This window comes from Geomicrobium sp. JCM 19038, assembly GCF_000698125.1.
In the GTDB taxonomy this organism is placed as follows: domain Bacteria; phylum Bacillota; class Bacilli; order Bacillales; family Marinococcaceae; genus Geomicrobium_A.
The window spans coordinates 1-55954 of record NZ_BAXA01000010.1 but is presented as its reverse complement, the minus strand read 5'-3'; the positions used below and the strand labels follow the sequence as shown (position 1 = coordinate 55954).

Below are 55954 nucleotides of genomic sequence, written 5' to 3'. Positions count from 1 at the left end.
CTCGCTGTGCCTAATGTAGTAACGATTGTTCCGAGTGCAGTCACCAACGGGCCGATCACCATCATGACCGGGCCAATCGCTGCCGCTGTTAATCCTAAGCCAACAATCCACTTTTGAGTGCTTTCATCTAAATCACTAAACTTACGTACGAGGTCAGTACCGCTCTCTATAATGCTTGTTACAGACGGCAGTAAGTGTTCGGATAAAGCAATCCCTGCACCTTCAAGGGCTGACTTAAACTCAATCAATGCACCTTGTGCGTTATCCATCATGGTGTTTGCCATTTCGGCTGCCGCACCTTCAGACTCTTCAAGCATCTGAGTGTTTGCAGCTAATGACTCTGAGCCTTGATCAACAAGGATTGCCCAGTGTCTCATAGCCTCCGCTCCAAACAACGTAGATAACGCCGCTGCTTGTTGTTCTTCAGTCATGTCTGCAAATGCGGTTTCTAATTGACCGACCATTGCTGGAATGGATTCCATTTCACCGTTCGCATTAAAAAACGCCAGACCTAAGTCGGTCATGACGTCTTCCATCTGAGATGTAGGTTTAGCTAAACGTGTAAGTGACGTACCAAAAGCACGACCAGCGCGTGAACCTTGAATACCTGCATCACTAACCGCCATAACCGCAGCTGCGGTTTCTTCCATTGAAAGCCCTAAGGTATTCGCAGATGGAGCAACATATCCCATCGCTTCACCCATCTGCTCCACGTTCGTGTTGGCGTTTGAAGCAGCCTTAGCCAGTACGTCAGATACTCGACTGGACTCTGCTGCCTCCAAAGAAAAAGCAGCCATGATATTTGATGTAATATCGGCTGCTCTACCTAGATCCATTTGTGCGGATGCTGCTAAGTCTAACAGACCCGGCATCCCTTCTAATATTGCTGATGTTTCCCAACCTGCCATACCCAAGAACGCCATACCGTCTGCTGCTTGGCTGGCGCTAAAAACAGTTGTCTCACCTAAATGCTTAGCTTGTTCGGTCAACGCATCCATTGCGTCACCGGATTCACCTGTTAAGGCTTGTACTTTTGACATGCTTGATTCAAAGTCCATACCGACTTTAAGTGCAGCAAGACCGACACCAGTAAGAGGTACCGTAACAGCTTTAGTTAACGTTTTACCTGTCGAAGTAATGCCTTTACCGACTGCTTGCATTTTATTTCCTGTTTCTTCTAGCCGAGTTCCGAGTTGGAACCATGAAGATTCTTGTTTCTTTATTTCAGCATCGAGGCCAGACAACTGATTTTCTGTTCGCATGGCTGCGGCAAGAGCGTTGTTGTAACGAATAGCCATATTCTCGGCTTCTTTTGAGTTCTTACCTTTCGACTCAACAAGTTGGTCGTATTCCTTTTTCAACTGTTCTGCTTTAGTCTTTTGTCTTTCGAGTCGTTTCGTAAGATTATCTTGCTTCAACCTCAGACCGTCAGTCGATTTACCAAAACCGTCGCCGGAGGCACGAAGCACATTGTATTCACTGTTTAGTGTTCTTAGATTACGATTTAAATCAGTAACGGATTGTGTAGCATCCGCACTATCAAAGTCTAAACCGATCCTAAGTTTTCCTAATTCCTGCATCTATCGCACCTCCTACAGTCCTAGCTCATCAATAAATACTCTTTTTGGTTTTTCTTTGTGGGCTTTCTTACTGTTATCTCGCATCAATTCAAAGAAGAAATGTATATCCATGTCGTCAATCAGTGTCAGGGGTTCATTTTTTTCCAGAAGTGCCTTATAAGTATCTTTTATGACTTGGTAGTTGTCTCTTGTTGTTCCTTCTCCTGGCGCTTTTTTTCGGCTTCTTCCTCCGTAGCAGGTGTTCGACCCCCGGTGTTAACAAAGCTAATAATTCGTACAATCTCTTCAAATAAGTTTTCATTATTAACGCCGTCGTAGAAATCATCCACATTAAACTTGCTGCCAAAGAGTGTACAGACATAGTCCACAACAAGATCCATCTGATAATCCGTAAAATGTAATTTATCAATCATTTGATCGTTCTCACTATTAAGCCTCATCAACTCTCTGTAATGTCTTGCAGAGATAAAATCAACTCGGTATGTTTCCTTCTTCTTGCCTTTTTCATCGTAAAGATTAAGCTCTAAACCCATGTATTTATCCTCCTTTGTATATAAAAAAGAAGAAGGCCGAAGCCCTCTTCTTACTCGTAATTTGCATTGACAGTTACGTTCTGTGATTCGCCTTGCTCTAACGTCACATTAGATGGCTCGGCACTAATACTCTGTAACTCAGGATCTTCTTCCTCCTCTTCAACTGTCACATCAACAGTTGCAGTCTCTCCTTCATACGAGACAGTAATCTGAGTAGAACCTGATCCAACAGCTGTAATTTGACCTGTGCCATTTACCGTAGCTACTGACTCATCGGCGCTTACATAGTTTGCTTGTTCTGTTACGTCCATTAGTTCTCACCTCCTTCATAGGTGGCGATTACTTCAAGTTGTTCTGTTTCCCCTACTGTCATAGACGATTCATTCGAGGTTACTTCAATACCTACGAGTTCGGGTTCGTTAGGGAGTATCGCCTTCCCCGCCAGTTTCAGCAGTGTACATATATGGCGCCTTAAACCAATCGTCAATAACTTCTGAATCCACAGTTTCATCATTACTATCTACTGTAGCTCGGATGTTTAGATCGTCTTCACGTGGTATAAATCTTCCGTTAATGGTAGCATCCTGAAACTCAATTGAATCGTTTTTTGTTTGACGACTTTCTTCAGGGATGGAAAACCTACCGCGATATAGCCAAACAAAACGAGCGCTGCCATCTGCTTTTGGAGATTCAAAACCTACAGCGACCTCTGGCGCAATGTCATCTGAGTTATCAATCATAACTCCTTTTTCATCGATATTGGCACCTGTCAACATTGCCTGCTCTTTTATAGATAAGGCAGCCATACCAATTGCAAGTTCAACCGATGACACCTGATTGACTGTTTCCACTACTACACCGTCAGCGTGGTTAAGAGCTTCTTCTTGGTTAACTGTAGTATTCGCTTCTTTAAGCCACGGAAAATGAACTGGCTTTTCATACGTTCCATCTTGGTTAAATTTCGCAACATAGAAATTCCGTAAATCGATAATACCTGACTTTTGTTTTGGCATTTAATTCAACTCCTTATAATAGTAAAACCTCATAATCTTTCGATACATTTTCGTATCATCGTCATAAACTTCATGGTCAAAATTCCAAATAAACTCAGCATCTTTTAGAAGGGCAATCACTTGATTTGCAAGCTCGTCTAATTCATTAGCGTTAGAAGTGTAAGCATCAAACTGGAACGAATGAAACCTGTTGAGCTCCTCACCGTCTGCATACGTCTCTCCTCGGCGATTAATCTGATGCCAAACGACATATTGGTTAAACTCTTCGCCTGGTCGAGTTTGAACCGGACCATGAAATTGAGTAACAGATATTTCAAATCCTTCAAATGCGTTCGTGATAACATCTCTCATATTCCTAACCTCTGCTTCACAATATCGCCCATATCCTGAATGATAAGAACTCGATTATTCTCAAACGCCCTAGACATGAACGTTGGGCTCATACGACTAGTACCAAATTCCACAAAAAAGGCATAATAAAAAGGCGCTGCGGGACCAATCGCAACACCTTGATCTTCTTTTTTAATTATGATGTTATCTGCCATTCGCTGTGATGAGTCTGTCCCTTTAGGTGCACTTTCAGAAATTGCTTTTTGCAATCGTTCAGCACCTTTCATCGTTGCCTCTTCACGGATATTTCCTGACAGTTCATTTTCCATTTGTTCAAGACGAGCTTGCAAATTTTCTAGTCCTTCGAGTTGTATTCTCATAAGCTACAACCTCTTCGCTTCAATCGTCATTGAGTAATTCAGTTCATCATCATTGTTTAAAAACTGAATCTCGTAGTCAAAGCCATTGTGCCGTACCCTCATCAACTCATGGATTCCTTCATCATAACGAATGCGAAACGTCTTTAAGTTATGCATTTGTGCAAGAGCAGCATCAAAGGAACGTCTACCCTTCAAAGTAATGATTTCAGCTCGTACCTTTTTATATGGTTTAAAACTTCTATCAGGTTGTTTTTGCAGAAACTCTAATGGGTGACGCATCCGCTTTGGGTCTAATCTGCTCATGGCGGTTCACCTAAAGCAAGAATTGATTTCCTTGCTTTGCCTTGTGATTCAAGCAAGATAAGTTGTTTTCGCTCGTCACTTTTTAGGTTTTCGGCTTCTTTCTTTATAGAAGATACCGATTCAGTTAGCAGTTTAGATAATGAAGGATTGTCTAAAAACCCAGACGTTATTAACTTATTACCTCGTTCGTAGTTCGCTTCGTAATCCGTGCCTTGACGATGAATACTCAACGTATCTTTATCACGGAATGTCTTTAGAACTTTGTATGTCTGAATCTCGCTCACCTCCATATTCTCGCAGTTGAAGAATAGTACCTGTAATCGCCTTATTTAAACGATCAATCTCGATGCCCGTTAATGGATCGTACTCCAACTTTACCTGCATCATAATCGCTATGTCGTATTGAGCTTTTGAGCCTTCATCTTTAGGTTCAGGCACTCCTGCTCTCAGCATCTTGTTTTTAGCAGAAGTAATTAAAGCAGCAAGGATTTCATCATCCTCACTGCCATCAATTCTAAGAAATCCCTTTAAAAGTTCAAGGTCCATATTAACCACCTCACACAGTTGGGATGTCTTCGTATTCTGCTGTAACTGACAATTGACTCGTCTCCCCTACTTTCACAGTCGTTGAGTTAGGTTCAACACTAATTCCTGTGAGTTCAGGATCCTTAGGGTGTATCGTTACCTTCAACTTCAGCGATACGGAAAGCAGACTTAAGCTTGATTTGGTGATCCATCCAAGCTGTGATGACGAACTGCTCGATGCCTGTTTTCACGTCTTTATCTCGGTCATACAATACCCCGAGGTCGTAATTGTAATGGGAATAGGAGAAGTCCCCAACGATTGGGTTCTCAGCAGAGTCAGAAAATACCACTGGTTTTCCTAGGACTTGTTCAGGCTGAGCCGCATATAGTGTTGCGCTCCCGTTAGCTAACGACTCAATAATTTCAGAGTAATCACTATATGTCATTACGATTGTTGCATTTTCACGGTACTCTTCATGCAAATCAGCAATTGCTCTGCGAATAGCATGATACATGTCTTTTCCTTTAACACGCTTAATAGCAGTAGATCCAGTGCGATAAAAACTCATATGCTCCTCACCTTGTTTAGGTGATGTAGTAAACGCAACTTTCTTCTCTTTAGCCGCAACACCTGATTGCAAAGCCCGCTCTACATTAGCAACTAAGTTTGTATGGGTTCCTTGAAGAACTGTTTCAGAGATACCTGCAAAAACTTTAAATTTATGACGTCCAAAACTTACTACGTCACCAGTAGTTTTTAGTTCTTTAGCAGTCTCCTTATCGTCAACAAAATCATCATCGTCTAACGAGAAGTTTTGCTTAGGAATTTCTAAGTTAGTGATATTTGTTAATGTTGAGATCGCACGAAGTTGATTAGTCACAAACGGCTCAACAATAATATCATTAGCTACAGTTTTTGGTAGAAACTTTTCTCCACCTTCACCAGTGCGATCTCCTAATGCCTGCTTTACATCATCAGATACAGGACTCTGACGAACCGTAGAACGGAACAAGCTCGCTTTCGCTTCCGTTACTTGTTGTTTCGGATCAGTACTTGGCTCAAACTGTTTCTTCTGTTGGAACTGCTTTCTCTCCTCAGCTTCCATTTCATCGTGCTGTTGCTTGATCACATCAAAACGAAGTTTCATATCATCTCGTGATTTTTGAAGCGCTTGGATATCTTCAATCTTTTGATCTGGATCAGCCGCCTTAACTGAAATATCGTTTTCGATTTTTTGCAGTTGCTTTCCTACCGTGTTCATGTTCATTTTCAAGTCATATAAAGTACGATCTGAAAAGTGTTGTAAATTCATTTTCATTTTACCTTTTGGTTTTAGTAAGCCGTTTTTCAATAGTGTTTTATACATTAATTATTCCTCCTAAGATATCATTTAGATTTTCTACATTTTGTTTCGCTTGCTCTGTCATCTGCTTACGAATTTGAAATTCTGAAGCATTCATTGCTACGCTTTTCTGTTTTAATTCTTCAGGGACATTTTTGTAACGAGCCAACATTTCCTTGCTTGCAGACGCCACCATATTATTTGCTTCTAAAATCACATCGCAAAGTCCATAGCTCTGAGCTTCCGCAGCACTTAACCACGATTCAGCATCCAGAAGTTCTTTCAGCTTCGTCTCCTCAAGCTTGTCTCCTGCTTTATCTAAATAGGTCTGAATAGCAGATTGTCCAATTCGATCCAGCTCATCTGCTTTTTTACGTAACGCTTCAGCATTTCCTACAACGCCCAGCCAAGGATTATGCACCATTAAGTTGCTATTTGAAGGCATGTGAATTTCATCTGCAGCCATTAGAATTACACTTGCAATTGACGCCGCAACCGCATCAACATATCCTCTAATATAGGCTTTATGACGCTTCAACTGGTTATAAATAGCTAAGCCCTCAAAAACTGATCCTCCTAAACTATTGATGTACAGGTTAATCGTTTTAACATCACCTAACGCATCAAGATCTTCTTTAAATGTAGAAGCCGTAATTGTTGAGTAATCAAACTCAAATCTTTCAATATCTCCGTAAATAAAAATGTCAGCCTCGCTGTTTCCGTTGGCTGACATCTTCATACCCCAAAACTTTTTGTTTTTTGAATCACCCTGTTTAGGATGAAGGCTCATTCGTGCATTTAATACAATCTTTTTGTTAATCATCCTCACCCCCCTTCAGTGCATAATAAAAAGCATCTCAATTTAAGATGCTTCATGATTTTCACCTTTGAACCTTAACGTAAACTCTATTGGGACATCTCCACTTAACAACTTCTCAAGGTTAAAATAAGTTGTATACTGCGACATATCTCCAATTACATGTTCAACCGCACCTTCTGAATATTCGTTAGGGAAAACAATTCTATATTCTTGTTGATGTTTTAATGCATTATCTTTCCAAAAAAACCTCTTATTATTACCTGTAAAATGATGCATCAAGCGATCGCTATTTACTTTACTGAAATTGTCGTACATTACATCTCCATGCGCTATTGAGATATTTTTTTCTTCCGTATATTTATTAACTTGTCTCAAGAATTTTTCGGGAGAAACAATAAACAAAACGTCCCCTTTAAAGTTGCTTAAGATTTTTTGTTTTCGTGTCGAATGGAGTTCAACTCGTAATTTTAATCTAGTATTATAAGCATCAATCTTATTCTCCTCAACTACTAGTAGCTCTTCTGACTTAATTGTAAACAAGCAAAATAACGGTACTTTTTTATCCCAATTGCTGATTAATGTTATGTGATCAACATTAACAGGGTCGCTTTCTTTATCAAACTCATCTATTACTGAAATATCGACATCTTCAATATATAGTGTTGCTTCTAATTTATCGCCTATTTCCTTTTTATTTTCTTGTTTTTCCCTTTCAATAAAATAGCCAAAATTATTCATATAAAGAACACCTTTTTGCATTTGACTCAAGTGTTGGTGTTCTCCATGTTTAAACATAAACACGTTACGATTTATTAATGGTCCTCCAAAGTCACTTAAATATTTAGCCATAAAAACCCTCCTTTTTTGTCTAAACGTCACATTTCGACAAGGAGGGTCAATAGTCCTTCTTAATCTTCCTCTTTATTTCCAGCTTCTTCAGGCTTTGCTCTACGTTCACGTGGATCCATCTCTAACGGGTACATATCTCCACTGATCCAAAGTTGTGAAGCTAGTCCACCCATTGGCGGTAAATCTTCATACATTCGAACTTCATCTTGTGGCATCCACCCGTCTCGAATCGCTCTATGATAAAAGTCAGAGCGTGTCTTAACGTCACCTCTTAACAAACCACCAACATTAAACTTAAAGTATAGCCCTGCTTTACGATCATCAATCGTTAACACCTTACGGTTGATCTCCTGCTCGTACTGGCGAACAATCGGAATGAGGGTCATCTGTACAAAAGATCTCATCAGCTCCTCATTGCTCGAGAAGCTTTGTCCTTCAGTATCGTTTAGCATCGTCACAGGAAGGTTAAAAACATTCGCAACCCGTGAACGTGTAATGCGTTCAGAAGTAAACGTATCTGCTGCTACGTATTGCCGTTCAATCGGATCAATCGCAATCCCCGGCTCTTGGAATAAAACACCGCCGTTTTCTCGATAGAAGCGTTTGAAGTTCTCAACTACTTGTTCTTTCTTTCCCTCGTCAACATTATTATCGTACTTAAGAACAAATGAGTTCGAAGCACCTTCCATCTCACGAAGACTAAATTCACGGACGGCTTTATCATATTCCAAAGTGTTAGAAAGCACCTTGATTGGATTTATGCCTGCGACACCGCCCGAACCTACGATGTGCTTTACATGGATCATATCCAAGTTATGAAAGTAATACGTTTTATCATGGCCCATCACTTTGTACCACAAGTCTTGAGAATCAGCTTCAATCACTGGCTCAACATAGGTCGGATCAAGAATTGTCATCTTACTGACTTGCCCTCGTATATCACGCTCAATAACAGCATATCCGTTTCCTGTCTCGTTACGGCAAACCTCTAACGCTCGAATAAATTCAAATGATGTCTGATTCTGATTCGGCGAATGCAGCAATGTGTCCGATGAGGTTGTGTTTTCTATTTCATAATTACGGTGTAATTTTATTGGTAATGACGCCATAATATTTCCCATCCGTGAGATAACACTAAACAGCGTTTCGTTCGTTGCCAATTTTGAGTTATCCGTTCCCCAAAAATTACGGCCAATAAAACTAGACAAGTCTGATTTCGTTGTCATTTGTTTAGCCGCAGCCATGACAACTTTCATCTTTAAATTTTGATACCATTTCATTTCCGTCACCTCCCCATCAGATCAGACATGCTAATAACACCGATGTCACCGCTACCTTGAGTAACAACCAGTTTCTCCATAATTTGAGTATGAGTATTTAAAAAAGCCGCGAACCCGTCAATTTTACGGTAGCGATTAGATTTCTTCGGCATTTTATTATTGTTTCGATCACTTACCAGCTCAACGTTATTGATGTACCACCGCATCAACGGATTATTGTTAAAAATAACTTTACCGTCAATAAACAAATGCTTCAGATCATCAAGTGCAGGGCCTAATGTCAAGAAACCTTGTCGTACTTCTTCCGTATCAAAACCGTACTCTTCAAGTTCTTTATTCAATCGAAAGGCTTTCGCTCGGTCATATGTGATCAGCTCAATATTAAAGTGGTTGCTTTGTTCTACAAACCAGTCAAAAACTACTTCCTCACGAATATACTCTGTGTCTACGATCGTCAAGTAGCCTTGATCCTGTAACTCGTAGTAATTAATCTTTTCATTTTCTTCGAGTACCTTCTTCTTCGGCACCCATGAATGAGACATAACGAAAACCTCTCCAGTTTCAATAATTGGAAAGGTTAAGCAGGCGCTTGTAAAGTCCTCGGTATCAGATAGGTCATACCCACCGACGGCAGGGATGTTTTTGACTTGCTCAATCCCAGTGAATTTATTGTTTCGTTTTAAAACGTCATACTCAATAAAAGGTGTCTTGGAAGCATTAACGAAGATATTAAATTGCTTAGTGATGAAATCTCTTCGTTCATCAGGTGTACGTTTATCTTTCTCCCAATCCTCTTTAAGCGTTTCAAGATTTAATGAAACTCCCATATTTGGATTTGCTTTTACCCACGTTTCAGGTTTCTCAAATTCTTCTTCACTATCTAACTCGGCGATATAGTAAAACGTTCGTTCATCTTTAGTCGCACCGTCCAAAACATCTCCAGCATCTTCATAATACTTAACGAGTGGACCATCTAACTGATACCCCGCAGTAGTAATGTAGATGATTAACGGTTGCTTCCTCGATCCTCGCGACTTTTTAATAACGTTAATCAGTTTATAATCCTTAAATTCATGGATCTCATCAAATACACCGAGATGTGTATTCAAACCATCCAACTTCTCACTATCCGACGCACGAGCTTCAATGCTAGAAAAAGATTTGTTGTGCTTAATCTCAAAACGCAAAGGTGTATAGTGCCTTCGAAGTTGAGGAGACTTCTTAACCATCGCTTTTGCTTCATCAAAGATAATACTGGCTTGCTGCTTACTGTTAGCAAGTAAGTAGATATTCGCGCCATTTTCACCGTCTTTAGATACTGCATAGTTGGATAGTCCGGAAATCATCGTTGATTTACCATTTTTACGACCAACAAAAATAAGACCCTCTCGAAAGCGCCTTATGTCGGTGTCTTTATGGATCCAACCGTACAACGATCCAATAATGAAGTGTTGCCATGGTTGGAGGATTAGTTGATCAAAATCACCCTTCGAAGGACGACAAAATTTTTCCATGAAGCGAATCGGTCGATGTCCTTTTTCACTGTCGAACGCCCAAGGGAAATCATCATCGCCTTGCCGTTTTAAATCGTTTATGTGCCTTTTTGCAGCTAAAATTACTTTTTTACTGGCAATAATAGTGCCTTTTATAACTTGTTCGGCATACCAATTTGTAAGAAGTTCGCTTGACGGATTCGCCAAAGGAACAACATTAGAACTTATCGAATTCGTCATCCACCTCACCACCAGCCATCGCTTTTTTACGTTGTGCCGGTGTCAGTCCCATCGACTTGAGAAGGTTGTTTAAAGTTTGAACGACTTTCGTTAACTCAGGAATTAGAGGATTCTTAACAAGGTTCTCAGCCCCGGCTTTATTGGTGTATTCATACATCATCGGTTGATCTCTAACTTCTTTTTCGAGCTTCCGATAAAATTTATGTGTTGCTAAATATAGCTTAATCAACTCTTCATCAGACTCACGATAATTTTCACCGAGATACTCAATAAAATCTTGTCTCTTGGGTACGGCCATCATCATACCTCCTTCCATCATTTGGGAGAAGTACCCCTTATGAAAAGCCTTCCGTGGTGAAAACGAAGTACCCACGCCGTTCCCTAGGGTTTTTCAGCTCCAAAATTTTGGGCAGGGGGGCTACTTTTTTTCAAAAAATTTCTGGGTTTGTCTCTATGGAGTGGACATTAATCCTTATCTTGTTCTCCTGAGAAGAAGACTTTCCTTTCTCGGGATGCTCCTTGTTATGGCACCTCGGACAGATTGATTCAAGATTACTCGAGGTCAACGCCAACTCAGGATAATCTTTTCTTGGCTTAATATGGTGAACCGTATTAGCAACAGTCATCTTTCCTCGCCCATAACATTTCACACACAAGTACCGATCCCGTGCCAATACAATCTCACGGCACTTCAACCACGCTTGCTTTTTATAAAAGTTACTCACGATCCTTCAACTCGGCATATCGTTTCCCTTCAGAGATTGCAAACACCGAACGTGCACTCTGCAACCCTGCTTTGTTAACAGCGTTCATTACATTCTTATATTCATCTCCACTGTCGTATCGTCCTAGCTCAACAACCTCACTAAGAGTCATCCTATCAGACAGAGAGGCAACAACATCATAAGCAAGTGTTTGATTGATACCGAAGTCACCAAGGTAACCCAAGGCTTCAACAACGTCAGCATCACTCCAACTGCATGGTGTTACCTGTGCTAGTCCAGTAACGATCTGCTCAGTGTTAATGTTGTGAGACTCGCAGGTTCGCAATATCAATTTATAGATTTCCGATTTTTGATTTTCCATTTTTCATCCTCCGAAATCTCAAAATAAAAAGCTCACTTTTTTTCAAGTGGCTTTTATGTATGTAGCCCAGCTCGCTTACGAGACATGGACCTGATCACTTATTTATAATCGACTCGCCGCGGTCCGCATCGTGGAGAGGCGTGGCGAATTCAATTCATTGGTTATGCCGTCCCTGGTCTGCTTCTTTGCTAGGCGTTGACGGCTTTATTATAAGGATGCAGTTACCAGCTGCATCCCGCAAAAGGAGGGCTTGTGATTGTACTATGTCGTGTGCTTTACTTCTGGCACACTAACATAATATCACGTAAGTTGACCCCAAAAGTGCAAATGGAGTGCAACCTAATTCATTCCCAACTTTGATGCGATTGCCCCAACAATCTCTTTTCGGTAGTTGAATGCCGTCCGTCTGCTAATAAAACATTCTTCAGCAATGTACTCCCAATTAGCTCCACGCTTAGACCAATACCGAAGTTGAATCATTTTCTTTTGTGTGTCATCCAGTCGATCGTAAACCTGCTCAACCACATGAACCATTTCTTTAAGGTGATTCATTCGCTTGTTGTCATCTAGTCTTGTCACAGTTCGTTCCGTTGGTCTTCCTGGTTTGCGGTAAGAGTTCTTGCCAGCTCCAATGTTCTCGTCTTGTTCTTCTTGTCCGTTAATGATTTCATCTCTGATCTTGTTAATTTCTCGTTGATAATCTGGATAGGCATAAAGCTCTGACTCAATATATTTAAACGTTGCTGGTCGCAACCTTGTTCCGTTCATACAATCACCTCACTGTTGATTGTTCTTGTACTCGTTCAATACGTGCTTTTAATGCTGTTAACAATTCATCCTGAGTGCTTGTCTTGTTTTCCAGTGCCGTCACCACGTCATCATCTACACCCCCTGCAACGGTAAGCCGGTGGATAATAACTTTCTCAGTTTGACCTTGGCGATGTAGCCGTTTGTTTGCTTGTTGGTACAACTCAAGGCTCCAATTCAATCCAAACCAGATGACATGGTTGCCACCTTTTTGTAGGTTCAATCCGTAAGCAGCAGAAGCAGGATGGGCAAGCAGAATATCAATCTTACGGTCGTTCCAATCTTTCTCATCCTGTGGCGTCTTCAACTCTCGTACTTCAAGTTTCATTTTTTCCAAGGCTTTCTTGATTCTATCCTTGTCGTGCTGGAAGTTATAAAAGACTAATGCTGGCTTACCGTTCAACCCTTCGATCAATTCAGAGAAGGCTTCAATCTTGTTTTGATGGACGTCTACAATGTTTCGATCCTCATCATAGACAGCTCCATTACAAAGCTGAAGTAGCTTATTCGTAAGTGCAGCTGCTGCACCCACATCAATTGTGGACTCATCGATCTGCAACAACATCTCACGTTCCAACTGGTCGTAATTCTTTTGGGCTTTGCTATCCAACGTAATCGGTATCGTGTTGTACGTAATGTCAGGCAGTTCTAGATAATCCTCTGCTTTCATGCTGATACAGATGTCGCTGATCTTTTCGTGTACTGCTTCCTCCCCGCCATCTTTAGGTGCATAGGAGAAGATACGGTCACGGTTACGTTTATCAGGATCAAAGTAACGTTCACGAAAACCAGTGATGTTCTTGCCTAATCGCTCACCGCCGTCTAACAAAAAGACTTGTGCCCATAAATCCATTAAGCCGTTTGGTGCTGGTGTTCCAGTTAATCCAACGATTCGCTCAATGTGTGGTCGAATGGACTTCAACGCCTTGAATCTTTTTGCTTGGTGATTTTTAAAACTACTAAACTCATCAATCACCACCATGTCAAACGGCCAATCGTTTTTGTAATACTCCACTAGCCATTGCACGTTCTCTCGGTTGATCACATACAGATCGGCAGGCGTGTTCAACGATCTGACTCGTTTAGTAACAGAACCTAATACCGTTTGAATCCGTAACATTTGCAGATGCTCCCACTTGCTGGCTTCACCTGCCAAGTACTCTCAGCAACTTTTTTCGGTGCAATAACTAAAACCTTTCGAACTTGGAAACGGTTGTATTTCAATTCCTTAACGGCTGATAAGGTAATTACCGTCTTTCCCAATCCCATATCTAGAAGAAGTCCAAGTGCAGGATCTTCTACAACTCGATTGATGCAATACTGTTGGTAGTTGTGCGGGATAAACTTAGTCATCGTGTTCATCACATCTTTCTTTGATGAATTGATCCACGCCTTCTTTGCTATCGATGACCAACACCTCATGTCCAAGATTACGGATTCTACGATGGGTAGCTTCTTGAAGTTTGCTTGGTTTCTTGCCAGGTGCTTTTAACTCAACAAAGATTGTCACGTTACCCGGAAGAAGAACAATTCGGTCTGGCACCCTGCATGTCCTGGCGACTCAAATTTATAGCAATGCCGTTTTTCTTTTTTACTTCATTACGCAAATACGATTCAATTTCTGATTCTCTCATTCCTACCTCCAAAAGTACCTTGTATACTTTGTCTGCTCGTACACGTATATGATTCCTTTAACAGGCAGTTTAGGTGTATTAGGTAATTGCCTATTCTCCCTAATCTCCCTGTTTATACTACTTTTCTATAATCAAAGTATACAAGGTATACAAATAGTATCTAACTACTGATATAAAGGGATTTTTTTGTATACTTTGTCTGTATACTTTGTCATTTTCAAAGTATACAAGGTATACAAAACCCAATTTCTGGAAAGTATACAAAATCGGCACAAAGTATACAGTTTTCAAGGACAAAGTATACAAACGTTTGTTCGCTTTTAAGTTACATATCCACCTTTGATTTGACCGTATGGTCCGTATCGAAAAGGTGATTTCTTCTTACTCCATCCTTCAATATTTTCTAAGATGTCATTAATCTGCATCGTGTCAATGCGCTTCATAAAACGTAAATCACTACCTAAGCACTCCACCAAATTTCAGGTGCACACACTCGATCTCGTTCCACTAAATCGGTTCTTGGTTCATCAGATGGGAAGTCATTGTTAAAGAATAATTTACGGTCACTCATACTCATCTTTTGAAAGTCATTCGGCACTTTCTTCTTAATAAAATCTCGAATAATACCTTCTCTAGGATCTTGTTCCGTATGCGATTCCTGTTGAAGCTTTGCCTCCTGTTCAAGCTCCCCAGTTAAAAACAACTGCTCGCCCAACCGCCAATTCATCACTGCCTCAGCCCACAACTGATCGACTTCACCATCTAAATCACTAAATACACTTTTTATCGGCTTACGGACTCCAACATCCACAGGCCAAAAACGTCTGCCACCTGTCGGATCCTTAAGGTAGTCATACCGGTTACTTGTACCAAAGAACACACATTTTCTTGGGTGTTTCTCTGTTTTACGGGCATAAGCTGCACGATATTGATCTTCGACACGGCTTAAAAACCCTTTAATGGTATTGACGTCTGATTTGCTATACGCACTCATTTCACCAATCTCAACAATCCACATGCCTTGCAACAGTTCTGCAGCTTCCTTACCTTCAAACGATTCAATGCTATTCGTAAACCACGACTGTCCCATCTTTTGGATTAACGTCGTCTTCCCTAAACCCTGAGATCCCGTAAGGACAGGCATGGAGTCATATTTTGTACCTGGCACCATCGCCCTTGCAACTGCTGCAGTAAATGCTTTGCGAGTTACAGCTCGTGTATAAGGCGTGTCGTCTGCACCCATGTAATCAATAAATAACGTGTCCAATCGCCTCACGCCGTCCCAAGCCAAGTGCTCTAGATAATCAATCACTGGGTTGAAACGGTTCTTTTGGGCGCACTGACTGATCGCATGAGCAAACTTTTCTTTCGACTGAAAGCCTAATACTTTCTCCATATAGATAAGAAAACCGGACTCATCTTGTTCTGTCCAAAGGAAGATTGACGGATCTTCTTCACGAGGTGCCCACGGGAAAGGGCCTTGACGAGAATAGAATCTGCGAACGTATCCATCATGATCTTGCCTTTTAGATTAGGATCGTGGTTCAAAGTGATTAAAGCATTTTCTATTGATTTCTGAGGCTGCCCCGTTGAAGGTTTAACTTTAATTCACGGATCCATTGAGTATCGATCTCTTTTGCAGGTTTTTGATCATTCATACTGTCGCCAAAGTCTTGTACTGCTGACTCGTAACGTTCTTGGTTCATGATCGCTGCTACGCCTACATCATTTAAAGCAAAGCTACTCATCGATACATAAGAAGGAAACTTGTTAACTGGTGTATCTGGCTTCACGTCATCATCTTGCTCACCAAACTTATGCAAACGGATTAAGTCAAACGCATTAACAAGCTTTGCGCTACACGGGTCAGTCGCATGATGAGAGTAAAGGAAAGCACCGTCATCATAGGTCACCGCCCCTCCAACCGTTGAGCCGTCAATATACGTGTAGCGTCCACTGTCATCATCAACGGGCGTATAGATGTTTGGCAGAAAAGCATCGATAGCTGAGTGGATGTCATACTCTCGGCAGAAAGCGCCAACGACACCTCGTTTTTGAGTTGGGTCACCTTGTTTGGCTGCAAGTTTCGTTTGTAAGGAGGACGCACCAGGTACCTCAGGCCATGACTGGATATCTGTCCAATCATCGTAGGTCTGTAACATGCCGTCAGCACTGAGAATTGGCTTGTCGGCATACTCATACACATACTGACTGCCAGACGAAACCGAAGGCCAATACATCAGACGGTGAGATTGGAAGGTCGTGGGATCAGCAAACTCGATACCGATTAAACTTGCAAGCTTTCGCGCGATCGGTTCGTATTCATCCGGGGTAACCGTGCGATCTAAAGGTGCCAACACTCGAAGACGAGGTTTACTCGGCTCGTGCTTACGAGTGCTGTAGATCGCAAACGAACAACCTAGACCGTTCACCCTTTGGACAACGTTATCGGTCATGTTCGATGGGATGTTATCCAGGTCTAACGTGATGATGTCTCGACCTTCGATGTTCTCTGCTTTACGGCGGTTATTGCGAAGTGTACCGCCGACAAAACCACCAACATCTTTTAGGTCATCTTGCTTTACTTTGGGGTACTTCAGGTATTCATCTAACGTTTCAGAACTGCGAGTAGCAAACCGTAACTTCTCAACCATTTCAGACCAATAAAGGTTTTGAGTTTGCCACTCCGTGGATTTACGACTCCCTGCAACTGCGATTTGTATTTTTCGATTGTTTTCCATCGTACCGTTCCCCCTCAGATATCATAGGGAGAACCGGTTTTTCAGTTCTTTCTCAATCTCCCTATAGCGCTGCATGTTTTGATTGAATTTGGCTTTTTCCATTAATGCTTCGCTTGGCTTGCCCGCTTTTATAAGGGCGCCATAAAGCTTCTGAATTTCCTTATTTTTTGCCCTCAACTTCCGTGTCTCATTTGTTAACCAAAGATACGGGTAACGCTTCATACAGCTCGGACATTCAAAATATTCAGCCTTAATTTGCTCACCTTTATACATCCCGACTCGTTTCGTTTGTGCACGGATTGCAAAGGTTGTGAAGCATTTATCACAGGTTACTTCTTCATTTGAACTACTCGGTTTTCCGTCTGGATCAGGATGCTTGTCCACTTCCTTGCCACTCTTTGGATCGATAAATTTCATTCCGTTCTAACCCCTTCCTTCAACAGTTCCCTTACCTTCTTTTCTGCTGATTCTAAAGTGAATGGAAAGTTAGGGTCTGGATCGAAAGAGAACGTACCTTTAAAGTAAGCTGTTCGGCTGAGAATAACTGTGCTTCAATGTTTATGCTCTCTACAAATGTTTCAACAGGTACTTCATTACCTTCACTGTACAGTTCGGCAGTGGTCGTATTTATATTAGTTACGGTTATATTCACGGTCATCCTCGCCTCCGCTTTAGAATTGTGAATAATAATTGTCGACCTTGAGTCGTTGACCCCAACGCCAATATAAGCTAACAGGATAATAACCATGCTTTGAAATAAGGTGATATACCCCGATAGAAACCAAAGGATTGATAATAGTGAAATACCGATTAAAGCAATTAAACTTGTGTTTTTGAGTAACTGACTCATGGTCATCCTCCGCCCTCCAGTAAGTGCGGATGTTCGTAGCATTGCCGATGATTTCAGGGTAACTGTGTTTAAACCCGTCTCTTCCATAACCTTCATACAACTCTCCAAACAATGGAGATTCTCCAATATAAAAGCCTGCGTATTCATCCTTGTACTCGACAGCCATGTTATAAGTTATTGTTTTGTCAGGATCATTACTGCCGATGAAATTGTAAGTGGTGCTTCTTTGTACAACATCCCCCTCATAAATCTCCACATATTGCTTGTCTTTGAGTCCTGTGTATTGACCGACTGACTCAGGTACTACCTCACTCCACTCAGTTGCATAAAAATCTGTTCCGTCTCCGTATTCATTTATTGTTTCAATATGAGTCAAGATATAATATTTTTCATCAATTACAAGTGACCCGTATACCCACTCATCTGTTTCCGCTGATTTACCACGAAACTTATATCTACTCAACGTCCTTCGCTCCTTTCTCTTGCTCCTGACGATCCTTCAATATCTGTTCATCTCTTTCTTCTTGCTCGGCAACAAACCCTAGCCCCCAAGCCAATAACGCTCTTGCCGTTGTCCGATCTTTTCCACTCATCGCCCTTCGCTCCTTTGCTCCTTCGCCCACTTAGGATATTTAGGAAATTCAATGCCACAAGACCTGCATTCCGTTACTGGCACTTCGTAGACATCCCATCTAATTACTAAGTTTTGACTTTCGACTAACTGACTGCCACAAAATCCGCACTCCACAAATGCCTTTACTCGTTTTTCCACTCACTCCGCCTCCTCATCCGTTTGCATCACAGGCTTATCAGGAAACAAACAACCGTTTAGTGCATCTTCAATGTTTGTGTCAGGATTCTGCCAAACCATTACTTCAGATCGGCTCCCACAAAACGGACAACATAACGAGCTTTGCTTAAACTCGACAAGAAATTGACCAGTACACTCACTACACTCCCATTTTTCGAGGAGTCGCATATTTTTGCTCACTCACTCCGCCTCCTTATGCAGCTATTAATTTTTCATTTAACAAGCTCTCAAATATAGCTTCTAGCACGTTAACGACTATGCTGTTTCCTGCTAACGCATATAGCGTTGCATTTCGCTTTCCTGCCTTCGTAGGAAACTGTTTCAACATCTCGTCAAAGTCTTGATCATTAAAACCCATCAGCCTCCACACCTCACGTTCAGTCAGATAACGGTAGGTAGGTTTATCATCAACTCGAATTATTCCTGCGTTGGGGCAACGATCCTGCCTCTCTGTGATCGTCCAACAGTAGTCCTTAATAACACCTAGCCTTCTTTTATAACTGTCAGTTGCTCGAACTGGATTCAATTCTTCGATCTTGTTGAGCATGGAAGGAATACTAATTACGTACTTCAGATCGGTTACGTCTGGTTCTAGAAAATGATCAATGTGTTGCATTGGTTTACGCTTCAATGTTCCAAAGTTAAACTGTTGATCCAGTGTAGATATACAAAATACTCGCTCTCTTGCTTGTGGAATGCCATAATCTCTAGCATCGAGAACTTCGTAGCTATTTTTGTACCCCATGTTTTCTAGAGCCAATAAATATTCTTTAAACGCTCCTGATGTTCTTTTATCTAAAACACCTGTAACGTTTTCCCAGATGATTACTTCTGGGCGCCATTCACCCATATTCCTAACAATTTTGACCGTCTCATGCATGAGTGAACTTCTTGTACCACTTCCTACGGAGGCTCCACGCTTTTTCTTACTCTTATCCATAACACTGCTGTATTGTGCCCGCGAGTTATCTTGGCACGGACTACCATGCACTAGGATGTTTGGTTTTAGATTCCATCCGATAATATTCTGTGGTTTGTGAAGATGATCGTACAATGCGTTATATGCCCTCACTCTATTTTCTTGAATTTCTACATAATCAATTGATTTGTGTTCAATACCTAAGTTAACCAACGCTTTTCGTGGTGCACCGATTCCACCGAATAATTCTAAAATCTTAATGCTCACGTATCCCAAACCCCTCCAATTTCCATTTGCTTTACAAATTCCAATGTCATATACTCATAATTACAAACATACGTTCGGATAAGAGGTGAAGCTGATGAAACCCCATGAGTACAAACGTGATTATGACCTTGCCCACGAATACATCATTTTGGAGTTAACGATCCGATCCCTTAACCGTGATCAAAAGATTTATGCCTCAGATAACTCGCCGTTTAAATTGAGCCGTATCTGGCAGGGTTACACAGAATCTTTAATATCAAAAGGTAACAGACGGATGAAACACATCAAGCGACACCTCTATAAGAACGGTATTAAGATTTCTAAAAAAGATCAGTTAAGCACTGGCGGTACTGTCCACTACGAAGCGTGGTGTCGCGGACAACTTATAGAAATGAAATACCAACCTACTATGCTTTACAACCACTCGTGCGATATGATGCAGCAGTTGATTGATAACGATGTTAAGACTGGTGAAGAGACGTTGTTATGGGATGTGTGAAGTTAACAATTCACTTTGTTCTGCAAACTTCTTCCCATCCAGGTTTAACGAGCTCTTCAATTAACTTCATTGCGTCTGAATCCGTATACGTTTCTTCTTTATCTGTACCGATGAAAGCAGCGTCTATATTCGCAATTGATCCGATGATACTCTCATACCGTTCTGCTTTCTCGGCTTGATCAATCAGGTAAGGGATACTGTCGGCTATCTGGCACAAAATGCTGACGTCTAGAATTCCTTCTGGATCATCTTCAAGCCCTTCAAGATCCTGTTCATAAGACCTGTTCAAATCTTTAATTCTGCTTAAAGTCTTATTCATTCCAACTCCTCCTTTTTAATCTCATTTAAAACTTCCTCAAATGAATAGTTTTGCTTTACAAGAGGATGAATGTAATCTCTCCAAATTACCTCATGCGTTTCATCCATAACTGATGATAATTGCAGTACATTATTTGCTACTCTACTTAACTGACCTTCACTCACTGCCCAACCTCCTTAAACTTGACCCTTATAACATGTTGCATGTTAATGCTTTTATTTTTACTGCTGATCACGTAGACCTTGGTGTCGGAAAAGCCTTTCTGTCATTATTTAAATATCTTTAACCTCTCTTGCTAAGTTGTCCTCTAGTACTTCAGCGGAACCATCGATCATTCTTATAACGGCAATCATCCGTAACCCTCCTATTTCTCCACAAACACCACATACTTATAATCCACGGGTCTTTGCTTGTCCTCATACACAACAACCTTTTGCAACAACTCACCTTCACGCTGCACCGTAGTGTCTTGGACGTAGCGTTTCACATCCGATCAACTCTTTGTTGTGCTTCATCATCACTGATAGACATAACGACCTTTAATGATGCGCCTTCGTAAAGCATTCGAGCCTTAGCTTCACCGACTTCGACTTTCCATCGATCGAACAGCTCATCTTTTGTCACTTGACGATCAAATTTCTCAAGTACAATTCGGCTTCCTTCAACACCAATTGCAACAGCATCTCCTGAACTAATATCAAGTGTGTTTCGAACTTCCTTTGGAACTACAATTCGACCTAGCTCATCAATTTTACGAACAACACCAATATGCTTCATGTTTATCATCCTTTTTTATTTATATAATTTTAGTAACCGTTAGCTTGTCGATCATGGTTGATTTTGTTTTTAGCGTAGTAAGCTTGTTCGATTTGACCCACTCAAAGCCGAGCCTTTCGCCGAGAATGATGAACGCTGATACCAACGCTGGATATCGACCAGTAAGAACCTTCCCACTCGTATAAAACAGGTAGTTAAATAAATCTACGTCACTCTTATCGAAAGTAAAAAACGTGTAGGTGTCTTCTAAAGTAACAATATCCATTTCTATATCTGAGCCAATATAAGCTTCCCATCCGATCGACAGGATAAAATGCAGGCAGTCAACGTATCTTCGAGGAGTGGGTTGGTGATATATTGATCAGCAACCCCAGGCGCGAATAATCTCTCCTCGGCTCCCGATCCTCTGACCAATACTTAAACCCTCGCCACTCATTGGCACACTCGCCAAGCTCAACCTGTAACGCCAGCACCAAGTACGGCAGTCTGTCCATGTCCTGTAGTCCGTGCTTCTCAATAATCCGATCATCTAACTGTTTCTGAGTTTCAAAGAGTTTGGTTAAGTTCATATTGCTTCTCCTTCCGAGTATCGCTGCCATTTTACATACAATTGTTTCCTCAAACGACTAACGTGTGCTTGAGCACAACCAACCTTGCCGCCAATCTCTACTTGTGATTTTTCTTCTGATAGCATTCGAACAATTTCTGCTTCCTTTTCAGGTAAGCGTGTAACGAAGTCATATAAAATGTAATCCACATTATCGTCCCCGTTTCCAACTACATCGTGTAAAGTTATTCCGGGGTTCCGTTCTTGCTCGCGATCCATTGACTTGACTCGTCGATATGCTACGTATTGGAGCGCATACATCGCCATTCGTTCTGAACAATTTAGAAAGTCAGCTACATCTGTAACATTTGAATTAGCATCAAATCCCTTCCTTAACAACTTTCTGCCGTTGTCTTTCACTGGGCGGCTAAAATATACAGAAGAGTAATCTCTAAGCAATCGCATAATATGACCTTTAATGATTAACGATCCATACGTCATAAATTTAATATCCTTAGTACTGTCGAACCGATTAAAAGCATTTACAAATCCTTCGCTTGCAGCTTGTACTAGATCGTCATATTCTAAGCCTGTATCAATTAGAGCCTTACGAAATTGCTTAGCGCAATAATGAAGTAAATTATGGTACTGTTCATAGGCCTCATCAATTGTCATTGGTCCGTGTCCAATGTCTTTCACTATCACTTCCGTTGCTCCTTTCGTATAAAGAAAATATCCTGAACGTCTACACCATAGAAATCAGCAATACGCAACATTGCATTCGGACGAGGTAATGATGAACCGTGTTCGTAACTGCACATTGAATTGAAATGAATGCCAACTGCATTCGATACTTCTTCACGAGTCATTCCAGTTTCGATTCTCAACGCATTTAACTTATAAGCCACAAGTTTACGGTCAATCACTCCTCTTTCCCCTCCACACTTTCAATAAGCCGATTCAAGTAAAACTGAGCTTTCTTCAGGTCCTCCACGCCGTTCTTATGCTGCCACCGCCACATGTACTTAAGAATGTTGCCAGTGTAATACGATGCAGGATCGGGAACAGCTTCCTCAATCGCATCTAAGCACTCAATATTTCCTTTTGTGTAATGCGATGGGTGGTTTACGTCATCGTCCTCGAAGTTCATGTTTGGTTTCTTAGGTGGTGCCGATGGTCGTTCACTTAAATCGGGTACTTCGCTTTCACGTACGTTTCTACCCACTAATTTAGTCATTTGATCAATATCCTTCCTTGCTTGGTTCAAAGTAATTTCACCATCGTACACTTCCTTAAAAGTTAATAAACTATAGTGTTCGACTAGTTCGTTAATGAAATCCTCATTAGAAAAGCAATCAGTTCTCTTCGGTAATTTAATGTTCTTAAAGTTACCTCTTGAAGGCATTGGAGGTTTTTTAGTTCCTTTAGGAGGTACTTCTTTACTTCCGATTCTCATTTTTTCACCCATTCAACGCCCTCCTTAAATTTATCTGGATGATCACAACGGTAGTCGTGATCGTAGTAGACAGTTGCGATGCCTGCTGCAATGATTGCTTTACGACAATGCCAGCACGGATAGTGACTCACGTACATAACACCACCTCTTGCTAATTGTCCTGCTTGCAATAATGCAACGATCTCTGCATGTGCGGTATTAATACAATGATTATCATGATGACAACTCACGTTATCGCAAGGGGATAGGGGTATGTTGTACCCCGTTCCCACTAACTTTTCGTCTTGATAGATCAAGCAGTTCACGATGAGCTTTTGGCAGTACATGGAGTTCACACATCAACAGCTTCTTTCTTTTGCATTTTCACTTTGTACGTAATGGCGAAATCACCGTCCCAATGATCATGAACTTCTCGATAGATCTTACCGACCTGTTCGAATCCCTTTAACTCTTTTTCATATATGGCACGGTTTAACTCAAACTTACTCGGTCTTGTCATGAGAATTGATTTTGTCATCCTTAATCAGTCCTTCATATAAAAGTTAGTTGAAAATCCGTCTGCCGTGAGAGGTAAGTCTTTTGCCCAGGGAATGGGTTCCCCCATTATTCGTTCAACATCTTGCAATTGATCCGCATGAGAATAATCAATAACAGCTTCATCGTGTACGTGAATCACCGTTTGAAAGTCTTGCTTTTCTAAGCGTTCAAGGGTTACTGCCAGACAATCACGAGCAATGGCTTGTACAACGTTCTCCACCAATTTCCCTCCATACGTGCCGATCTTTTCCCACTTCTTCGTTGTTTGGTTCATCCCGTAATAATGGAGGGCTTCTTTATCAAAGTCGTTCAATTTTAGATGAGGTTTGACATAATAAAGCTTTCGCTTTGAAGGCAGGGTAATCGTAAGAAAATCCAAACCTTTCATGATGTCCGATTCTCTAGCCACGATTAATCCCCTAACTCCGACGGGGTTACCCGAACGCATCACCGCAAGAGCAGCATTTTCTAGCGAGTACCATAGATCAACAATCCGCTTATTAGCACTACGCCAACGCCGAACCGTGTCAGGAAGTTCTTCTTCCTCGATGCCCATATCCAATGCCCCCATACTGATGAGTGCGCCTTTACCGCCTTGATAACCAAGAGCAAGCTCTGCGACCTTCCCACGTTGACGCAGGTCTGATCCTTTTGTAATCTCATCAATTGGCACCCCAAACATTGCAGATGCTGAAGCCTCATAAATCTTGCCGTGCGTGTTGAACACATCCAGCCTCCATTGCTCACCTGCAAGCCAAGCGATAACACGGGCTTCAATGGCAGAAAAATCAGATACTAGTAAAGCGCTTTGATTACTCGGGATAAAAGCTGTACGGATGAGTTGAGAAAGTACATCTGGAACATTTCCGTATATGATTTTTAAGGTGTCGTATTTTTTCTGGCGAACAAGTTCACGAGCAAACTCAAGAGTATTCATTTTGTTTTGAGGGAGGTTTTGTACTTGTACTAATCGACCTGCCCACCGGCCTGTACGATTTGCGCCGTAAAACTGTAAGAGACCGCGCACTCGACTGTCTTTACAAACCGCAGCTTCCATTGCTTGGTATTTCTTCACGCTGGTCTTTGAAAGCTCTAAGCGAATCTTCAGCATCTGTTTGACTTCAGGATCGCTGATTTCACTGATTAACTTTTTCACTGTGGCTTTTTGTAAATTTTCTACTTCAAACCCTTTAGAAGCTAGCCACTCAGTTAATTGTTTCGTACTATTTGGATTGTCTAAACCGGTTAGTTTTTTTGCCTGTTGTTCTAAATCTTCAGTAGATCGATCACTGATGTAGAGTGCTCCAGCAATAATCTCCTGATCAACTTTAACCCCCCGAGCATTTATAACTTGATCGATTTGCCATTGCATCTGTTCATACTCAGGTATAGGAAAGTTGATTAGTTTATCTTCTATTGCCTTTTCCACGTTAACGTCTTGCACACAGTAGTCTTTAAACAGTTGCCACTTCTCAGGCTCATGATGAGGTAAAGTTCGAGTACGTTGACCGTTTTTCTTCGTTGGTTTGGTTGGAATGGAGAACACACGGATTAAGGCGTTTCCTGCTTTCATTTTCTGTTTGTCATCATCCAAACCTAACGCTTTAGCTGTGGGTCCTAAACCTGTTGTGTACCCACAATACATTGCATGGACCATCGTACATCGCCAAGATTCAATTGGCGTATCGACAAGAGTGTTTAAGCAATACCACTCAAATGCAGCATTGTAAGCTTTCTTTATAATAGAAGGATCAGTTAGTGCTTGGAGGATAACAGGAGGAATTTCTTCCCCCTGAGCCAAGTCAACAATCTGCGTGGCTTGATCATCCATTGAGTAGGCAAAAAGTAAAACCTCAAAGTCTTCAGATTCTGCGTATTTATAAAGACCAGCTTTCTTAATATCAACCGAACTAAAGGTCTCTATATCAATACTCAGGATTTCCATTATTGAATTGGCTGTCCAGTAATTGGGTCAATAGCTTGAGATGGTACAGGCGCCCCAAAGTCTGACTCTGCTGCAGGTGCCGATCCACCCAATGCGTCTCCATCTCGAGTCTTTTGCACGTTTGTACTGATATAGCATCCGATCCCTTTATTACCGTTCGCAGAATAAGGCGCAAAGTTCAATGCGATTCGTCCGTACATTCCGCTGTAAACTTCTGTAGCATCCATAATTGGTTGAGCTTGTAGGTTTACGACTTTTGGCGGGTAATCGATATTAGTTGAAGTTGAAAGAATCCAATGCCCTTTGCATTCCTCTCCGTAAGGCATTCCGTCACTTGGACGAACACCGTCACCATCCTTCAACGGGTTTTGTACTGAAGGCGGGATTACTCCGTTCCACTTATCTTGCTTACCTTTTTCTTTTGCAGCGTTAACAGCATTGTCAATGGCTTGCTTAGTGGCTACATCTGACTTAGGAATAAGAATTTGTGCACTGTATTTTTCTTGCCCCGAATTGTTATCGACTCTTGGCTTAAGAAGGTTAACGAAGCTAAAACGAACTTCTCCAGTTACGATGCGTGTTGGGTTTGTTTGGTTTGTCATATGATTTATTCTCCCTTTTGTTTGATATGGTGTGCCCCATTTACCTGATGTCAATTGATTTACGTGATAATCTGCAATGTCTCCCATTACTTAAAATCCTCCGATACATCGGGTACATTAGAAATGGCTTTACGTCTGTCACCTTCAGGGGCAAGTGTCGGCTTACCTTCGGACTTCACGACATACCCCGTGTCTTCCATTAATTCTTTAAACTGTTTCTTACTTAATTCTTTTTCAAGTTTTGGTGGAGTTAATGGCACTCGTTCGTAAAGCAGGGCGCCATCAATGCCTTGGGATTGTAAATATTCAAAAGCCTTATCGATATCTACATAGGATCGAGAACCACGTCCGTTGACCGCTTTCCATCCTGGTATTTCATTTCCTTTCAGCGTTTCTTTGAGAGCATATTCTTTAACTGATTTAATCCAGTTATCAAGCCCTTGCGCTTTTTCAAGCACTGCTCCGATCTCTTTGTCATCCAGCAATTCAGGCTCTTTACGCCCGAAGTCATCAAGTGCTGTATATTGATCGGCTCGTGCTCGGCACTTTGCTTTAGCCTTACAAAACTTACAATGGTCACCGGGCACAAATTCACCTTCGCCTTTAAAAGCTTTGTCCGCTATCCGTTTTACCTCTTCACCCCAAGTAAGCAAATCTTCCTTCGAAATTACATCAATTGATGCATCATCTGATAACCTCGGCTGAACGACCACGCTATAGATACTTTGAATGTCATACAACATTCCGTAAGCATTCATTGCACCAAGTGCATATAGCTTCATCTGTGGATTGTTTTCAGCACTAACAGCAACACCTTTTCCATATTTCAAATCGATTACATACATGGATTGTCCGCTGATGATTATGCAATCACCTGTCCCAAAGCCTTCCGGTACATAAGAGCTAAAGTCTAATCGCTTTTCAATTGCAACAAATGGCGTTTGTTTCATACCTAGCGTTAACTCTTTAACAAATTCAAGATATGAGTCTGTATGCTTGTCCATTTCAAGTTGATACAACTCGTTCTCTTTCAAAGGTTTTAAGAGTTTGTTAAACTCTGCTTTTGTCATCGTCGAGTCCGTGTAATACTTCCGAAGCTTTAACTCTGCAATTTCATGAGCAAGTGTTCCTTCTCGTGCATAGGACGTTTCAACATCTGGAAATTCCTCTTCAAGCCTTGCACTTGGTGTGCAGTTGAGCCACCTGCTCGATCCACTTGCACTCAACAGCGCATGGGCTCGTTCAGCATGAGCAGGTTGGGTCATAGCTGCGCCCCAAGTTCACGAAGTTTCGTAGCAAAAGCACCGTATTGATCTTGAGGTAGGTTGACCAAAGATTGTACGCCGAACGTTGACAACAATTGGATCAAATCATTTTGCTTATTTGCATCGACAAGTTGAGCAGCAGCCTTACTTAAATCTTCTTGTGTGTAAGATTTAGGCGTTGTTGGTACCGCTGTTTGGGATGGAACCTCAGTAGGAACTGCATTTGATTGTTCAACTGTAGCCGATGGTGCTAATGGCGCCGTTGGAACGGTAGATGTTTGTGATGCAGGTTCAGTTGGTGCTTGATGTTTTGGTGCTTCTTGTTGAGGTGTTTCAACTTTATTTGTTTGAACATTGGACTGAACAGCCAATGACGTTAATCCTAATAAAATCTCTTCAAGTTTCGGTGTAACACCGACAGTAACTTTAATATCCATTGTTGTACTTCCCTCCCGATTAATAGCTTGTCCATTCGAAGTTAAATCCCTGATTTGGAACATGAAGAATGCTTAAGATTGTATTCCATAAAGTACTCGACAAGACAATGGCATCGAAAAATTCGTCCGGGTCATTAAATTCGGAAATCATCTCTGCATTATCACAATGTAGCCATAAATAGGATCGTTTCTTATAAAGAAAATGAAGAACGTTTCTTAAGTGATCCTTGTCCATACCTTCAAGATTTAATTTCTCGCCATCAGCATTGATCCAATAATCAGCATTCAAAATTTCTTCAGTTGTTCTATATTGCTTCCTTTTAAATTTTGGTTCTAGAACCACTTCAGGCTCACACCAATCTCTGTAATAACTCATCTTTATATTCCCTCCATAGAATAGCTGTGCTATAATCTTAATAACTTTATTTAGGTCAAATCTGTTGATTGAGTTGCAGCTCAATCAATTTTTTTGTGCTATAGAATTCCACTGCTCGTGAGTTTCTTTATGGTATTCGATATATTGATCCATACTTTTGAAACTTCTTACATCCAGAACCGCCATTGCCTTTTTGTTAAAGACGCTCGCTTTTAGTGAACTCCATTGGATATTCCCCACACACTGCGCTTTAGTTTTAACTTCCCTGAATAGAATGTCTGTTTTATCCTCTTGATCAATCACCAGATAGAAAACCAATGTCACAGGAAAAGAATAATGTTTCTCAAACTCCGCTTTCCATTCATCGCTGTATAGTTTCAAGCTTTACTCACCCACTTCCTCATTTCGTTTCCGTGTCTCTTCAAGCTGTTTTTCCAAAAACTCTTCTTGAGAGATCTTAATCAATACGTTTGGATCATCTGCTCTGTCCTGTAAATCAAAATCCGTTTCGTAATACAGTTCACCTTCACTCGTTCCCATGTGACGCATTTGCTCAGTTCGACTGTGGCGCATAAGACCATAACCGAAGTTTAGTATTGGTATCTCTTCGTAGTCTTCTAAATCGTGTTTCTTAATAATGTCTTTGTAACTTTGAAACAGTGCTTTAGCAGCTTTCGTGTTCTGTCTGATTGCCCCATCGATTTTAAAAAGCTTCTTATTTTCTTCTTTTGTGATCTCCTGTGGATCAAGACCGAAGTAACCGGGTTTCTGAACCATACGAGTAATGTTTTCACCTAGCAATTCATTTAGATCATCTGCAACGAGTTTCCAACGCTTCTTTTGTTGCAAATGCCTTTCAATTTTCTTTGCGTACTTCGTTTCGGGGTTTGTTTTGTAATGGTACATTGGCAATTTACTCACTCTCCTTTTCTATAATTCCCTTTGATGCTATTAAACTTTGCAACGAGGTTTTCTAGATCTTGTTCGTCATCTTCATTTAGACCTATATGGAGTTCTTGACCTGTTTTCTCATTGACAAGTGACCCAGCGATCGCAATATCATTTACCTCATCATGTTCAGTAGGTGAAACTTCAGTAATCTCTAAAGCCATTAGCCAACCTTCACCTAAATAAAGAGTTACATTCTCTTCAAATTTCATTTAATCACTCTCCTTTTCAACGTAATCAATTACTTTTCCAAGTGTCATTAAACCACCACGTAACATGTTCACCAATTCAGCGTTCTTTGCATTGTTGATTTGTTCGTCAATTCGTGACTCTTCTGATTCAAGAAATGCCATCAGTTTGTCCTTGTCCAACACCCTCACCTCCTTCAGTTAATATGTCTTCCAGCTCCAACATTCTCAGTACTTCCTCTGTCGCAAGGATCTTCATGCGGTTCATGCTATTCCGTGGATTAATCTTCACTGACTTCTTCAGTTCGGCGTAATACTGTCGTACCTTTTGTTCATTCGTGAGTACCAGTTTGTAATCATCAACCACAACTAACTCAGCAAAGCTGTAAAAGTTTAAGCTTCCTAACGCTTGTCCAACCTGTTCGTTTGCATACATATGAAGCAACTCGTTTTGTACGTTAAGCTTCTTTGCGGTTAGTTCTTTTTTCAGAGTTTTATAGTCTTGCGCCATCTCAAGTGTTAATTCGAGAGGTTGGTTCATTGCTACAGCTCCTTATATTATTTCCTTGGAGGAATTACTCATGTTTTGTCGAACTATAGAACTAGTGGAACTTGCCGCCTTGTGGAGTAATCCATAAGTGAAAATCGGATGAATTCACGGGAACCCTAAGTCATTTGATACGGATACCGTGAGCCAAGCCAAGTGAATTACTTTAATCGTAGCTTGGAAGGTGCAACGCATAGACAGTGAGGACGGTATACCGATAACCTGTCCACGAGCGTCCGACATCCTTTAAGGATGAAGAGGTATGCTGAACTACTTGGAAACAAGTAGAAGCATGGGATAAAAAGCCTGTGCGATAACAACTTTGAAGTTAGGCGATCTTGCAACTACTGAAACTCTTAATCTAACCCTCAACCCAATTTCTAGAGGAGTTGATACTGATACTTCTGGCATTGTGAACACCTTAAAATTGGGAGATGATGAAGCAGTTAAAAATTCAGGACTTAAATTCGCATTTGAAAACCGTAAATTACTCGCCGAAACTCACAAAGCCCTCAAAGGCATCGGTAAAGCCTTTCCACTCTTTATCCCATGATGCTACTTGCTTCCAGTCAGCCACCTACTGACTAGACGTTAGTTCACTTTTTTATTTCTAGACTCCTCATTTCTTCGTTTAATTTGCTTATAGCTTGTTCAATGATAAAATTTCTGTGATTTACCGGAAGGCTCATAGACAACGCATATAAGCTCCTAAGTTCATGTTTTGCTGTGCGATACGTTTGGTTATTTTCTTTTGTTTTAGAAAGAACCACATCTACTTCCCGGTCAATTGCATGTGCAACATCCTTAAAGACCTCAACTAAATCCCTTTCATACTTCATTCGACTAGTATCTAAATTACCAACAACTCCACCTCTATAATGGTAATTCTTACTTTTTTATCGCTGGGAAGCTTCATTTTTGACTAGTTTTTCTAGTTCACTATGTGGCTTCTCAGGCATTCCGTTTTTCATAACGTGATCTACAGCATTATTAAATGTCATCATGAGTTTTCCGAACGGGTTATCCATCTAATCTCACCTCCTCATAATAAGGTTTCGTAAAGTCAATCTTCACTCGACCACCGCAAGAACAATCTAATGTAACTACATCCCATGTACCTTTCTTTTCAACATCTGGTTCCTTGTCACATGTATCGCAATATGCCGGATACATTAACCTTTTCTTTTTTCTAACCATCCAACCTCACCTCCTTCAACTTAATAAAAGAATACAGACAATCAAGACAATGTAAGCCGTGTGGATGATGGCTCGTTCTTGGTCGGTGTGTGGGGTTTGATTCATGAGTTAACCCCTCGCTGTTCTGCGAGCCAATTTTTTAAAAACGACTTTGTTTCTTCCACCGGAAAGTACCACTTTCCGCCAAGCTTTGTTTTAGGGAAACTAGGATCATGAAAAAAGTATTCCTGAAGGGTGTTCCAACTCATACACGTTCTTCTTTGTAGTTCTTTGCTGTCCCAAAAGATGTGTTCTCGGTCTAAATCTTTCAGTGCTTCAGCAATTTTGTCTTCGTAAATGAGTTTTATTGCTTTTTCATCAATCTGCACCTCAATCATTTTCACGCCTCCTTAACGTTATGGCACAATTCATCTTCATCAGAATCGAGTGCAAAGAGATACTCCATAGACATGCCTGGAAAAAACTTACGCTTAATTTGAACGCATTCTTTATACGAGAAATCATAATGACCATTTATTTTGTCTAGTACAGTCGCGTACCTAACTTCTAAAAATTCTGCCAACTGTTTGGTTTTTATATTCCTTTCTTTCATTTCGAACTTAAGATTGCTACGCAAAGTCGTTCACCTCCTTCTGTAATATACTCAATTTCGTTCATTTCTTGTTGCAATAATATACGCAATTTCGACCAAAGTCAACGATATTTATGAAATTCCGTATATTTTTTACGATTTTTCGTAAATTCGTGTTTACATTTAGATGAAGTTAGGTATAATAAAAGTATAAAATACGAAATATCGTACATAATTCGAATACAATATAAATAACTTAGTTCCGAAAGGAGTATTACTTATGAATGACAAAAGAACCGAGATAATCAGAGACCTGATTTCAAAGCAATTTAAGAGCTTGAGAGCCTTCGCAGAACATATCAACATGCCTTATACGACTTTAAGGTCAATGCTAGAAAGAGGGGTTGGTAATGCTTCAGTAGATAATGTTTTTAAAGTTTGTAGAGGATTAGGTATATCTGCAGATCGTTTAGAAGAAATGGTAGAAGAAAGCGATGGGTTAACTAGAAAAGATGAAAAAGATATACAAAAAGAAACTGGAAAATATTTTAAAGGGATTAAAGTCAAAATAGTTATGCTGCATTTGATGGCAAGGATGCCGATGATAGAAGTGAAGAGGATAAAGAGTTAATGATTTCTTCTTTAGAAAACGCTTTAAGGTTAGCTAAGAGAAACTCTAAAGAAAAATTCACCCCAAATAAATATAAGAAGGAGTGAGGTGAGTGCTACATGTTTATCATAAGATTGAACAATTAATTAACAAGCATAAAACTACTTGCCCTTTTAAATTAGCCAAGGCCATGAACATTCATGTGATTTATGAACCGCTGGGTAGTATCAAAGGATACTACAGTAAACACTTTAGAATTAAATTTATTCACATCAATGAGACTGCGACAGAAGAACAACAATTATTTATTTGCGCACATGAGTTAGGGCACGCTGTACTCAGCCCTAACGTAAATACTTCTTTTTAAAAAGTTCACTCTTCACTCTACCGATAAAATTGAAAATGAAGCTAATTATTTTGCACTGTCTCTATTGTCTAAATCGGAAGAGTTGAATCAGTTATCTATAGGTGATGCTATAGACGATTATGCAATACCGGAATATTCAATCAAAATGTTTGAAGGAGGGTTTTAATATGGGAGTAAGCTTTAGACAGCACGATGATAAAAAATGGGAATACAGAATAACATACAAGGATCCGATAACAAACAAAAGAAAAGAAGCGTCAAGACGAGGATTTAAGACAAAAGCAGAGGCTAAACACGTTTCGAAAGAACACGAGCAAACATTACTTGACGGTGTCATCGAGACAAAGGAATCTTTAAAACAATACCTAATAGACTGGTTGGATACGCACAGAAAAGACGTAGTTAGGAAAAACACATATCTTTCCGATAAAAACGCTGTACAAAAACATATCCTACCGTTTTTTAAAGATATAACTATTGATAAATACACTCCTAAAAAGCATCAAGCTTTAATTGACCATATGGATTCTCAAGGATATAGCAAGAGAACAATTGAAATTGTACACAGTGTGATGTTCAATGCGATGAAGAAAGCTGTTGATCTTAAGCAACTCAAATACAATCCTTGTGTGGGCGTAACAATCAAAGGAAGAACAAAAGAGAAGAAATTAAAGTTTCTAGATAGCTCGGATATAAGTCCTTTTCTAAAAGAAGCTTACAAATACGATTATATTTATTGGATCTTTTATAAAACCATTATCGAAACTGGTATGAGAAAAGGAGAAGCTGCCGCCATTCAGTGGAAGGATGTTGATTTAAATAATGGTACGATTTCTATTAACAAAACCTTAGATTTTTCGGCGGAAAACGAAGATGAACTGTTTGGAGATACCAAAACATTCAAATCCAATAGGGTAATTACAATAAGCAACGGTTTAATTAACGATTTACGGTTTCACAGAAGCTACCAAAACCAAAACAAATTAGCTCTTAATGAAAGTTATTATCATCATTTGGATTTAGTTTTATCGAGGAATGACGGAAACTTTTTACCGAAGTCTACTTTATTCAATTCTTTTTCAAGGATATTAAAAAAGTTAGATCTTCCTGCTCTCCCCATTCACTCCTTAAGACATACTCATGCAGTATTGCAGTTAGAAGCTGGAAACAGTATGAAGTATATACAGGAACGTTTAGGTCATGGGAGCATGTCAATTACAGCAGATGTATATTCTCACGTGAGCAAGAAGATTGAGAATGAATCAAAGGCTAATTTTGAAAATCACTTAAAAGAAATTAATTATTAATTTTTTTTGAGAAAATCGGTGGGTGTTTGGTGGGTACATCGGTGGGTGTGATGATTGTTAAGCATTATTCATTCAATACAAAAACCCCCAAAGCCATACGGCTCTAGGGGTATCGGCTCTTAGTAAGAACTCATATACTGCTCGCGCTCCCACGGGTGCACTTGCGTGCGGAACATATCCCATTCGATCTCTTTTGCTTCAACAAAGTGTTCCATTGCGTGTTCACCGAGCTTCTACGAGGACTTTGTCAGCTTTGAGTTCGTCTACCGCACCTTTGAGGCTGCCTGGTAGAGCTTCGATTCCTTCTTCTTGTAACTCTTCTTCGCTCATGATGTAGATGTTGCGGTCTGTTTCTTCAGGAGCTTGAAGCTTACGCTTGATTCCGTCAAGACCAGATGCAAGAAGCGCTGCCATCGCAAGGTATGGGTTCGCTGCTGGGTCTGGGCTACGTACTTCAATACGCGTGCTCGCCTTACGTGAAGATGGAATTCGTACGAGTGGGCTACGGTTTCTAAGTGACCAAGCGATGTAAACCGGTGCTTCGTAACCAGGTACAAGTCGCTTGTACGAGTTAACGATTGGGTTTGTGATCGCTGTAAATGCTTTCGCATGGTCTAAGATTCCAGCTAGGAAATGCATTGCTGTTTCGCTAAGCTGAGACTTTGTGCTTTCGTCGTAGAATGCGTTCTTGTCGCCTTTGAATAGGGACATGTTACAGTGCATTCCTGAACCGTTCACACCAAAGAGTGGTTTTGGCATGAATGTCGCGTGAAGACCGTGCTTTCTAGCAATTGTCTTAACGGCTAATTTAAACGTTTGGATGTTATCACATGTTGTGATCGCATCGGCGTATTTGAAGTCAATTTCGTGTTGTCCTGGCGCTACCTCATGGTGAGATGCTTCAATTTCGAAGTCCATTTTCATGAGTTCAAGAACGATGTCACGACGGCAGTTTTCGCCTAAGTCCGTTGGTGCAAGGTCGAAGTAACCACCTTTGTCGTTTAGTTCCATTGTTGGTTCGCCTTTTTCGTCGTTCTTGAAAAGGAAGAATTCTGGCTCTGGTCCAATGTTGAAGTCGGTGAAGCCCATTTCTTCAGCTTCTTTAAGTACTCGCTTCAAAATGCCGCGCGGGTCGCCTGCAAATGGTGTTGGTGCTTCGCCTGGCTCGCTTGGCTCGTAAATGTCACAAATTAAGCGTGCGACTTTGCCTTTATCTGGCGTCCAAGGGAATACAACCCACGTATCAAGATCTGGGTATAGGTACATGTCTGACTCTTCAATACGTACGAAACCTTCAATTGAAGAACCGTCAAACATCATTTCATTGTCTAAGGCTTTCTCTAATTGATCAACAGGAATCTCTACGTTCTTGATCGTTCCTTGAAGATCTGTAAATTGTAAACGGATGAATACGACATCTTCTTCTTGTGCAAGTCTTGTAATATCTTCGCGCGTATACTTTGCCATGTGTCTTTATTCCCCTTTTCATTTAATAATGCAAAGCCTTAAAGCTTCACTGTATGTGACTTACACCTGATTGGGTTCAGATGTAAGGGATCACTATGATTTGTAGAAGTGTGAAAGTTGTCCTTGAATCATCGATGCTTTCTTCTGATTCGGATGATGCAGAGCTTCTCGCTTCATCTGTTCGCGAAGCTTCTTCAGTTCTTCACGCTCTTCTTGCTCTTTCTTGTACTTTTGTTCTTGCTCCATCATCATCTCTTTAATGCCTGCCATGTTCACGCCACGATCAATTAATTGCTTAATATCAAGTAGCCGGTCAACATCAGCGAATGAAAATAAACGCTGATTGCCCTCTGTACGTGCAGGCTTTACGAACCATGAGATTCATAGTAACGAATCTGTCTTGGGGTGAGATCGGTTAGTTCCTTCACGATGCGAATGGAGAACAAAGGCATATGCAATCGTTCACTCTGTTCCATGTTGCTCCCCCTTTCTCCTGCTGAGAAAAGAACCGCTTTACGTCTTATATTGTGTGAATATATTACTTATTTTAAGAGATCGGTACTACCATGTCAACTTTTTTCCGTAAATGATGTTAAAAAAGTTAACATGAGCTAATTGATCATCGATTGTAGCGCTCTTCGAATCGCAACTTTACAGTGTGCGAATGTTAATCCACCTTGCACGTAAGCCGTATATGGCGGTGCTACTGGGCCATCTGCACTTAACTCAATGCTCGCTCCGAGCACAAACGTTCCTGCTGCCATAATAACGTCACCGTCATATCCAGGTAATGGTCCCGGAATCGGCGTTGCCTTCGCATCGATTGGAGAATGGTGTTGAATGCTTTGGCAAAATGAAATCATGTCTTCCGCATTTCCAAACTGAACCGCTTGAATGAGGTCAGTTCTTCTCGTCGTTGACGACGGTGTCGTCTCGTAACCTGCTTTCTCAAGCATCGAAGCTGTATAATGGGCGCCTTAATCGCATCGGCAACGACCGTCGGTGCGATAAACAGCCCGTGGTACGCGTCTTGAAGAAAAGCACCTGTCGCTCCGGCTTCCATACCAATGCCAGGAGCCGCAAGGCGAGCTGAGCTTGTACGACGAATGATTCTTTACCGGCGATGTACCCGCCAGTTTTCGTAATGCCGCCACCTGGGTTTTTAATGAGTGATCCCGCTAACAAATCGGCACCGATGTGCCCCGGTTCCAGTTCTTCCGCAAATTCTCCGTAGCAATTATCAACGAAAATATGTACGTGAGCGTGTCGCGCTTTAATTGACTCAATCTGATACTTCATCTCTTCAATAGAAATTGACGGGCGATCGTCGTACCCACATGAGCGTTGAAGAACGACCCATTTCGTCTTCGCAGTAATCGAATCGTTTACGAGGCAACGTCTACACGACCTGTGTCATCAAGCGGCACGACTTTTGTTGTCATCCCGTATTGTTTGAAATTCCCCGCTTGATCCCCGTTTAAACCTACAACTTCTTTCATCGTCGCATACGGTTCTCCACTTGCATAAACGAGCTCATCTCCAGGCCGTAAGTTTCCGAACAGCGCCGCTGTAATGGCGTGCGTCCCTGATACGAACTGAGGACGCACGATCGCTGCTTCCGTTCCGAATATACGAGCGTAAACGCGACCGAGAGCGTCACGTCCTTCATCGTCATACCCATAACCGTCTGAACCATTTAAATGGTAGCTTGAGATGCTTTCCACTTGGTAAGCATCAAGCACTTTTGCTTGATTCTGTTCACAAACGATGTCGATTTGTTTATAGATGTGTTGCAATTCTTCTAACGTTTCATCGTTCCATTGTTGAATGACTGTATTCATGTTGAAACTCCTTCATCTTTTCACTGTTAATTTATTTCTGGATGGCTTCGGTTTGCAAAGCCTGTGACCGTATACACTTCGTCGCTCTCATCAAATTCAATATACTCGACGATTGTCGTCGTTTTGAGTCTTGCGAGCCGTTTTCCTTCTGAAGCACCGACAGTTAACGTGTACGCCTGCATGTCTTCTTTAAGTGCGATTTCAATTTGCGCGTTTAAAGCGTGCAGGTTGTCTTTATGCTTTGCACTAATGTAGACTTTCGGGTTTTTCAGTTGTTCTACTCCATTTGGAATCGGGTTCGTTCGATCATATTTGTTCAATACTGTAATCGACGGAATGCCTGTTGCGCCGAGTTCCTCTAATAACGTGTCGATTGTTTCTTGCTCTTCACTCATGTACGGGCTCGTGACGTCAATGACACGTAGCAACAAATCACTGTCGGACACTTCTTCAAGCGTTGAGCGAAAGGCAGCGATTAACGTTGTTGGCAAGTCGCGAATAAAACCAACCGTATCACTAATTGCGACGTGTAACCCAGAAGGTAAGCGGTATTCCCGGGTTAATGGGTCGAGTGTTGCAAATAAAAGGTCTTCAGCAAACGCCTCTTCATCGGTTAATGCATTTAAGAGCGTCGTTTTCCCTGCATTCGTATATCCGACGAGCGCCACTTTCGGGACGAGGCGTTGGTGTTTGTTGTTTTTGAGCAACTGACGGTGTTTGACGATTCGTTTTAACTCGCGCTTTAACTCGTCCATCCGACGTTGTATATGACGTCGGTCGGTTTCAAGCTTTGTCTCACCAGGACCTCTCGTCCCAATTCCACCACCAAGCCTCGACAACGAATGTCCTTGTCCACGAAGCCTTGGCAACAAATACGTCATTTGCGCGAGCTCCACTTGTATTCGTCCTTCTTTCGTCCGTGCACGTTCAGCAAAAATGTCCAAAATGAGTTGCGTACGGTCAATGACCGCCGCTTCGGTGTTTGCACTTAACGTATAGCCTTGTCGAGGCGAAAGTTCACCGTTAATGATGATTACGTCCGCCTCATGTTCTTCAACGAGCTCTTTTAATTCTTCCATCTTCCCTGACCCGACATAACTCGTGACGTGAGCGGTTTTACGGTTTTGCGTTTCGGTGTGAACGACCGTTCCGTGGGCGGTGTGGACTAAGCTCTTTAACTCTTCAAGCGACTGCTGTGCTTCTTCTTCTTTTTCGTTTTCTTCAATAACTGCTACGACGATCACTCGTTCCAAATGATCTACCTCCTAGAAATCTCGTTCCGTTAATGTTTTTAAAGCATCAATGTCTTTTTCTGTTTGCTCTTTCACGATGCGAACTGCGTGAGAGCGGATCGCCTTTTCAATGGCGTTTCGAATTGCCCGGCCATTACTAAACGGTTCTCTTGCTCTACCTTTTTGATCATCTAATTTCTTCTTCAGTTTTTCTTTTGCATCAATCGTCCATACGTAATCTCTTGATTGCAACATATTCTCTGCGATCATCATCATCTGATCCATTGAAAAGTCAGGAAAATCCAACTGAATCGGGAATCGTGAAGGTAACCCAGGGTTTAGCGTAATAAACTGTTCCATTTCTTTCGAATACCCAGCTAAAATTAAAATAAACGAATGGTTGCCTTCGTCCATCGCTTTCACGAGCGTGTCGACCGCTTCTTTGCCGAAATCCTTCTCTCCACCACGGTTTAACGCATACGCTTCATCAATGAACAGGACTCCTCCGTGAGCTTTTTGTAGCAGCTCTCTCGTCTTTTGTGCGGTTTGACCGATGTACTCCCCGACAAGGTCTGCACGCTCTGCTTCAATAAAATGACCCTTACTTAAATACCCGAGGTCTTTTAATAATCGACCGACAAGACGTGCAGCGGTTGTTTTCCCTGTACCTGGATTTCCTTTGAAGATCATGTGCATTGAATGGGCTTCTGTCTTCAATTGATGTTTTTCACGACAACGGTTAATATGAACCCAAGCATAAATTTCACGAACCATGGCTTTCACGTTTTCAACGCCAATGAGCTTTTCGAGTTCGAATTCTGCTTTTTGAAGTAAATAGTTAATGTTCGTCGTGTTTACGTGCGGTTCTTTTTTTACCTCTTTTTCACGCAGTCGCACACGAATTTTCGTTTTCTGCTCGTGAGCATAACTCATCATCATCCCTCCGTACATTTCCATCACGGGTGTTTGCCCATATCTTACGCAACCCGCAATGAAAATGTGCAACGAAGCGCACTCATTACCATCATTGTATCGAAAGGAGTAAACCGTTGCACCCTTTACAAGAACAGTTGCCAACAACGGCAAACCAATACTTAGAACAACTCACAGCTAAAGGCCGGAAATCGTCAACGGTCCGTAGGTATGCGTATGATATCGCTGACTTTTATTCGTTTATCGACGTGACGAACCATCCTGCGTATACGAAAGAGACGTTAGAACACTTTATGAAACATCTCATTCAAGAGCGCCATTATAAGCATAAAACATACACACGGGTCTACCGTGTGTTGCATAGCTACTTTAACCATTTGATGCATCAGAACGTACTCTCAGACAATCCGATCGAGCACGTCATATTGCCAGATGAAGAAGATGAGCCGTTAACTGAAGATGATCTCTTTACGAAGAAAGAAATCGACCAGTTGCTGCGATCAACGGAATCAATTGAAGGACTGAATGATGACCAAAAGCAATCACGTCCGCTACTTGCACCGAGAAACTTGATTATGCTAAGGCTGATTCTCTTTTACGGGTTGCGCTTACAAGAATTACACGGCCTGAATATCGATCATTTGCTCTCGTCGAAGACACTTTTTGTTACGCCTGTCGACGGCGAAGTGAATCCAAGGAAAATTACGCTCCAACAAAAAGACCAAACGCTGCTTGAAAGCTATCTTGATGTTATCCCTAAAGCGGTGAAACCTGTGCACGGCAACGAACACCCGTTGTTCGTCGCGTTTGACTTTAAACGCCAGACGTATCGCTGGTCGTATGAAGAAGACAAGCCAAAACGGTTAACGATCGTGGCGATTCAGAAAATGATCCGCGAAGAGCTACGTCGCGCTGGTATTCCGCTCGGTCGAAGCGCCCAACATATGCGCCATACGTTTATCGTGAACGCCTTACGTTCAGGTCGCTCGACAAAAGACATTCAAACCCAGCTCGGTTTGCACTCAGAGCTCGTATTGCTGCGGTACGAAACCATTGCCGATTCGATGAAAAAAGCTCATCATCTTTAAACGATGACGAGCTTTTTTCGTTACGATTCAGATGGATCCAGTTGTAGCTGTACGTTTTTTGAAGGGGAAAACGTTGAGATCGCATGCTTGTATACGAGTTGCTGCTTTCCGTCCGTATCAATGATGATCGTAAAATTATCAAATGCCTTTAAGTAACCGCGAATCTGAAAGCCATTCGTTAAGAATACGGTAATCGAGATGTTTTCTTTTCTAAGCGTGTTCAGAAATTGATCTTGAATATTGACGTTTTTCACCGCGGAGCCCCCCTAAGTATGTCTGCTGTCTAATTCGACATTTTTTCCAATTCCCCTGCAAGAAATTGAACAATTCCCGTAAAATGGTCATGTTTTTCTTGCTCACTGTCAAACCAATGGACCGTTTCTTTGTTACGAAACCACGTGAGTTGCCGTTTGGCAAATTGCCTTGAATGGGTCTTGATTGTCTCAATGACATGCTCAAAGGATGCTTTCCCTTCGAAATAATCAATCCATTCTTTGTAGCCAATCGCTTTCATCGCTTGTTCGTCTCGTAAACCTTCCTCGTAAAGCTGTCTTACTTCTTCAACCAAACCTTGTTCGAGCATGACGTCGACACGGCGCTCAATACGTTCATAAAGTGCGCTTCGGTCCATCGTTAACCCAATCATAATCAGATCATATGGCGAGTTGTCAACCGATTGCAGTGGTTTTGGTGCATCGTGCCCACGTTCTAAAAGCTCAATCGCCCGAATCATCTTCCGAATGTTGTTCGGATGAATCCGCGCAGCTGCTGCTTGATCAAGGCTATGGAGTCGTGCATGCAACCGTTCATTTCCATTCGGCTCTAAAGCAATTGCTTCTAACTGTTGTTGAACGTCTCGATCTGCTTTTTCTTCTTGAAACGACCAGTCTGACGTAACGCCTTTGACGTACATGCCTGTACCACCGACTAAAATTGGCAGACGTTTGCGCTCGTGAATGTCTGTGATCGTCTCTTTTGCGGTACGTTGAAACTCGGCGGCGCTAAATGATTCATCTGGCTTTTTTATATCAAGTAAATGGTGCGGCACGTTGTCTTTCTCTTCTTCGGTCACTTTTGCAGTACCGATATTTAACCGCTCATACACTTGGAACGCATCACCATTAATAACTTCACCATTAAACGCCTTAGAAAGCGCGATGCCAAGTGCCGTTTTTCCGACAGCGTTGGTCCGACGATAACAACGAGAGGACGTTTCATAGCCTTCTCCTTTCCTTATAATCGACGTAATGCGCCGTAACTCGTTCTGGATGGGCGTTTTTCTAACCGCTCAAACGAATACTTCTCCCATAACGAGCTGCTACTTTCTGCTTTTAAAATAACATGCCTTCTAGCCACACGTCTCGCTTCATCTAACGTTTCTGATTGTAACGTGTCATAACTCGCGGATGCTCGTAGACCATTTAGTGATAACGACTCGTCGATGGTTCGTTCGAACATCGGATCAAGGTAGACGACATCAAACGATTGATCAGGTAACGTTCGTAAGTATTCGGTATGATCACGTTGAATGACTTGAATGCGACGCATCGCGTCAAGTAGTGACTCGCTGCCATCACCCCACGTACTCAGGCCACTTTTGACAATTTCTGCAACAGCATGTTGCTTTTCAACACCGTGAACGATTCCGTCTTTTCCGACAAGGTAACTTGCAACGATGCTATCACTCGCAAGCCCTAACGTTAAGTCCAAAAACGAATCGCCATGTTGCAATGTTGTAATAGTGGCAAACGGATCGTGGCCCCCTTTTTCGAGACGTTGTACGCGAATCGTCGCCATACTCGGATGAAAAAAGAAATCATCATGACCTTTATTGTAGAGCACGTCTTTGCCATTTTTCCCGACCATATAGACCGAAGCGGCTGTGTGATGCATGCTCGCAATCGTCCGCTTCTCCCTGGCAAGGTGCGGGACGTTCCACTCGTGCGACAAGCGATTTGCTTTTTGAAGCATCGGTAGTGTTGGCTTACGACTTGTCGTAATGAGCATGAATGCATTTCCTTTCTTATTGAAAAGGAGGTGCTCCCCTAAGCGGGTAGCACCTCGTATTCGACGTTAGTTCTTCGCGGAGTATTTAAATAGAACGTATGCCATAACGACTGCTACAACTACAGCTATAAACGTAATGCCAAGGATGGCTACTAAATCCATCGGTGTCATGTCTCTCTACTCCTTTATCTGTCATTCTTTCGTATAACAATCCGATGTCATACAAGTTGTCTTTTCCTAGTGTATCATAGAACAAATCATTTAAACAACGAGCATGTGACAATCAAGGAACGATTTGTCAATTCATGACACGTTTAAACATTTTCTCAAGTTCATACGTCGTCACATGTACGAAAATATTCCGTCCGTGAGGACACGTAAACGGCTCCTCGCAGGCACGTAAACGCTCAATGAGACTTAGAAGTTCATCATTTCGTAAATGGCGATTGGCTTTAATTGCCGCTTTGCACGACATGAGAATCGCTGCTTCTTCACGTAAAGCGACAACATCTGGTTTCTTAAGCTCAAGCGCTTGATTCGTCAGCTCACGAATCGTCTCTTCTTCTTGACCTTTCGGGAACCATGTCGGATGCGCACTCACACGGTACGCTTGTTGCCCGAAGGGCTCCATATACAAACCAATCGATTGAAAGTCTTCTTGCAACTGCTCAATATGAATAATTTCATCGTTCGTAAATTCCATCACGAACGGAATTAATAACTCTTGCACGTCTCGATTTTTCTTATACAACAACGCATGAAACTCTTCGTAATAAATCCGCTCTTGCGCTGCGTGTTGGTCGATCATGTACAAGCCCCGATCATTTTGAGCCAAAATGTACGTGCCGTGCAATTGTCCGATCGGGTAAAGGGGCGGGATCCGCTCGGTAGGCTCTTCTTCTCGTTGTTCTTCCTTTACTTCAGGCTCAGGTTGTGGCGTAGGTGTAGGTGCTACTACACGTTCCACTGGCACGTCGACGTTCGGTTCTTGTTTAACGATCGATTCAACTTCGTAGTGTGATTGAACGGGTTCTTCAACGGTTTCTCGAACAGGTTGTTTCTCTGAATAAGACAACGGCAGTGGAGTTTCTTCAAATACTGGTGTCTTCTCTTTTATGACATCATTTGACGTTTGTTCAGGTATAAGTGTTTCGCGTGCTAAGCGGCGCTCAATGCTTTCGGTGACTTCTTTTAAAAGCGCCTCTTCCTTACTGAGTCGCACGTCCCATTTGGACGGATGAACGTTCACGTCAACGAGAGAATGGTCCATCGCAATGGACAGAACGACAATCGGATGCCGGTGCGACGGCAAACGGGTGTAGTACGCTTGTTCAATCGCTTTGACTAAAGGGAAGTGCCGGATGTAACGACCATTAATAAACGTGCTCATATAATGTCTGCTCGCCCGGTTCACTTCTGGCTCAATGACGAACCCTGTAATCGTATAGTCAAGCGTCTCATGATGGATCGGAAGTGCCTTCTCCATCACTTGCTTACCGTAAATTGCAAACATCACATGACGCAAATCACCTCGACCATTCGTGAACAGCATTTGCTTTTGGTTATGGGTAAAGCGAAATGAAATGTCTGGCCGTGACAACGCAGCTCGGTTCATAATATCGGTAATTTTCCCGAGTTCAGTGTTGATTGTTTTGACGTGCTTTAAGCGCGCAGGGGTGTTGAAGAACAGCTCCCGGACTGCTATCTTCGTACCTTGCCGTGCCTTTGCTTTCGCTCTTCCAATCAATCGTCCACCTTGATACGTCAACTCAACACCTGCATTGCCATTTGCGCTCGTTTCAATCGTTAGTTTGCTTACTGACGCGATACTCGGCAACGCTTCCCCTCGAAAGCCGAGTGTTTCAATGCGGTGCAAGTCGGATTCTTTTTTGATTTTACTCGTTGCATGGCGTAAAAAAGCGAGCTCCACTTCATCTTCTGGTACACCGTGACCGTTATCGATGATCACAATCGACGACAGGCCACCTTCTTCGACTGCAACGTCAATTTCAGTGCTACCCGCATCAATGGCATTCTCGAGCAATTCTTTAACGACGGATGCGGGACGCTCGACAACTTCTCCAGCGGCGATTTTATTGGATAAATGTTCGTCCAGTTGAATGATTGTATTCATTGCACTCACACTTTCTTAACGCAATTTTCGTTGCCATTCGTACAGTTTCTCTAACGCTTCAAACGGCGTTAAATGGAGGACATCAAGCTGTTGCAGTTCTTCTTTCAGTTGAGCAAGCTCACGATCTGTCGTCGGTTTCGGTTCTTTCACTTTTTCCGCTCGCTTCGGTTCTTCAAACAACGTTAACTGTTCATCTGGCATCGGCTCGGTTCGTTCTTGAACCGGTGCTGTTGGTTGTTCACTTTCATACGTTCTTAATAACGTTTCCGCACGGTCAGTCACTTCAGTCGGCAACGAGGCAAGCTTCGCGACGTGAATGCCGTAACTTTTGTCCGCACGCCCTGCTTCTACACGATGCAAAAAGACAACATTACCGTCTTCTTCCTCTGCTTTTACGTGCACATTATCAAGCGTCTCTAACTCCTCTTCGAGTACCGTCAATTCATGATAATGCGTCGAAAACAACGTCTTCGCTCGCACCCGTTCATGAATAAATTCAATAATCGCTTGCGCTAAAGCCATGCCATCATACGTCGACGTCCCCCGACCGATTTCATCGAGCAAGATTAAACTATTGTTCGTCGCTTGATTTAACGCATATTCGGTTTCAACCATCTCCACCATAAACGTACTTTGACCGCTCACAAGATCATCAGCGGCGCCGATACGTGTGAAAATCCGATCAAATCGCGGCAATTGTGCGGTGTCACACGGCACGTAGCAGCCGATTTGCGCCATTATGCTGATGATCGCCACTTGCCTCATGTACGTACTTTTTCCGGCCATGTTCGGACCTGTAATGAGTAACATTTCCCGTTCTTCGTGCAAGTGCACGTCGTTTGCGACGTAATCGCCGGCAGGGATCGTCACTTCAACGACCGGGTGACGACTGTTTACGAGGTTTAACGTACGATCATCGGTAAACGTCGGTCGTGTAAAGCGTCGGTTTTCGCTCACAACCGCAAATCCTTGCAAGACGTCGATGTAAGAAATCACTTTCGCGAGTTGTTGGATTTTCGTAATTTGAGCTTTTGTCGTTTCACGAATCTGCACGAACAAGTCGTACTCAAGAACCTCCATTTTCTCTTGCGCGTCGAGAATCTTTCGTTCCATATCTTTTAGTTCAGGAGTGACGTAGCGCTCCGCATTCGTTAACGTCTGTTTACGCTCAAAGTAATCAGGAACGAGGTGTGATTGCCCACGAGACACTTCTAAATAGTAGCCGAACACACGGTTATAACCGATTTTCAATGTCTTAATCGACGACTTTTCACGTTCTTCCCGCTCTAAATTGCTAAGCCACGTTTTGCCGTTTTCATTGGCTTCACGGTACTCGTCCAATTGTTCATGAAACCCTTTACGAATCATACCTCCGTCTTTCGTAGAAATCGGCGGTTCATCAACGAGTGCGTTTTGTAAGTGATCGGCAAGCGCTTCACACAACTCAGCTTCTTTTGTTACGGCACGTCCTTCGATGCCAAGCTTGTTGACCGCTTCAAAAATGGATGGCGCTTGTTGCAGCGAGCGCTTTAATTGAACAAGTTCTCGTGCGTTCACGTTGCCGTAGGCGACTTTACCAACTAATCTCTCCAAGTCATAAACGTTTTGCAACGCATCTTGAATGTTGACGCGCTCAAGCATTTCATCTTTAAGCTTGTTCACAAGTTCCAACGGCGCTCAATCGCTTGTTGATGATACAATGGTGACTCGATCCAGCGACGAAGTCGACGGCTTCCCATTGCGGTTTTCGTTTCGTCGAGCAATCCAAAGAGCGTACCTTTTTCGTGCGATCAATAAGCGACGACGTAAGCTCTAAGTTCCGTCGCGTATGGGCATCCATTTGCATAAATTGTTGAGACATTCTAACGGTTACTGGCTGCAAATGATCAAGAGATCGTTTTTGCGTTTCACTTAAATACGACCATACTCGTCCAACTGCTTTTTCAATCGCTTCATCTTGTCCGTCATACAACGATTGAAGTGGCTCTGGAATCGTGTCTTGATCATCAAATGAGACCGTAAACGGCACGGCCTTAAGCCAGCTTTTTAGATCACCTGGGTAGTCGTGGCTCACGATCAACTCTTTCATACCATCAATGAACAACACACGTTCAAGCTCAACGAGCTCGTCGGTGACGATGCCTGCTTCCGTTTCCCCGGTCGTTAAATCACTTTTCGCATACGCGATTTTGTCTTTATGAAAGCTTAGCGCAGCGATGTAATGATTTTCTTCAGCGCTTAATGCTCGTCCTTCCATCACCGTTCCTGGTGTAATAACCCGCACGACGTCACGCTTTACAACGCCTTTTGCTTCCCTTGGGTCTTCCACTTGTTCACAAACAGCGATTTTGTAGCCTTTTTCTATAATTTTATCGATATAGGATTCTGCCGAGTGATAAGGAACGCCGCACATCGGAATCGCGTCGTCGCCCTTTCCCCTTTTCGTTAATGTAATTTCAAGTAATTGAGCAGCTTGAATGGCGTCTTCATGAAAAAGTTCATAAAAATCACCGAGCCTAAAAAATAAAAAACGCATCTTTATACTCGCTCTTTATTGATAAATATTGCTGCATCATCGGTGTTTGTTGTGCCACAATTATTCCCTCTCATTCTAACGCGAACTAGGTCAAATTATAGCATAAATTGTTCGTTTTAGACGAAGAAAAACCAGGAGAAAGCCCTCCTGGTTAGCTCTTTTTATCTTCGAATTTTTCTTCTTTTTGATGGTCACGGTCTTTGTCTCGATCGCGGTCACGATCATGGTGTTCAAAGCGATCACGCTCAGAATGCTCAAAACGATCTCGCTCTCCTCGTTCTCCCCGTTCGCCTCGTTTTCTCCCCCCGAATTCCCGAGGCGGTCGGCGTTCTAGAAATTTCGGATCAATGCTATCTTTTAATTCTTGATCTGACACTTCTTCGCTCCACTTCACATCTTGATAGTGGGCATCTTCTTTATCTGGGTGTACGAGTACGCACACTTTCGTTTCACCGACCACTTCTGCGGCGAACTCTTTTTCAACTTCAACGTTCACATCCGTACCGTTTTCAGCAATTAACGCTTCTAACGTATGAGGCTGCTTCGTCGAGCGGGCAATTACGTCAAGTTCATCGGTAATCAGTTCATCCGGTCGCATTTTTAACGGAATGCTTTCATGATACGAAACGGTATTTGTTGCAACGTCCGTTTTCGTATTCTTTTCATAGGAATACCAAACGTTAATGTCATACGTTCCTTTAATTTGGATGCTATCTCCTTTACGAACAGCATCGTAACGATGGTTAATGACCCAACACCCTAAGATGCTCGTTGGTTTATGTTGAGGGCAAATCGTGTGTGTAGTTTTTGAGTATTTCCTACCTTTTCCACAAACAGCTTTCGTAATAATTTCACGATAGTGTTGTTCAGACACGTCGCGTTCCTCCCTTTTTTCAGTATACCGGCGCCAATATGCCTCTTCTTATACATATGTATGAGCAAAGGCAAACTTCATGCACATTCATTTTCATTATTTTCGTGAAGCTCTTCTACACCTATCTTATTAGGCGAAACAAAAAAAAGAACCAGCCATAAGGCTGGTTCTTTAAGACACTTATTCTTTGTCCAAGTAAGCGCGTAGCATCCAATCGTCTTTCTGGAAGTCACGAGCGATTTCTTGAATTGCATCAGCAAGAGACATCGCTTGCTTGTCTTCAAGTTGCTCCATCACTTCATAAAGATCTGCACTCATTCTTTGAAGATCTTCAGATAAATCTTTCACCATTTCTTCTTCTGACTTGTTGCCAGTCGCTTCGTCAATCGTCGCTACTTGCAAATAGTCTTTCATCGTAGCAAGTGGTTTCACCTGAACGACAAGCATTTGCTCAGCATATTCATCAATGTGACCTTTCACTTTGTCATACATCTCTTCGAACTTCTCATGAAGCGAGAAGAAATGTTGACCTTTGATGTACCAGTGATAGTTGTGAAGTTTAATATAAAGGACGTGTAAATTTGCCAGTTGTTCGTTTAATTCTTTTTCCATGTTCTTTGCGCTTGTACCTTTAATGTTCGCAGTTTGTCTTTTAGCCATTGTTATAGCCTCCTTAAGTATTTCACGCAATCTCTCTTACAACTATTATTATATTATAATCGTTCTAAATAAACAATAGTTATAATCAAGTTTTTTGCTGCTTAGTTATTTTCTACCCGTTCTGCAAAGAAAGTATGCCTCTTTTTTTGGAATGAGGACATTGTGGTGCTGCGGAGGAGGCGCGGTTTACGTTCCCTTAGCAAAAAAAGGGGAGTAGGAATAAACTTGTACCGCGTTACCCGCGCCTTGCTACGCGTTACCCGCGCCTTGCTACGCCGCACCCGCGCCTTGCTACGCGATACCCTCGACTTGCTCCGCGATACCCGCCGCTTGCTCCGCGATACCCGCGCCTTGCACCACGATACCCGCGCCTTGCACCACGATACCCGTCGCTTGCTCCGCGCTACCCGCGCCTTGCAACACGCTACCCGTCGCTTGCACCGGGCTCCATCCAACAAAAAAACAGACCTGAAATCAGGTCTGTTTTCCGCTTACTATTTATTTGCTTTTTCGATGTGTGAAGTTACGTCGTTTGAAATTGTTGATGAAACGAGTTGGAGCACTTCGTTTACTTCGGTTTGGCTGCGTTTGAATTCTTGTACGATTGGAATCTCGTCGATTTCTTTGTGAAGGCGGTTGATTTCGCGTTGAGTCTTTTTCATCGCTTCACTTTTTTTGTAGTGTTGCAAGTTGACGAGTTCTTTTTGCTTTGCTTTCACTTCTTCGATCATGCTTTGTACTTTTTCGTTTTCGTTAATTTGCTTTTCTGCACGGATGAAAAAGTCTACTTCTTCTGTTTCAGTAATCTTTTGTGCTAGTTCTTGGGCTTTTGCCATAATGTCTTCTTTATTGTACTTTGGTTCTGTCATGCGTTCTGCACCTCGCTGTATTCTACTAGTTCTCCATCTAACGACCATGTTTTCACTTCAGTGATTTTTGCGTAGATGAGTTGTCCGATTTTCTCTTTTGGTGCGCGCACGTTCACTCGTTTGTTCGTTCGTGTTCGACCTGAGAGGACTTCTGGATCTTTTTTGCTTTCGCCTTCAATGAGCACTTCAACGACTTGGTCTTGCATGCGCTCGTTGCTCTCTGCAGATAGGCGGTTTACGACTTCATTTAAGCGGTGGAGACGGTCTTTCTTTACGTCCATCTCCACGTTGTCTTCCATACGTGCGGCTGGTGTGCCTTCACGTGGTGAATAAATGTACGTGAACGCGCTGTCGTATTTCATTTCTTCAACTAAGCTTAGCATATCTTGGAATTGCTCTTCTGTCTCGTTCGGGAATCCGACGATCAAGTCTGTTGTAAACGTTGCATGAGGCATGGCCTCTTTAATACGGCGGGCAAGATCAACGTATTGCTCGCGCGTATACTTGCGACCCATTAACTTGAGAATGTCGTTATTTCCGTGTTGAACTGGAAGGTGAATGTGTTCAAGTAGGTTGTCGCCTTTGGCGAGTACTTGAATCAACTCATCATCAAAGTCACGAGGGTGGCTCGTCGTAAAACGAACGCGTGGAATGTCAACTTTGCGAATCGCATCCATTAACTTCCCTAAACTACTTGGCTCTTCTAAGTCTTTTCCGTAAGCATTTACGTTTTGACCGAGGAGCGTAATTTCTTTGTAGCCAGTGCGGGCGAGCTCTCGAACTTCCGCAATAATGTCTTCTGGTTTACGGCTACGCTCTTTTCCTCGTGTGTACGGTACGATGCAATACGTACAAAACTTGTCACAGCCGTACATGATGTTTACCCAAGCTTGCGTTTTGCCGGCGCGTTTACGCGGCATGTTCTCTACAACGTCGCCTTCTTTTGACCAGACTTCAATGACCATTTCTTTACCGAGAATCGCATCGTGAAGAAGTTCTGGTAGTCGGTGAATGTTATGTGTACCAAAAATTAAGTCGACGTGATTATGTTTTTGCATAATCTTATTGACGACGCTTTCTTCTTGGCTCATACAACCACAAATTCCAACAACGACTTCTGGTCGCTCAACTTTCAGACTCTTTAAGTGACCAATCTCACCGAACACTTTGTTTTCGGCATTTTCACGGATGGCACAAGTGTTGAGTAAAATCACATCTGCTTCATTCGTATCGTCTGTGCTCGTAAAGCCGAGCTCTTCTAAAATACCTGCCATATTCTCTGTATCGTGAACATTCATTTGACAGCCATATGTACGAATGAGATAACGTTTGCCAATGCCGATTTGTTTCATCTGTTCAGGCACACTAAAATCATAATGAAACTCCACGTCTTGCGCTTACGACGTTGACCTTTACGGTAGTTCGGCGGGTCGTTTACGATGATGTTTCGACCACCGATTCTCATCACATCTTTACCTTCATCGTTTTTCTCGAATGTTGCGTTTGAGAAATCGAAGTATTTTCCAAAATCTTTATGATCTAGAGAATTCCCTTTATCGTTAGCGTTTTTATGGGTCTCATTGTGACGGCGGTTTTGCTCGCTCATAGCCATCCCCTTTCTTTCTTACCCTTACGTCCATGTTACAGTGCATACAAGACTAAATTATAAAGCTTAGGCGTCATAAAACAACCATCGTCACCGTTTTGAAACGAAAAAGCTCTTCAAATTGAAGAGCTTTAACGTTTCACCTTTAATGAACGCAAACGATTGATGGCAGCGGCCACTTCAAGTCGTCTCGGCTTTGCAAAATCACCAGGATGTTTTCCCGGATACGTTGATAATGCATCTAAGTGATTCTCGGTGTCTTTTTCATATAAATCGAGAAGCTCAGAGAGCGTTCGTTGGTCATTTACATAGTTTGTTGCTAAATACTGAAGTGTCTGGGCAATCGCCCGTGTCTGTGACGGGTCAATCAGTTGTTCGACACTGGCTAAGTCGATGTCTTCTTTGCCGTAAATAATCGTATTCAGCCCTTTTGCCTGCACCTTTTCACGCTTGCCTCGTCTTGCATCAAAAGAACGGGAGTCAATCATTCTAGAGGCGTTCATTTGCCCGAGCGTGTTCGCAGTTGTTCGTTTCCGCTCGCTCTGTTCGTTGTTGACGATTTCTTTTGCACGCTCGGTAACGTTTTTCACTTCGTACTCATCGAGCATGATGACGTTGTCAGCGACTTCTAGATAATCGCCACTTCCTCCGACAACGACAACAGTTGAGATTCCGTTCGTTTTAAACAAATCACGTACGCGATCAATAAACGGTGTGATCGGTTCTTTTTCTTTTGCGACGAGTTGTTGCATCCGTAAGTCACGAATCATGAAATTCGTTGCACTCGTATCTTCATCAATGAGCAATGTATTTGCACCTGCTTCCATTGCTTCGATAATGTTCGTCGCCTGCGACGTAGAGCCACTCGCATTATCCGTAGAAAAATGTTCGGTGCTATTTTTGTTCGGCAATTGATTAATGAATGGACGAATGTCGACGTTCGTTACTTTTCTTCCATCTTCTGCGCGGATTTTACTCGCCAAGTCGTCGGTAATTACGAACTCTCTTCCATCGCCTTTAATATGGTGGTAGACGCCCATCTCAATCGCTTTTAATAACGTGCTTTTGCCGTGGTAACCGCCACCGACAATTACCGTTACCCCTCGTTTAATGAGCATGCCGCTAAGCTTCCCGTGATGTGGAAGCGTAACGGTTACTTCATCACTCTTCGGCTCTTAAATCGCTTTACGTCGTCAGACGCATTCGGACGGTCGCTCACGCCACTTTGTCTTGGCAGTACCGAGCCGTTTGCTATAAAAGCAACTGCGTTTTCATCTCGAAGGAATTGACGTAGATACGTTTGATCATCGTACAGTTCAAGATGCGTTTGTAATGCGGTTACATCAAGCTTGTATAGCCCGTCTTCAACGACTTGTGGCAACTGCTTAAGAAGACGTTTCTTCGCTTCGTTCCCTAAAATCGTTCGCCCTCTCGCTGGTAGATGCAGTGAGAGTCTTACGTCTACACCCGTTTGATCGATTGTTACGGCTGTACGATCAAGAATTTGCTGACTCGGACAGTCAATCTGCACGTCTTTTTGCACGCCATTTTTCTTTAAGGCACGATCAACACTTCTTGCGAGACAATCGGTAAACGCAACGTAGCGCTCATCACAGTAGTGTGTTTCGTCTACTTTTAATTTATTGAGAGGCACACGTACGCGAATGCGCGACGGGCTTGCGTAAGGGTCTGCTTGTACGTGATCAATGTGCAACGTAAAGTTGTTGTATTTATGGCTACCTAACAAGTCTTTATAAGCTTTGTATCCTTTTTTATCAATGCGATTAATGGTTGTTTCTAATTGATTCACAGATAACTTCTCCTTTATTTGTTACAGTAGTTCATTTGCAAAACAAAAAGCTTGATGTTGTGACAACACCAAGCTTTTTGCAACTCTTATTATCTAGGTTCAATAATAAGCTTAATGGCGGTCCGTTCTTCACCATCAATCTCGATGTCGGTAAAGGCTGGAATGCAGATAAGGTCAATCCCACTTGGTGCGACAAATCCTCTTGCAATGGCAATTGCTTTAACGGATTGATTAAGCGCTCCTGCACAATGGCTTGGATCTCGGCTGCACCCCTTTCACGAATGACTCCTGCTAGGGCACCGGCTACTGAATTCGGAACAGATTTAGCTGATACTTTTAATACTTCCATGAAATTGTCCTCCTATCGGTTTTAAATGGCACCGTTATCCCACTATATTGCAGCAGTTGCCTTCCTATGCCTTGAACCTAAAAAATTCAGTTATTCATAAAAAGGGTGATCGTCATTGATCAATATACGTTTAATCGATTTCGCTTTTCCTGTTGTATCATCAAGATCAATGATGACAGCACTTAACTGCGTTCTCCCATCAGCGACTTCAAAACGAGTAGGAAGTGCGGTCAAAAACTTGTCTAAGATCAGTTCGCGGTCAACACCTAGAATGCCGTCATATGGACCGGTCATCCCTACATCGCTAAGATACGCGGTCCCACCTGGGAGAATTCGTTCGTCAGCGGTCTGAACGTGCGTGTGCGTTCCAATTACTGCACTTGCCATTCCATCTAAATACCAACCCATCGCTTGCTTTTCACTCGTAACTTCAGCGTGAAAATCAACAAAAACGAAAGGTGTGCGTTTCTTTGCAAGTTCTACTTCTTTCCTTACAGCTCGGAAGGATCATCAATATCCATAAGGAATGTGCGCCCCATTGCATTAATGACAACAACTTCTTGACCGTTAATATTAACAGAGACGACTCCTTGACCTGGAGTGCCTTCTGGGTAATTGAGCGGACGAACAAGTTTCTTTGCATCATCAATAAACGTAAAAATCTCTCGCCGTGCCCAAGCATGGTTTCCAAGTGTAACAACTTGAGCTCCCGCTTCTAGAAATCCTTTATAAATCTTCTCCGTAATTCCTTTACCACTTGCAGCATTCTCACCATTAATGATCGTCATTTGGGGCTTGTACTTTTTTCTTAGTTTCGGAACGTATTCCGAGACCATCGTTCTACCAGGGCGACCAAAAACGTCACCAACAAATAAAATTCGCACGGTTACCTCACCTTTTTTCATGCGATGATACACTATACCCGCTTAAAAACGTGTTAAAACGCCTAGTGTACAGCATGTTTTTTCAGAAAAAAGTAAAGCAGCACATAATGTGCTGCTTTACTTTGCGTAATCCACCGCCCGTGTCTCCCGAATTACGGTAATTCGGATATGACCCGGGTAGTCTAATTCGTTTTCAACTCGTTTCGTAATGTCACGAGCGAGACGATGAGCGAGCACATCGTCTACGAGATCCGGCTTCACCATAATGCGGACTTCGCGACCCGCCTGTATGGCATACGTCTTTTCAACACCATCAAATGATTCTGCAATCTCCTCAAGCTTTTCGAGTCGGCGTATATACGTTTCAAGCGTTTCACGTCTTGCACCTGGTCGAGCAGCTGATAACGCATCTGCTGCTGCCACGAGTGTCGCAATGACCGACGTCGCTTCTGTATCTCCGTGGTGAGAAGCTACACTGTTCACCACTACCGCATGTTCATTATATTTCTTCGTTAATTCAACACCAATTTCAACATGGCTTCCTTCAATTTCGTGGTCAATCGCTTTTCCAATATCATGGAGTAACCCAGCACGCTTCGCAAGCGTTACATCTTCTCCGAGTTCTGCTGCCATGAGCCTGTTAAGTGCGCGACTTCTAACGAGTGTTTCAACACGTTTTGACCATAACTTGTTCTAAATCGAAGTCTTCCTAGAATCTTAATCAAATCAGGATGCAAGTTGTGAATACCCATTTCAAATGTGGCTTGTTCACCATACTCGCGAATCCGTTCATCGACTTCACGTCTTGCTTTGTCAACGGTTTCTTCAATTCGTGCCGGATGAATACGCCCATCTTGCACGAGTCTCTCAAGAGACGTGCGTGCAATTTCACGGCGAATTGGATCAAAACCAGAAAGTATGACGGCTTCAGGTGTATCATCAATGATGAGATCAATGCCTGTCAACGTCTCGAGCGCGCGGATATTTCGACCTTCGCGTCCGATAATTCGACCTTTCATCTCATCGTTTGGTAAGTTCACGACAGAAACAGTCGTTTCTGCGACATGATCTGCAGCAAAACGCTGCAATGCAAGTGAAAGGATTTCTTTCGCTTTCTTGTTCGATTCTTCTTTTATTCGTTCGGTGTTCGACTTGATCATAACGGCTGAATCGTGTTCAAGTTCTTTCTCAAGGTCGTTTTTGATGATTTGTCTTGCTTCATCTCTCGACATGCCTGACACACGTTCAAGCTCCTCTTGTTGTTTTGCAATCAAATCTTCCATTTTACTGTTCATGCTTCGGTTTCACGTTGCTTTTCAGCGAGAAACTCTTCATCGTTTTTCATGTCGTCTTTCTTCTTTACTT

The 55954-nt window shown here is 42.2% G+C and carries 66 protein-coding genes and 11 pseudogenes (1 of these 77 cut by a window edge); 6 read left to right on the top strand and 71 right to left on the bottom strand.

All coding sequences use genetic code 11. The features are described from left to right. The 29 genes from JCM19038_RS24760 to JCM19038_RS13035 form a co-directional block, all read right to left on the bottom strand. Window positions 1–1580: the 5' portion of a phage tail tape measure protein gene (locus JCM19038_RS24760; protein ID WP_052361640.1), read on the bottom strand. 256 nt of this gene lie to the left of the window's left edge; 1580 of the gene's 1836 nt are visible here — the first part of the coding sequence; it begins with the start codon at window positions 1578–1580; its stop codon lies off the left edge, out of view. Window positions 1581–1747: 167 nt separating this feature from the next. Next, a complete protein-coding gene (gene gpG, locus JCM19038_RS13165) occupies window positions 1748–2113 on the bottom strand; it encodes a phage tail assembly chaperone G (RefSeq protein ID WP_042418757.1) in 366 nt (121 codons plus the stop codon). A 50-nt stretch (window positions 2114–2163) separates the two neighbouring features. Continuing rightward, window positions 2164–2424, bottom strand: a complete 261-nt coding sequence (locus tag JCM19038_RS13160) for a hypothetical protein (protein ID WP_042418755.1) — start codon at window positions 2422–2424, stop codon at window positions 2164–2166. A 108-nt stretch (window positions 2425–2532) separates the two neighbouring features. Next, entirely contained in the window at window positions 2533–3126 is a 594-nt protein-coding gene (locus JCM19038_RS13155; RefSeq protein ID WP_042418753.1) for a major tail protein, read from the bottom strand. Then, window positions 3127–3477: a hypothetical protein gene (locus tag JCM19038_RS13150; protein WP_042418750.1), complete on the bottom strand. Its 351-nt coding sequence runs from the start codon at window positions 3475–3477 to the stop codon at window positions 3127–3129. Next, window positions 3474–3836, bottom strand: coding sequence for an HK97-gp10 family putative phage morphogenesis protein (locus tag JCM19038_RS13145; RefSeq protein WP_042418746.1), 363 nt, complete (start codon window positions 3834–3836; stop codon window positions 3474–3476). The genes JCM19038_RS13150 and JCM19038_RS13145 overlap by 4 nt, the downstream gene beginning before the upstream one ends. 3 nt (window positions 3837–3839) lie before the next feature. After that, window positions 3840–4139: a phage head closure protein gene (locus JCM19038_RS13140; protein ID WP_042418744.1), complete on the bottom strand. Its 300-nt coding sequence runs from the start codon at window positions 4137–4139 to the stop codon at window positions 3840–3842. Next, on the bottom strand, window positions 4136–4369 hold the full coding sequence (locus JCM19038_RS13135) for a hypothetical protein (protein ID WP_052361638.1): 234 nt from the start codon (window positions 4367–4369) through the stop codon (window positions 4136–4138). The genes JCM19038_RS13140 and JCM19038_RS13135 overlap by 4 nt, the downstream gene beginning before the upstream one ends. Before the next feature lie 10 nt (window positions 4370–4379). Continuing rightward, window positions 4380–4685: a head-tail connector protein gene (locus JCM19038_RS13130; RefSeq protein ID WP_052361636.1), complete on the bottom strand. Its 306-nt coding sequence runs from the start codon at window positions 4683–4685 to the stop codon at window positions 4380–4382. A gap of 122 nt (window positions 4686–4807) precedes the next feature. Next, window positions 4808–6031, bottom strand: coding sequence for a phage major capsid protein (locus tag JCM19038_RS13125; protein ID WP_042418736.1), 1224 nt, complete (start codon window positions 6029–6031; stop codon window positions 4808–4810). Next, complete coding sequence (locus JCM19038_RS13120; protein WP_238554415.1) at window positions 6024–6830, bottom strand: head maturation protease, ClpP-related; 807 nt, start codon at window positions 6828–6830, stop codon at window positions 6024–6026. Before JCM19038_RS13120 ends, JCM19038_RS13125 begins: the two co-directional genes overlap by 8 nt. Window positions 6831–6869: 39 nt before the next feature. After that, window positions 6870–7676 (bottom strand): hypothetical protein, encoded by an 807-nt coding sequence (locus JCM19038_RS13115; RefSeq protein ID WP_042418732.1) that lies wholly within the window; start codon window positions 7674–7676, stop codon window positions 6870–6872. 59 nt (window positions 7677–7735) lie between these two features. Next, the gene (locus tag JCM19038_RS13110) at window positions 7736–8956 is read right to left on the bottom strand and encodes a phage portal protein (RefSeq protein WP_373902982.1); all 1221 of its coding nucleotides are present in this window, start codon (window positions 8954–8956) and stop codon (window positions 7736–7738) included. 5 nt (window positions 8957–8961) lie between these two features. Further along, complete coding sequence (locus JCM19038_RS13105; RefSeq protein WP_042418729.1) at window positions 8962–10689, bottom strand: terminase large subunit; 1728 nt, start codon at window positions 10687–10689, stop codon at window positions 8962–8964. Next, window positions 10667–10987, bottom strand: coding sequence for a P27 family phage terminase small subunit (locus JCM19038_RS13100; RefSeq protein ID WP_042418969.1), 321 nt, complete (start codon window positions 10985–10987; stop codon window positions 10667–10669). Before JCM19038_RS13100 ends, JCM19038_RS13105 begins: the two co-directional genes overlap by 23 nt. A gap of 130 nt (window positions 10988–11117) precedes the next feature. Next, window positions 11118–11339, bottom strand: a complete 222-nt coding sequence (locus JCM19038_RS21905; protein ID WP_373903021.1) for an HNH endonuclease signature motif containing protein — start codon at window positions 11337–11339, stop codon at window positions 11118–11120. A 67-nt stretch (window positions 11340–11406) separates the two neighbouring features. After that, a complete protein-coding gene (locus tag JCM19038_RS20985) occupies window positions 11407–11775 on the bottom strand; it encodes a hypothetical protein (RefSeq protein WP_052361634.1) in 369 nt (122 codons plus the stop codon). 339 nt (window positions 11776–12114) lie between these two features. After that, window positions 12115–12543 carry a DUF722 domain-containing protein gene (locus tag JCM19038_RS13085; protein ID WP_042418723.1) on the bottom strand — a complete coding sequence of 143 codons (429 nt, stop codon included), beginning with the start codon at window positions 12541–12543 and terminating at the stop codon, window positions 12115–12117. Window positions 12544–12547: 4 nt separating this feature from the next. Beyond that, complete coding sequence (locus JCM19038_RS13080) at window positions 12548–13702, bottom strand: DEAD/DEAH box helicase (protein ID WP_307190028.1); 1155 nt, start codon at window positions 13700–13702, stop codon at window positions 12548–12550. Further along, window positions 13678–13935, bottom strand: coding sequence for an SNF2-related protein (locus JCM19038_RS25075; RefSeq protein WP_307190027.1), 258 nt, complete (start codon window positions 13933–13935; stop codon window positions 13678–13680). Before JCM19038_RS25075 ends, JCM19038_RS13080 begins: the two co-directional genes overlap by 25 nt. Beyond that, complete coding sequence (locus tag JCM19038_RS13075; RefSeq protein WP_238554414.1) at window positions 13928–14125, bottom strand: VRR-NUC domain-containing protein; 198 nt, start codon at window positions 14123–14125, stop codon at window positions 13928–13930. Before JCM19038_RS13075 ends, JCM19038_RS25075 begins: the two co-directional genes overlap by 8 nt. A gap of 411 nt (window positions 14126–14536) precedes the next feature. Beyond that, on the bottom strand, window positions 14537–14659 hold the full coding sequence (locus JCM19038_RS24515) for a hypothetical protein (protein WP_255343383.1): 123 nt from the start codon (window positions 14657–14659) through the stop codon (window positions 14537–14539). A gap of 17 nt (window positions 14660–14676) precedes the next feature. Further along, entirely contained in the window at window positions 14677–15612 is a 936-nt protein-coding gene (locus JCM19038_RS23125; protein WP_202963058.1) for a virulence-associated E family protein, read from the bottom strand. A gap of 169 nt (window positions 15613–15781) precedes the next feature. Beyond that, window positions 15782–16957, bottom strand: coding sequence for a hypothetical protein (locus tag JCM19038_RS23120; protein WP_202963057.1), 1176 nt, complete (start codon window positions 16955–16957; stop codon window positions 15782–15784). Window positions 16958–16978: 21 nt separating this feature from the next. After that, the gene (locus JCM19038_RS13065) at window positions 16979–17374 is read right to left on the bottom strand and encodes a hypothetical protein (RefSeq protein ID WP_042418722.1); all 396 of its coding nucleotides are present in this window, start codon (window positions 17372–17374) and stop codon (window positions 16979–16981) included. Window positions 17375–17628: 254 nt separating this feature from the next. After that, window positions 17629–18270, bottom strand: coding sequence for a YopX family protein (locus JCM19038_RS20980; protein ID WP_052361632.1), 642 nt, complete (start codon window positions 18268–18270; stop codon window positions 17629–17631). After that, window positions 18263–18400: a hypothetical protein gene (locus tag JCM19038_RS22900; RefSeq protein WP_193745129.1), complete on the bottom strand. Its 138-nt coding sequence runs from the start codon at window positions 18398–18400 to the stop codon at window positions 18263–18265. Before JCM19038_RS22900 ends, JCM19038_RS20980 begins: the two co-directional genes overlap by 8 nt. A 179-nt stretch (window positions 18401–18579) precedes the next feature. Continuing rightward, entirely contained in the window at window positions 18580–18798 is a 219-nt protein-coding gene (locus JCM19038_RS13040) for a hypothetical protein (RefSeq protein ID WP_042418718.1), read from the bottom strand. A gap of 13 nt (window positions 18799–18811) precedes the next feature. Then, on the bottom strand, window positions 18812–19804 hold the full coding sequence (locus tag JCM19038_RS13035; protein WP_042418715.1) for a DNA cytosine methyltransferase: 993 nt from the start codon (window positions 19802–19804) through the stop codon (window positions 18812–18814). 274 nt (window positions 19805–20078) lie between these two features. On the opposite strand from JCM19038_RS13035, the gene JCM19038_RS23740 reads away from it, so the two are divergent. Beyond that, the gene (locus JCM19038_RS23740; RefSeq protein ID WP_238554413.1) at window positions 20079–20303 is read left to right on the top strand and encodes a hypothetical protein; all 225 of its coding nucleotides are present in this window, start codon (window positions 20079–20081) and stop codon (window positions 20301–20303) included. A gap of 10 nt (window positions 20304–20313) precedes the next feature. Here JCM19038_RS23740 and JCM19038_RS13025 read toward each other — a convergent pair whose 3' ends face one another. From JCM19038_RS13025 to JCM19038_RS12945, 21 genes and pseudogenes are all read right to left on the bottom strand, one after another. Beyond that, complete coding sequence (locus JCM19038_RS13025) at window positions 20314–20622, bottom strand: hypothetical protein (RefSeq protein WP_042418711.1); 309 nt, start codon at window positions 20620–20622, stop codon at window positions 20314–20316. Beyond that, complete coding sequence (locus tag JCM19038_RS22895) at window positions 20619–20786, bottom strand: hypothetical protein (protein ID WP_193745128.1); 168 nt, start codon at window positions 20784–20786, stop codon at window positions 20619–20621. Before JCM19038_RS22895 ends, JCM19038_RS13025 begins: the two co-directional genes overlap by 4 nt. A gap of 319 nt (window positions 20787–21105) precedes the next feature. After that, window positions 21106–21399, bottom strand: coding sequence for an AbrB/MazE/SpoVT family DNA-binding domain-containing protein (locus JCM19038_RS13020; protein WP_042418709.1), 294 nt, complete (start codon window positions 21397–21399; stop codon window positions 21106–21108). Between the two features lie 29 nt (window positions 21400–21428). Further along, on the bottom strand, window positions 21429–21500 hold the full coding sequence (locus JCM19038_RS25070; protein WP_307190035.1) for a dUTP diphosphatase: 72 nt from the start codon (window positions 21498–21500) through the stop codon (window positions 21429–21431). A 56-nt stretch (window positions 21501–21556) separates the two neighbouring features. Further along, window positions 21557–21670: pseudogene (locus tag JCM19038_RS25530) on the bottom strand (hypothetical protein); the annotation flags it as partial. Window positions 21671–21722: 52 nt separating this feature from the next. Next, window positions 21723–21968, bottom strand: a complete 246-nt coding sequence (locus JCM19038_RS23735; RefSeq protein ID WP_052361628.1) for a dUTP diphosphatase — start codon at window positions 21966–21968, stop codon at window positions 21723–21725. Further along, complete coding sequence (locus JCM19038_RS13010; protein ID WP_042418706.1) at window positions 21965–22651, bottom strand: sigma-70 family RNA polymerase sigma factor; 687 nt, start codon at window positions 22649–22651, stop codon at window positions 21965–21967. Before JCM19038_RS13010 ends, JCM19038_RS23735 begins: the two co-directional genes overlap by 4 nt. Continuing rightward, window positions 22648–22872 carry a helix-turn-helix domain-containing protein gene (locus tag JCM19038_RS13005; RefSeq protein ID WP_052361626.1) on the bottom strand — a complete coding sequence of 75 codons (225 nt, stop codon included), beginning with the start codon at window positions 22870–22872 and terminating at the stop codon, window positions 22648–22650. The genes JCM19038_RS13010 and JCM19038_RS13005 overlap by 4 nt, the downstream gene beginning before the upstream one ends. Then, on the bottom strand, window positions 22869–23414 hold the full coding sequence (locus JCM19038_RS20965) for a DUF3310 domain-containing protein (RefSeq protein ID WP_238554412.1): 546 nt from the start codon (window positions 23412–23414) through the stop codon (window positions 22869–22871). Before JCM19038_RS20965 ends, JCM19038_RS13005 begins: the two co-directional genes overlap by 4 nt. After that, window positions 23399–23728 carry a deaminase gene (locus JCM19038_RS12995; RefSeq protein WP_042418958.1) on the bottom strand — a complete coding sequence of 110 codons (330 nt, stop codon included), beginning with the start codon at window positions 23726–23728 and terminating at the stop codon, window positions 23399–23401. The genes JCM19038_RS20965 and JCM19038_RS12995 overlap by 16 nt, the downstream gene beginning before the upstream one ends. A gap of 5 nt (window positions 23729–23733) precedes the next feature. Continuing rightward, complete coding sequence (locus JCM19038_RS12990; RefSeq protein ID WP_042418703.1) at window positions 23734–23919, bottom strand: hypothetical protein; 186 nt, start codon at window positions 23917–23919, stop codon at window positions 23734–23736. 6 nt (window positions 23920–23925) lie between these two features. Beyond that, entirely contained in the window at window positions 23926–25884 is a 1959-nt protein-coding gene (locus tag JCM19038_RS12985; RefSeq protein ID WP_042418701.1) for a DNA polymerase, read from the bottom strand. After that, window positions 25884–26573, bottom strand: a complete 690-nt coding sequence (locus tag JCM19038_RS12980; RefSeq protein ID WP_202963056.1) for a DUF2815 family protein — start codon at window positions 26571–26573, stop codon at window positions 25884–25886. The genes JCM19038_RS12985 and JCM19038_RS12980 overlap by 1 nt, the downstream gene beginning before the upstream one ends. Continuing rightward, window positions 26573–27751 (bottom strand): DUF2800 domain-containing protein, encoded by a 1179-nt coding sequence (locus JCM19038_RS12975; protein ID WP_042418698.1) that lies wholly within the window; start codon window positions 27749–27751, stop codon window positions 26573–26575. The genes JCM19038_RS12980 and JCM19038_RS12975 overlap by 1 nt, the downstream gene beginning before the upstream one ends. After that, entirely contained in the window at window positions 27748–28188 is a 441-nt protein-coding gene (locus JCM19038_RS12970) for a hypothetical protein (protein ID WP_052361619.1), read from the bottom strand. The genes JCM19038_RS12975 and JCM19038_RS12970 overlap by 4 nt, the downstream gene beginning before the upstream one ends. Before the next feature lie 19 nt (window positions 28189–28207). Further along, window positions 28208–28564, bottom strand: coding sequence for a hypothetical protein (locus tag JCM19038_RS12965; protein ID WP_052361617.1), 357 nt, complete (start codon window positions 28562–28564; stop codon window positions 28208–28210). An 84-nt stretch (window positions 28565–28648) separates the two neighbouring features. Beyond that, window positions 28649–28945 (bottom strand): hypothetical protein, encoded by a 297-nt coding sequence (locus JCM19038_RS12960; RefSeq protein WP_042418696.1) that lies wholly within the window; start codon window positions 28943–28945, stop codon window positions 28649–28651. Between the two features lie 3 nt (window positions 28946–28948). Beyond that, entirely contained in the window at window positions 28949–29485 is a 537-nt protein-coding gene (locus JCM19038_RS12955) for a hypothetical protein (protein ID WP_152549438.1), read from the bottom strand. Continuing rightward, a complete protein-coding gene (locus JCM19038_RS12950) occupies window positions 29482–29724 on the bottom strand; it encodes a hypothetical protein (RefSeq protein WP_042418690.1) in 243 nt (80 codons plus the stop codon). The genes JCM19038_RS12955 and JCM19038_RS12950 overlap by 4 nt, the downstream gene beginning before the upstream one ends. Further along, the gene (locus tag JCM19038_RS22890; RefSeq protein WP_193745127.1) at window positions 29725–29883 is read right to left on the bottom strand and encodes a hypothetical protein; all 159 of its coding nucleotides are present in this window, start codon (window positions 29881–29883) and stop codon (window positions 29725–29727) included. It abuts the gene before it with no gap. Next, the gene (locus tag JCM19038_RS12945; RefSeq protein WP_042418686.1) at window positions 29852–30241 is read right to left on the bottom strand and encodes a hypothetical protein; all 390 of its coding nucleotides are present in this window, start codon (window positions 30239–30241) and stop codon (window positions 29852–29854) included. Before JCM19038_RS12945 ends, JCM19038_RS22890 begins: the two co-directional genes overlap by 32 nt. A gap of 328 nt (window positions 30242–30569) precedes the next feature. Here JCM19038_RS12945 and JCM19038_RS22355 point away from each other — a divergent pair, with 328 nt between their 5' ends. Beyond that, the gene (locus JCM19038_RS22355; protein ID WP_152549437.1) at window positions 30570–30800 is read left to right on the top strand and encodes a hypothetical protein; all 231 of its coding nucleotides are present in this window, start codon (window positions 30570–30572) and stop codon (window positions 30798–30800) included. 343 nt (window positions 30801–31143) lie between these two features. Here JCM19038_RS22355 and JCM19038_RS24510 read toward each other — a convergent pair whose 3' ends face one another. Beyond that, window positions 31144–31275: a hypothetical protein gene (locus JCM19038_RS24510; protein WP_255343382.1), complete on the bottom strand. Its 132-nt coding sequence runs from the start codon at window positions 31273–31275 to the stop codon at window positions 31144–31146. Between the two features lie 270 nt (window positions 31276–31545). After that, window positions 31546–31821, bottom strand: a complete 276-nt coding sequence (locus JCM19038_RS12935; protein ID WP_042418681.1) for a group-specific protein — start codon at window positions 31819–31821, stop codon at window positions 31546–31548. A gap of 474 nt (window positions 31822–32295) precedes the next feature. Between JCM19038_RS12935 and JCM19038_RS23730 the strand changes: the two genes are divergently transcribed. The 3 genes from JCM19038_RS23730 (at window position 32296) to JCM19038_RS12915 (ending at window position 34299) form a co-directional block, all read left to right on the top strand. Next, window positions 32296–32646 carry a helix-turn-helix domain-containing protein gene (locus JCM19038_RS23730; RefSeq protein ID WP_052361616.1) on the top strand — a complete coding sequence of 117 codons (351 nt, stop codon included), beginning with the start codon at window positions 32296–32298 and terminating at the stop codon, window positions 32644–32646. A 91-nt stretch (window positions 32647–32737) separates the two neighbouring features. Then, complete coding sequence (locus JCM19038_RS23725) at window positions 32738–32992, top strand: ImmA/IrrE family metallo-endopeptidase (protein ID WP_052361610.1); 255 nt, start codon at window positions 32738–32740, stop codon at window positions 32990–32992. Between the two features lie 167 nt (window positions 32993–33159). After that, window positions 33160–34299 (top strand): tyrosine-type recombinase/integrase, encoded by a 1140-nt coding sequence (locus JCM19038_RS12915; protein WP_042418678.1) that lies wholly within the window; start codon window positions 33160–33162, stop codon window positions 34297–34299. A gap of 119 nt (window positions 34300–34418) precedes the next feature. Here JCM19038_RS12915 and glnA read toward each other — a convergent pair. The 5 genes and pseudogenes from glnA to JCM19038_RS12890 form a co-directional block, all read right to left on the bottom strand. Next, a pseudogene (gene glnA / locus JCM19038_RS12910) lies at window positions 34419–35766 on the bottom strand (type I glutamate--ammonia ligase). A gap of 93 nt (window positions 35767–35859) precedes the next feature. Then, a pseudogene (locus JCM19038_RS12905) lies at window positions 35860–36242 on the bottom strand (MerR family transcriptional regulator). A gap of 135 nt (window positions 36243–36377) precedes the next feature. Continuing rightward, a pseudogene (locus JCM19038_RS12900) lies at window positions 36378–37607 on the bottom strand (aminotransferase class I/II-fold pyridoxal phosphate-dependent enzyme). A 26-nt stretch (window positions 37608–37633) separates the two neighbouring features. Then, window positions 37634–38860, bottom strand: a complete 1227-nt coding sequence (hflX, locus tag JCM19038_RS12895) for a GTPase HflX (RefSeq protein ID WP_042418675.1) — start codon at window positions 38858–38860, stop codon at window positions 37634–37636. 12 nt (window positions 38861–38872) lie between these two features. Beyond that, a complete protein-coding gene (locus tag JCM19038_RS12890) occupies window positions 38873–39772 on the bottom strand; it encodes an AAA family ATPase (RefSeq protein ID WP_238554411.1) in 900 nt (299 codons plus the stop codon). A 116-nt stretch (window positions 39773–39888) separates the two neighbouring features. On the opposite strand from JCM19038_RS12890, the gene JCM19038_RS12885 reads away from it, so the two are divergent. Next, a complete protein-coding gene (locus JCM19038_RS12885; RefSeq protein WP_042418673.1) occupies window positions 39889–40860 on the top strand; it encodes a tyrosine-type recombinase/integrase in 972 nt (323 codons plus the stop codon). A gap of 20 nt (window positions 40861–40880) precedes the next feature. Here JCM19038_RS12885 and hfq read toward each other — a convergent pair whose 3' ends face one another. The 14 genes and pseudogenes from hfq to rny form a co-directional block, all read right to left on the bottom strand. Further along, window positions 40881–41114, bottom strand: coding sequence for an RNA chaperone Hfq (gene hfq, locus JCM19038_RS12880; protein WP_042361235.1), 234 nt, complete (start codon window positions 41112–41114; stop codon window positions 40881–40883). Between the two features lie 29 nt (window positions 41115–41143). Next, window positions 41144–42078 (bottom strand): annotated as a pseudogene (gene miaA, locus JCM19038_RS12875) (tRNA (adenosine(37)-N6)-dimethylallyltransferase MiaA). Between the two features lie 15 nt (window positions 42079–42093). Further along, entirely contained in the window at window positions 42094–42867 is a 774-nt protein-coding gene (locus tag JCM19038_RS12870; RefSeq protein WP_042418670.1) for a class I SAM-dependent methyltransferase, read from the bottom strand. A 298-nt stretch (window positions 42868–43165) separates the two neighbouring features. Beyond that, on the bottom strand, window positions 43166–45001 hold the full coding sequence (gene mutL, locus JCM19038_RS12865) for a DNA mismatch repair endonuclease MutL (protein WP_042418667.1): 1836 nt from the start codon (window positions 44999–45001) through the stop codon (window positions 43166–43168). A 15-nt stretch (window positions 45002–45016) separates the two neighbouring features. Beyond that, window positions 45017–47595 (bottom strand): annotated as a pseudogene (gene mutS / locus JCM19038_RS12860) (DNA mismatch repair protein MutS). 93 nt (window positions 47596–47688) lie between these two features. After that, a complete protein-coding gene (gene cotE, locus JCM19038_RS12855; protein ID WP_081831789.1) occupies window positions 47689–48411 on the bottom strand; it encodes an outer spore coat protein CotE in 723 nt (240 codons plus the stop codon). Between the two features lie 180 nt (window positions 48412–48591). Then, window positions 48592–49071: a DNA starvation/stationary phase protection protein gene (locus JCM19038_RS12850; protein WP_042418663.1), complete on the bottom strand. Its 480-nt coding sequence runs from the start codon at window positions 49069–49071 to the stop codon at window positions 48592–48594. A gap of 494 nt (window positions 49072–49565) precedes the next feature. Next, entirely contained in the window at window positions 49566–49940 is a 375-nt protein-coding gene (locus JCM19038_RS12845; protein WP_042418660.1) for a RicAFT regulatory complex protein RicA family protein, read from the bottom strand. Continuing rightward, a pseudogene (gene miaB, locus JCM19038_RS12840) lies at window positions 49937–51546 on the bottom strand (tRNA (N6-isopentenyl adenosine(37)-C2)-methylthiotransferase MiaB). The gene JCM19038_RS12845 and the pseudogene miaB overlap by 4 nt, the downstream one beginning before the upstream one ends. 131 nt (window positions 51547–51677) lie before the next feature. After that, the gene (locus JCM19038_RS25525) at window positions 51678–52034 is read right to left on the bottom strand and encodes a hypothetical protein (protein ID WP_373903018.1); all 357 of its coding nucleotides are present in this window, start codon (window positions 52032–52034) and stop codon (window positions 51678–51680) included. A gap of 72 nt (window positions 52035–52106) precedes the next feature. Next, window positions 52107–53356, bottom strand: a pseudogene (locus tag JCM19038_RS12830) (P-loop domain-containing protein); the annotation flags it as partial. Between the two features lie 89 nt (window positions 53357–53445). Next, a pseudogene (locus tag JCM19038_RS12825) lies at window positions 53446–53705 on the bottom strand (stage V sporulation protein S). A 90-nt stretch (window positions 53706–53795) separates the two neighbouring features. After that, a pseudogene (locus JCM19038_RS12820) lies at window positions 53796–54589 on the bottom strand (TIGR00282 family metallophosphoesterase). Window positions 54590–54706: 117 nt separating this feature from the next. After that, window positions 54707–55954 (bottom strand): annotated as a pseudogene (rny, locus tag JCM19038_RS12815) (ribonuclease Y); the annotation flags it as partial.

Bases quoted from the DNA above. Each gene is read 5' to 3' on its own strand.
- JCM19038_RS25075 (WP_307190027.1), bottom strand. From the start codon at position 13,935: ATGACTAAGTTTATCCCGCACAACTACCAACAGTATTGCATCAATCGA.
- JCM19038_RS13115 (WP_042418732.1), bottom strand. From the start codon at position 7,676: ATGGCTAAATATTTAAGTGACTTTGGAGGACCATTAATAAATCGTAAC.
- JCM19038_RS13085 (WP_042418723.1), bottom strand. From the start codon at position 12,543: ATGAACGGAACAAGGTTGCGACCAGCAACGTTTAAATATATTGAGTCA.
- JCM19038_RS22900 (WP_193745129.1), bottom strand. From the start codon at position 18,400: ATGAGTGGAAAAGATCGGACAACGGCAAGAGCGTTATTGGCTTGGGGG.
- JCM19038_RS12845 (WP_042418660.1), bottom strand. From the start codon at position 49,940: ATGACAGAACCAAAGTACAATAAAGAAGACATTATGGCAAAAGCCCAA.
- JCM19038_RS12975 (WP_042418698.1), bottom strand. From the start codon at position 27,751: ATGACCCAACCTGCTCATGCTGAACGAGCCCATGCGCTGTTGAGTGCA.
- JCM19038_RS25525 (WP_373903018.1), bottom strand. From the start codon at position 52,034: ATGATTGACTCCCGTTCTTTTGATGCAAGACGAGGCAAGCGTGAAAAG.
- JCM19038_RS24515 (WP_255343383.1), bottom strand. From the start codon at position 14,659: ATGAAGCGCATTGACACGATGCAGATTAATGACATCTTAGAAAATATT.
- JCM19038_RS12990 (WP_042418703.1), bottom strand. From the start codon at position 23,919: ATGACAAAATCAATTCTCATGACAAGACCGAGTAAGTTTGAGTTAAAC.
- JCM19038_RS12950 (WP_042418690.1), bottom strand. From the start codon at position 29,724: ATGAAATTTGAAGAGAATGTAACTCTTTATTTAGGTGAAGGTTGGCTA.
- JCM19038_RS12970 (WP_052361619.1), bottom strand. From the start codon at position 28,188: ATGGATATTAAAGTTACTGTCGGTGTTACACCGAAACTTGAAGAGATT.
- JCM19038_RS20985 (WP_052361634.1), bottom strand. From the start codon at position 11,775: ATGGAAAATCAAAAATCGGAAATCTATAAATTGATATTGCGAACCTGC.
- JCM19038_RS13080 (WP_307190028.1), bottom strand. From the start codon at position 13,702: ATGTTACGGATTCAAACGGTATTAGGTTCTGTTACTAAACGAGTCAGA.
- JCM19038_RS23740 (WP_238554413.1), top strand. From the start codon at position 20,079: ATGAAACACATCAAGCGACACCTCTATAAGAACGGTATTAAGATTTCT.
- JCM19038_RS13065 (WP_042418722.1), bottom strand. From the start codon at position 17,374: ATGAAATTTATCGATCCAAAGAGTGGCAAGGAAGTGGACAAGCATCCT.
- JCM19038_RS12985 (WP_042418701.1), bottom strand. From the start codon at position 25,884: ATGGAAATCCTGAGTATTGATATAGAGACCTTTAGTTCGGTTGATATT.
- JCM19038_RS13160 (WP_042418755.1), bottom strand. From the start codon at position 2,424: ATGGACGTAACAGAACAAGCAAACTATGTAAGCGCCGATGAGTCAGTA.
- gpG (WP_042418757.1), bottom strand. From the start codon at position 2,113: ATGGGTTTAGAGCTTAATCTTTACGATGAAAAAGGCAAGAAGAAGGAA.
- JCM19038_RS13100 (WP_042418969.1), bottom strand. From the start codon at position 10,987: ATGGCCGTACCCAAGAGACAAGATTTTATTGAGTATCTCGGTGAAAAT.
- JCM19038_RS23120 (WP_202963057.1), bottom strand. From the start codon at position 16,957: ATGGAAAACAATCGAAAAATACAAATCGCAGTTGCAGGGAGTCGTAAA.
- mutL (WP_042418667.1), bottom strand. From the start codon at position 45,001: ATGAATACAATCATTCAACTGGACGAACATTTATCCAATAAAATCGCC.
- JCM19038_RS13150 (WP_042418750.1), bottom strand. From the start codon at position 3,477: ATGAGAGATGTTATCACGAACGCATTTGAAGGATTTGAAATATCTGTT.
- JCM19038_RS13130 (WP_052361636.1), bottom strand. From the start codon at position 4,685: ATGGACCTTGAACTTTTAAAGGGATTTCTTAGAATTGATGGCAGTGAG.
- JCM19038_RS12935 (WP_042418681.1), bottom strand. From the start codon at position 31,821: ATGATTGAGGTGCAGATTGATGAAAAAGCAATAAAACTCATTTACGAA.
- JCM19038_RS12870 (WP_042418670.1), bottom strand. From the start codon at position 42,867: ATGCTCATTACGACAAGTCGTAAGCCAACACTACCGATGCTTCAAAAA.
- JCM19038_RS23735 (WP_052361628.1), bottom strand. From the start codon at position 21,968: ATGAACTTAACCAAACTCTTTGAAACTCAGAAACAGTTAGATGATCGG.
- JCM19038_RS20965 (WP_238554412.1), bottom strand. From the start codon at position 23,414: ATGGGTGAAAAAATGAGAATCGGAAGTAAAGAAGTACCTCCTAAAGGA.
- JCM19038_RS13155 (WP_042418753.1), bottom strand. From the start codon at position 3,126: ATGCCAAAACAAAAGTCAGGTATTATCGATTTACGGAATTTCTATGTT.
- JCM19038_RS13020 (WP_042418709.1), bottom strand. From the start codon at position 21,399: ATGAAGCATATTGGTGTTGTTCGTAAAATTGATGAGCTAGGTCGAATT.
- JCM19038_RS13120 (WP_238554415.1), bottom strand. From the start codon at position 6,830: ATGATTAACAAAAAGATTGTATTAAATGCACGAATGAGCCTTCATCCT.
- JCM19038_RS12945 (WP_042418686.1), bottom strand. From the start codon at position 30,241: ATGAACCAACCTCTCGAATTAACACTTGAGATGGCGCAAGACTATAAA.
- JCM19038_RS13110 (WP_373902982.1), bottom strand. From the start codon at position 8,956: ATGAAATGGTATCAAAATTTAAAGATGAAAGTTGTCATGGCTGCGGCT.
- JCM19038_RS12890 (WP_238554411.1), bottom strand. From the start codon at position 39,772: ATGAGTTATGCTCACGAGCAGAAAACGAAAATTCGTGTGCGACTGCGT.
- JCM19038_RS23125 (WP_202963058.1), bottom strand. From the start codon at position 15,612: ATGGAGAAAGTATTAGGCTTTCAGTCGAAAGAAAAGTTTGCTCATGCG.
- JCM19038_RS13025 (WP_042418711.1), bottom strand. From the start codon at position 20,622: ATGAATAAGACTTTAAGCAGAATTAAAGATTTGAACAGGTCTTATGAA.
- JCM19038_RS12965 (WP_052361617.1), bottom strand. From the start codon at position 28,564: ATGAGTTATTACAGAGATTGGTGTGAGCCTGAAGTGGTTCTAGAACCA.
- JCM19038_RS23730 (WP_052361616.1), top strand. From the start codon at position 32,296: ATGAATGACAAAAGAACCGAGATAATCAGAGACCTGATTTCAAAGCAA.
- JCM19038_RS12915 (WP_042418678.1), top strand. From the start codon at position 33,160: ATGGGAGTAAGCTTTAGACAGCACGATGATAAAAAATGGGAATACAGA.
- JCM19038_RS13125 (WP_042418736.1), bottom strand. From the start codon at position 6,031: ATGTATAAAACACTATTGAAAAACGGCTTACTAAAACCAAAAGGTAAA.
- JCM19038_RS24510 (WP_255343382.1), bottom strand. From the start codon at position 31,275: ATGGATAACCCGTTCGGAAAACTCATGATGACATTTAATAATGCTGTA.
- JCM19038_RS12850 (WP_042418663.1), bottom strand. From the start codon at position 49,071: ATGGCTAAAAGACAAACTGCGAACATTAAAGGTACAAGCGCAAAGAAC.
- JCM19038_RS13140 (WP_042418744.1), bottom strand. From the start codon at position 4,139: ATGAGCAGATTAGACCCAAAGCGGATGCGTCACCCATTAGAGTTTCTG.
- JCM19038_RS13105 (WP_042418729.1), bottom strand. From the start codon at position 10,689: ATGACGAATTCGATAAGTTCTAATGTTGTTCCTTTGGCGAATCCGTCA.
- JCM19038_RS12980 (WP_202963056.1), bottom strand. From the start codon at position 26,573: ATGGGAGACATTGCAGATTATCACGTAAATCAATTGACATCAGGTAAA.
- JCM19038_RS13145 (WP_042418746.1), bottom strand. From the start codon at position 3,836: ATGAGAATACAACTCGAAGGACTAGAAAATTTGCAAGCTCGTCTTGAA.
- JCM19038_RS12995 (WP_042418958.1), bottom strand. From the start codon at position 23,728: ATGTACTGCCAAAAGCTCATCGTGAACTGCTTGATCTATCAAGACGAA.